General features: G+C 69.8%; 39 protein-coding genes and 2 rRNA genes. 27 read left to right on the top strand and 14 right to left on the bottom strand.

What is annotated here, in order from left to right:
• Together BLQ63_RS03665 and rrf are read left to right on the top strand one after the other, a co-directional pair.
• Positions 1 to 326 (top strand): 23S ribosomal RNA (locus BLQ63_RS03665); the annotation flags it as partial.
• Between the two features lie 131 nt (positions 327 to 457).
• A 5S ribosomal RNA gene (gene rrf / locus BLQ63_RS03660) occupies positions 458 to 574 on the top strand.
• A 49-nt stretch (positions 575 to 623) separates the two neighbouring features.
• Here rrf and BLQ63_RS28230 read toward each other — a convergent pair.
• The gene (locus tag BLQ63_RS28230) at positions 624 to 773 is read right to left on the bottom strand and encodes a hypothetical protein (protein ID WP_177154767.1); all 150 of its coding nucleotides are present in this window, start codon (positions 771 to 773) and stop codon (positions 624 to 626) included.
• A gap of 342 nt (positions 774 to 1,115) precedes the next feature.
• On the opposite strand from BLQ63_RS28230, the gene BLQ63_RS03655 reads away from it, so the two are divergent.
• Complete coding sequence (locus BLQ63_RS03655) at positions 1,116 to 2,567, top strand: sugar porter family MFS transporter (protein WP_091028469.1); 1,452 nt, start codon at positions 1,116 to 1,118, stop codon at positions 2,565 to 2,567.
• Between the two features lie 57 nt (positions 2,568 to 2,624).
• Here the strand turns inward: BLQ63_RS03655 and BLQ63_RS03650 are convergent, their stop codons facing one another.
• From BLQ63_RS03650 to BLQ63_RS03620, 7 genes are all read right to left on the bottom strand, one after another.
• Positions 2,625 to 5,171, bottom strand: coding sequence for an ABC transporter permease (locus tag BLQ63_RS03650; protein WP_177154766.1), 2,547 nt, complete (start codon positions 5,169 to 5,171; stop codon positions 2,625 to 2,627).
• An 18-nt stretch (positions 5,172 to 5,189) separates the two neighbouring features.
• On the bottom strand, positions 5,190 to 5,945 hold the full coding sequence (locus BLQ63_RS03645; protein WP_342673911.1) for an ABC transporter ATP-binding protein: 756 nt from the start codon (positions 5,943 to 5,945) through the stop codon (positions 5,190 to 5,192).
• Between the two features lie 287 nt (positions 5,946 to 6,232).
• Positions 6,233 to 8,770, bottom strand: coding sequence for an ABC transporter permease (locus BLQ63_RS03640; protein WP_091028463.1), 2,538 nt, complete (start codon positions 8,768 to 8,770; stop codon positions 6,233 to 6,235).
• A gap of 2 nt (positions 8,771 to 8,772) precedes the next feature.
• Entirely contained in the window at positions 8,773 to 9,549 is a 777-nt protein-coding gene (locus BLQ63_RS03635; protein ID WP_091028461.1) for an ABC transporter ATP-binding protein, read from the bottom strand.
• Positions 9,550 to 9,849: 300 nt separating this feature from the next.
• The gene (locus tag BLQ63_RS03630; RefSeq protein WP_091028459.1) at positions 9,850 to 10,530 is read right to left on the bottom strand and encodes a response regulator; all 681 of its coding nucleotides are present in this window, start codon (positions 10,528 to 10,530) and stop codon (positions 9,850 to 9,852) included.
• Positions 10,527 to 11,756, bottom strand: a complete 1,230-nt coding sequence (locus BLQ63_RS03625) for a sensor histidine kinase (RefSeq protein WP_091028457.1) — start codon at positions 11,754 to 11,756, stop codon at positions 10,527 to 10,529. The genes BLQ63_RS03630 and BLQ63_RS03625 overlap by 4 nt, the downstream gene beginning before the upstream one ends.
• 65 nt (positions 11,757 to 11,821) lie before the next feature.
• On the bottom strand, positions 11,822 to 12,652 hold the full coding sequence (locus BLQ63_RS03620) for a RecB family exonuclease (protein WP_091028454.1): 831 nt from the start codon (positions 12,650 to 12,652) through the stop codon (positions 11,822 to 11,824).
• An 80-nt stretch (positions 12,653 to 12,732) separates the two neighbouring features.
• Here BLQ63_RS03620 and BLQ63_RS03615 point away from each other — a divergent pair, with 80 nt between their 5' ends.
• From BLQ63_RS03615 to BLQ63_RS03605, 3 genes are all read left to right on the top strand, one after another.
• Positions 12,733 to 13,506: a class I SAM-dependent methyltransferase gene (locus tag BLQ63_RS03615; protein WP_091028451.1), complete on the top strand. Its 774-nt coding sequence runs from the start codon at positions 12,733 to 12,735 to the stop codon at positions 13,504 to 13,506.
• A 96-nt stretch (positions 13,507 to 13,602) separates the two neighbouring features.
• Positions 13,603 to 14,706 carry a M50 family metallopeptidase gene (locus BLQ63_RS03610; RefSeq protein WP_091028447.1) on the top strand — a complete coding sequence of 368 codons (1,104 nt, stop codon included), beginning with the start codon at positions 13,603 to 13,605 and terminating at the stop codon, positions 14,704 to 14,706.
• 33 nt (positions 14,707 to 14,739) lie between these two features.
• Positions 14,740 to 15,675, top strand: a complete 936-nt coding sequence (locus BLQ63_RS03605) for a tRNA (adenine-N1)-methyltransferase (RefSeq protein WP_218125039.1) — start codon at positions 14,740 to 14,742, stop codon at positions 15,673 to 15,675.
• Between the two features lie 108 nt (positions 15,676 to 15,783).
• Here the strand turns inward: BLQ63_RS03605 and BLQ63_RS03600 are convergent, their stop codons facing one another.
• On the bottom strand, positions 15,784 to 16,071 hold the full coding sequence (locus BLQ63_RS03600; protein WP_091028442.1) for a ferredoxin: 288 nt from the start codon (positions 16,069 to 16,071) through the stop codon (positions 15,784 to 15,786).
• Positions 16,072 to 16,187: 116 nt separating this feature from the next.
• Here BLQ63_RS03600 and arc point away from each other — a divergent pair, with 116 nt between their 5' ends.
• The 7 genes from arc to BLQ63_RS03565 all read left to right on the top strand — a co-directional run bounded on the left by arc (position 16,188) and on the right by BLQ63_RS03565 (position 23,663).
• Entirely contained in the window at positions 16,188 to 17,966 is a 1,779-nt protein-coding gene (gene arc, locus BLQ63_RS03595) for a proteasome ATPase (RefSeq protein WP_091028439.1), read from the top strand.
• Between the two features lie 223 nt (positions 17,967 to 18,189).
• Positions 18,190 to 19,695 (top strand): depupylase/deamidase Dop, encoded by a 1,506-nt coding sequence (gene dop / locus BLQ63_RS03590; protein ID WP_091028437.1) that lies wholly within the window; start codon positions 18,190 to 18,192, stop codon positions 19,693 to 19,695.
• Positions 19,696 to 19,805: 110 nt separating this feature from the next.
• Positions 19,806 to 20,021, top strand: coding sequence for a ubiquitin-like protein Pup (locus tag BLQ63_RS03585; protein WP_091028433.1), 216 nt, complete (start codon positions 19,806 to 19,808; stop codon positions 20,019 to 20,021).
• Positions 20,022 to 20,202: 181 nt separating this feature from the next.
• The gene (gene prcB, locus BLQ63_RS03580; RefSeq protein WP_091028429.1) at positions 20,203 to 20,997 is read left to right on the top strand and encodes a proteasome subunit beta; all 795 of its coding nucleotides are present in this window, start codon (positions 20,203 to 20,205) and stop codon (positions 20,995 to 20,997) included.
• Between the two features lie 15 nt (positions 20,998 to 21,012).
• Positions 21,013 to 21,792: a proteasome subunit alpha gene (prcA, locus tag BLQ63_RS03575; RefSeq protein WP_091028425.1), complete on the top strand. Its 780-nt coding sequence runs from the start codon at positions 21,013 to 21,015 to the stop codon at positions 21,790 to 21,792.
• A gap of 280 nt (positions 21,793 to 22,072) precedes the next feature.
• On the top strand, positions 22,073 to 23,431 hold the full coding sequence (gene pafA, locus BLQ63_RS03570) for a Pup--protein ligase (RefSeq protein ID WP_091028422.1): 1,359 nt from the start codon (positions 22,073 to 22,075) through the stop codon (positions 23,429 to 23,431).
• 7 nt (positions 23,432 to 23,438) lie between these two features.
• Positions 23,439 to 23,663 (top strand): hypothetical protein, encoded by a 225-nt coding sequence (locus tag BLQ63_RS03565; RefSeq protein WP_091028420.1) that lies wholly within the window; start codon positions 23,439 to 23,441, stop codon positions 23,661 to 23,663.
• Positions 23,664 to 23,916: 253 nt separating this feature from the next.
• Here BLQ63_RS03565 and BLQ63_RS03560 read toward each other — a convergent pair whose 3' ends face one another.
• Positions 23,917 to 25,008, bottom strand: coding sequence for a DUF3866 family protein (locus tag BLQ63_RS03560; protein ID WP_091028414.1), 1,092 nt, complete (start codon positions 25,006 to 25,008; stop codon positions 23,917 to 23,919).
• Between the two features lie 108 nt (positions 25,009 to 25,116).
• On the opposite strand from BLQ63_RS03560, the gene BLQ63_RS03555 reads away from it, so the two are divergent.
• The 5 genes from BLQ63_RS03555 (at position 25,117) to tatC (ending at position 28,863) form a co-directional block, all read left to right on the top strand.
• Positions 25,117 to 26,097, top strand: coding sequence for a helix-turn-helix transcriptional regulator (locus tag BLQ63_RS03555; RefSeq protein WP_091028411.1), 981 nt, complete (start codon positions 25,117 to 25,119; stop codon positions 26,095 to 26,097).
• A 66-nt stretch (positions 26,098 to 26,163) separates the two neighbouring features.
• On the top strand, positions 26,164 to 27,096 hold the full coding sequence (locus BLQ63_RS03550; RefSeq protein WP_218125037.1) for a helix-turn-helix transcriptional regulator: 933 nt from the start codon (positions 26,164 to 26,166) through the stop codon (positions 27,094 to 27,096).
• A gap of 44 nt (positions 27,097 to 27,140) precedes the next feature.
• Positions 27,141 to 27,350 (top strand): hypothetical protein, encoded by a 210-nt coding sequence (locus BLQ63_RS03545; RefSeq protein WP_091028405.1) that lies wholly within the window; start codon positions 27,141 to 27,143, stop codon positions 27,348 to 27,350.
• Between the two features lie 228 nt (positions 27,351 to 27,578).
• A complete protein-coding gene (gene tatA, locus BLQ63_RS03540) occupies positions 27,579 to 27,857 on the top strand; it encodes a Sec-independent protein translocase subunit TatA (protein WP_091028403.1) in 279 nt (92 codons plus the stop codon).
• 22 nt (positions 27,858 to 27,879) lie between these two features.
• On the top strand, positions 27,880 to 28,863 hold the full coding sequence (gene tatC / locus BLQ63_RS03535; protein WP_091028400.1) for a twin-arginine translocase subunit TatC: 984 nt from the start codon (positions 27,880 to 27,882) through the stop codon (positions 28,861 to 28,863).
• A gap of 85 nt (positions 28,864 to 28,948) precedes the next feature.
• Here tatC and BLQ63_RS03530 read toward each other — a convergent pair whose 3' ends face one another.
• Complete coding sequence (locus tag BLQ63_RS03530; protein WP_091028397.1) at positions 28,949 to 29,686, bottom strand: HAD family hydrolase; 738 nt, start codon at positions 29,684 to 29,686, stop codon at positions 28,949 to 28,951.
• A gap of 98 nt (positions 29,687 to 29,784) precedes the next feature.
• Here BLQ63_RS03530 and BLQ63_RS03525 point away from each other — a divergent pair, with 98 nt between their 5' ends.
• Together BLQ63_RS03525 and BLQ63_RS03520 are read left to right on the top strand one after the other, a co-directional pair.
• Complete coding sequence (locus tag BLQ63_RS03525) at positions 29,785 to 32,508, top strand: DEAD/DEAH box helicase (RefSeq protein WP_091028394.1); 2,724 nt, start codon at positions 29,785 to 29,787, stop codon at positions 32,506 to 32,508.
• A 22-nt stretch (positions 32,509 to 32,530) separates the two neighbouring features.
• Positions 32,531 to 32,908 (top strand): VOC family protein, encoded by a 378-nt coding sequence (locus BLQ63_RS03520; protein ID WP_091028390.1) that lies wholly within the window; start codon positions 32,531 to 32,533, stop codon positions 32,906 to 32,908.
• A gap of 7 nt (positions 32,909 to 32,915) precedes the next feature.
• Here the strand turns inward: BLQ63_RS03520 and BLQ63_RS03515 are convergent, their stop codons facing one another.
• Entirely contained in the window at positions 32,916 to 33,653 is a 738-nt protein-coding gene (locus BLQ63_RS03515; protein ID WP_143014745.1) for an AAA family ATPase, read from the bottom strand.
• A 2-nt stretch (positions 33,654 to 33,655) separates the two neighbouring features.
• The gene (locus BLQ63_RS03510; RefSeq protein WP_218125036.1) at positions 33,656 to 34,561 is read right to left on the bottom strand and encodes a 5'-3' exonuclease; all 906 of its coding nucleotides are present in this window, start codon (positions 34,559 to 34,561) and stop codon (positions 33,656 to 33,658) included.
• 226 nt (positions 34,562 to 34,787) lie between these two features.
• Here BLQ63_RS03510 and BLQ63_RS03505 point away from each other — a divergent pair, with 226 nt between their 5' ends.
• From BLQ63_RS03505 to BLQ63_RS03475, 7 genes are all read left to right on the top strand, one after another.
• Positions 34,788 to 35,582, top strand: coding sequence for a transporter substrate-binding domain-containing protein (locus BLQ63_RS03505; RefSeq protein ID WP_177154765.1), 795 nt, complete (start codon positions 34,788 to 34,790; stop codon positions 35,580 to 35,582).
• Entirely contained in the window at positions 35,582 to 36,388 is an 807-nt protein-coding gene (locus BLQ63_RS03500) for an amino acid ABC transporter permease (RefSeq protein ID WP_218125035.1), read from the top strand. The genes BLQ63_RS03505 and BLQ63_RS03500 overlap by 1 nt, the downstream gene beginning before the upstream one ends.
• On the top strand, positions 36,385 to 37,146 hold the full coding sequence (locus tag BLQ63_RS03495) for an amino acid ABC transporter ATP-binding protein (RefSeq protein WP_091028383.1): 762 nt from the start codon (positions 36,385 to 36,387) through the stop codon (positions 37,144 to 37,146). Before BLQ63_RS03500 ends, BLQ63_RS03495 begins: the two co-directional genes overlap by 4 nt.
• A gap of 13 nt (positions 37,147 to 37,159) precedes the next feature.
• Positions 37,160 to 38,710 carry an amidohydrolase gene (locus tag BLQ63_RS03490; RefSeq protein ID WP_091028381.1) on the top strand — a complete coding sequence of 517 codons (1,551 nt, stop codon included), beginning with the start codon at positions 37,160 to 37,162 and terminating at the stop codon, positions 38,708 to 38,710.
• Positions 38,711 to 39,283: 573 nt separating this feature from the next.
• Positions 39,284 to 40,939, top strand: a complete 1,656-nt coding sequence (gene lnt, locus BLQ63_RS03485) for an apolipoprotein N-acyltransferase (protein WP_218125034.1) — start codon at positions 39,284 to 39,286, stop codon at positions 40,937 to 40,939.
• An 11-nt stretch (positions 40,940 to 40,950) separates the two neighbouring features.
• Positions 40,951 to 41,772 carry a polyprenol monophosphomannose synthase gene (locus BLQ63_RS03480; protein WP_091028378.1) on the top strand — a complete coding sequence of 274 codons (822 nt, stop codon included), beginning with the start codon at positions 40,951 to 40,953 and terminating at the stop codon, positions 41,770 to 41,772.
• Entirely contained in the window at positions 41,769 to 42,299 is a 531-nt protein-coding gene (locus BLQ63_RS03475; protein WP_177154764.1) for an FxsA family protein, read from the top strand. Before BLQ63_RS03480 ends, BLQ63_RS03475 begins: the two co-directional genes overlap by 4 nt.
• 10 nt (positions 42,300 to 42,309) lie before the next feature.
• Here the strand turns inward: BLQ63_RS03475 and BLQ63_RS03470 are convergent, their stop codons facing one another.
• Positions 42,310 to 42,651 carry an RNA polymerase-binding protein RbpA gene (locus BLQ63_RS03470; protein ID WP_091028371.1) on the bottom strand — a complete coding sequence of 114 codons (342 nt, stop codon included), beginning with the start codon at positions 42,649 to 42,651 and terminating at the stop codon, positions 42,310 to 42,312.
• Positions 42,652 to 43,101 lie beyond the last annotated feature (450 nt).

Raw genomic sequence — 43,101 nt, 5'->3', positions numbered from 1 at the left:
CGAGCTGGGTTTAGAACGTCGTGAGACAGTTCGGTCCCTATCCGCCGCGCGCGTAAGAGATTTGATGAAGGGCTGTCCCTAGTACGAGAGGACCGGGATGGACGAACCGCTGGTGTGCCAGTTGTACCGCCAGGTGCATGGCTGGTTGGCTACGTTCGGGAGCGATAACCGCTGAAAGCATCTAAGCGGGAAGCGTGCTTCGAGATGAGATCTCTGTCAGCGTATAGCTGGTGAGGCGCCCAGAAGATGACTGGGTTGATAGGCTCGACATGGAAGCACTGCGAGGTGTGGAGTGGACGAGTACTAACCGCCGAGAACTTAACATACAATTTCCATCACAATCCTGTCAGTGATGGTAGACATGACATTCACGCACACTATGCGATTCTGAGACAACACACGTGTGAGCTCAGATCCGAACGGATCTTCGAGACCCTTGTGTGGGTCCCAAGGTTTGTTTGGTGGTGAGAGCGGAAGTGACACACCCGGTCCCATTCCGAACCCGGTCGTTACGGCTTCCAGCGCCGATGGTACTGCACTCGAGAGGGTGTGGGAGAGCAGGACACCGCCAAACATGTACATAGCGAAAGGCCCCCACCGCGAGGTGGGGGCCTTTCGCATGCTCAAGAAGCCGGCGAGAGCGCGTCTCTGAGTCTTGCCACTCCGACTCCGATACCGAAAATCGCTCCGGTGACCAGGAATGTCAGTAGCGACACCGTCACGAGTGCGATCGCGATGCCGATCGCTCCGACGACACTGAAGAATGTGCTCACGTGGCCTCCTCCGTTGCAGGCTCGTTGGCTGGGTTATGCCCTCCAGCCATTGTTACACATCGATGAAACGCACGTAGTGTGCGTCACAAGTTAAATAGGTCACATTAGTGGGTCCTGGGGCTACCCCTGGGGCCGTCTGCTACTGGCCCGACCTCGGCATCGAGCCGGGTCGCGCGAGCCTCCCCGATCAGTCGCCGGCCGTCTCCCGGCTTCGCCGCGTTCGCTCTCGGGCCCTTCCGGGTAGCCGCTCCGATTACGGCAATTCGTGATCTTCACGGCAAAATGCGGCTTAGGATTTCGGCACGTGTGGTACCGGAACCGAGTCGCCTACGGGAGTGAGTGATGACCACAGACAACGACGGTCTGCTGCGCGGCGAGCCGCAGGCGAGGACGGGTTCGGCGCTGTTCGTGTCGATCGCCGCCGCGCTCGGCGGGTTCCTGTTCGGGTACGACACGGCGGTGATCAACGGGACCACCGGAGCGCTCGAGACACAGTGGGGGATCAACTCGGTCGAGACCGGGATCGTGGTCTCCTCCGCACTGCTCGGCTGCGCGGTCGGCGCCTGGTTCGCCGGATCGCTCGCGAACAAGCTCGGTCGCCCCAAGGTCATGATGATCGCGGCGATCGTCTTCTTCATCACCTCGCTCGGCTCCGCCCTCGCGACCGGCCCGGTCGACCTGACGGTCTGGCGCGTCGTCGGCGGTCTCGCCATCGGTGCCGCCAGCGTCATCGCCCCCGCCTACATCGCCGAGATCGCGCCCGCCGAACTGCGCGGGCGACTCGGCTCGCTCCAGCAGTTCGCCATCGTGCTCGGCATCTTCGGCGCGCTCATCGTCAACTACGGCATCCAGGCCTCGGCCGGCGGCGCCAGCGGCGAGGTCCCCTGGGGCGGCACGGCCTGGCGGTGGATGTTCGCGGCGGCGGCCGTTCCGGCGTTCGTCTACTTCATGTTCTCGCTGAACATCCCCGAATCGCCGCGCTACCTGGTGGCCAAGGACCGGCTGGCCGAGGCCAAGGCGACCCTCGCGAAGTACGTCGGCGGGGACGTCGACAACCGGATCGTGGAGATCCAGCGGACCCTGAGCAGCGACCACCCGCCGCGGATCTCCGACGTGCGCGGCCCGCGCTTCGGACTGCTGCCCATCGTCTGGATCGGCATCTTCCTGTCGATGTTCCAGCAGTTCGTGGGCATCAACGTGATCTTCTACTACTCGACGTCGCTGTGGCAGTCCGTCGGGTTCAGCGAGAACGACGCCTTCCTCACCAGCGTCATCAACTCGATCGTCAACATCGCCGGTACGATCCTCGCGATCTACCTCGTCGACCGCGCCGGCCGCAAGAAGCTGCTGATGTGGGGCTCGATGACCATGTTCATCGCCCTCGGCACGATGGCGGTCATCTTCGCCTCGGCGCCGGTCGACGCCGAGAACAACCCGGTCCTCGGCGACGCCGAAGGCACCATCGCGCTCATCGCGGCGAACGTGTTCGTCTTCGGTTTCGCGTTCACCTGGGGACCGGTCGTCTGGGTGCTGCTGGGGGAGATGTTCTCCAACCGCATCCGCGCCTCGGCGCTGGGCGTGGCCGCCGCGGCGCAGTGGATCTCCAACTGGCTCATCACGGTCACGTTCCCCGAACTGGCCAAGACCGGGCTGTTCCTGGCCTACGGGCTGTACGCCCTGTTCGCGCTCATCTCGTTCTTCTTCGTGCTCAAGATGGTCAAGGAGACCAAGGGCGTCGAACTGGAGGACATGGAGAACCTCGAGGCCGGCAAGTTCGATACGCCCGCGACCTGATCGCACGCGTGAGCGGGGCGGGCCCGACGGGCCCGCCCCGCTCACGCGTGCGGCGGTCTACTCGTAGGCGATCGCGCCCAGGATGTTGACCTTCGAGGCCCGCACCGCCGGTGCGATGGCCGCGAGGAGTCCGACGAGGACGGCCGCGGCCAGGTAGCCGGCGATGAGCGCGGTCGGGACCGCGAACTCATCGATGCCGCTGTCGACCAGCGCCAGCTGGACGATCCAGCCCAGCACCAGGCCCGTGCCGACGCCGAGGACCGCGCCGAACAGGGCGATCGTGACGCTCTCGACGGTGACCATCCGGACCGTCTGGCCGCGGGTCATGCCGATCGCGCGGAGCATCCCGAGCTCACGGGTGCGCTCCAGGACCGACAGGATCAGCGTGTTGATGACGCCGATGACCGCCACGACCATGGCCAGGCCCAGCAGCAGCTGGATCGCGATGACGGCGTAGTCGAAGAACACCGTCAGCTGCGAGAGGTACTCCTCGTGGTTCTGGACGCTGACGGCCGGTTCGTCCGCGAGGAGCGTCTCGACCTCGGCGGTGACCGCGTCGACGTCGGCGCCTTCGGCGACGTCGACCAGGCCGAGGTTGGGCTCCGGCGTGTAGAACTCCTCGGCGTACTTCGGGCTCACGTACCAGCCGTCGGTCTCCTCGTTGTCGGCGAGGATCGCGACCACGGTGAGCTCGTGGGCCTCGGTGCCCCGGGTGAACGTCGCCTCGACGGTGTCGCCGACGCCGACGCCGAGGTCGTTCGCGCTCCACTCGTTGACGGCGACGCCGTCCTCTCCGATGTCGCCCATCGATCCTTCGAGGAGCTCGCCGCCGAACTGCTCGACGATGCCGGGCAGGTCGGAGCTGGTGTTGACGTACTGCTCGGTGCCGTCGATCTGGGCGAGGTCGTAGTAGACGTCGACCGCGGCGTCGACGCCGTCGACCTCCCGCAGGTCGTCCATGACCTCCGGGTCGAACGTGGCCGGGACCGAGGAGGTGACCGGACCGGTGATGAACAGCTCGGCCCTGATGTTGTCCTCGAACTGCGAGGCCAGGCTCTTCTCGACGCTCGTGAGCAGTGTTCCCGTGGCGGTCACCAGGGTCACGCCGATCATGAGGGCGGCCGCGGTGACCGCGGTGCGGCGCGGGTTGCGAGAGGCGTTGCGGCGCCCCAGCTTCCCGGCGAACGTCCACGACCACAGCAGGCCCAGGAGCGACACGAGCGGCTTCGAGAGCCAGGCGGTGAGCAGGGAGACGCCGACGAACACCAGGCCGGCCCCGACGGCGGCCGCCAGCATGTCGGTGCGGTCGCTGCCGAACGAGTCGGTCAGGCCGAGTGCGATCCCCGTGACGCCGACGGCCGTGACGATGGCCCCCGCGACCGTGGGAACCGTGATCGGCTTGTCGGCCTTGGCCGCCGAGCGCATGGCCTCGACGGGCGGAATGCGGGAGGCGCGGACCGCCGGCGCCAGCGCGGACAGGACGGTGACGGCGATGCCGACGCCGATCGCCGCGATCGGGGCGCTGACGGGCACCGTGAGGCTGCTGCCGCCGGTGTCGAGGAAGCTGTTGGCGACCACCGTGGTGAGTCCGGCCCCCGCGGCGATGCCGAGAGCGGCGCCGACCACGGACGCCACCGCGCCCAGGAGCAGCGCCTCGGCCAGGACCGACCGGATGACCTGCCCGCGGCTCGCGCCGATGGCGCGCATCATCGCGATCTCCTTGAGCCGCCCCGCGATCACGATGGTGAACGTGTTGGCGATGAGGAACACCGAGACGAACACGGCGATGAGGCCGAAACCGAGCAGGAAGTATCCGATGAGGTTGGTGGTCTGGGCCGCCCGGGCGTTCGTCTCCTCCATGTACGCGTCCCAGGTCATCGCCGTGGACTCGTCCCCGATGAGCGGCTCGATCGTCCGCAGCAGCTCCTCGGCGGAGGTGCCTTCCGCGGCCGTCAGGGCGACCGCCGTGTACATGTCCCGCCCGTCGAAGACCAGGCGCTGCGCCTCGACCGTGGTGAACGCGAGTTCGGTGGCGCCCGCGAGGGAGTCGCGGTCGCCCGAATAGCCGAAGACGCCGACGATGTCGTACACGGTCTCGTCGGTGCTCAGCGAATAGGCGGTGACGGTGTCGCCCAGGCCGAGACCGGCGTCGGCGACGAACTGGGCCGAGACGGCGACCTCGTCGTCGGACTCGGGCGCGCGGCCTTCGCGCAGCTCGCGGTCGACCGACTCGTCGCCCCAGTTGACGGCCATCGTCGGGGCGAACCCGCCGAGGACCTTGCCGTTGTCGTCGATCGCGTTGACCATCCAGGTGACCGTCGCGCTCACGTCGGCGACGCCGTCGGCGGCCTCGACCGCCGCGAGCGTGTCCGCCGGAACGCCGTCGCGGACGTGCCGCTCGCCGGCGGTCTCCGGTTCGACCGGTTGGACGAGCACGTCCGAGCCGGCGTAGGAATCGCCGTTGAGATCGTCGACGGTGGTCTTGATGGAGGCGGTGAGGACGAGCGCGGCGGCGATGAACGCCGAACCGAGCACGACGGCGAGGCTGGTCAGGGCGAGGCGGGCCTTGCGGGCCGCCATGCCCTTCAGGGTGGCACGGAGCATGCTGTGCTGCGACACGGCTTACGCGGCCTTTCCGGCGAGGGGAACCGCGTTCTCGAAGTCGCGCATGGTGTCGATGACGCTGTCGGCGGTGGGCCCGTGGAGGTCCCGGACGATCTGGCCGTCGGCGAGGAAGACCACGCGGTCGGCGTACGCCGCCGCGCTCGGGTCGTGGGTGACCATGACGATGGTCTGCCCGAAGTCGTCCACGGACTTGCGCAGGAACCCCAGGACCTCGGCGCTGGAACGCGTGTCGAGGTTGCCGGTGGGCTCGTCGGCGAAGACCACGTCGGGACGGGTCGCGAGGGCCCGGGCGCAGGCGACGCGCTGCTGCTGGCCGCCCGAGAGCTCGGTCGGCTTGTGGGACAGGCGGTCGGACAGGTCGAGCGTGGCGATGACGCGGTTGACCCACGCGGGGTCGGCCTTGGCGCCGGCGATCGAGGCGGGCAGGAGGATGTTCTCCTCGGCCGTCAGCGTCGGCAGCAGGTTGAACTGCTGGAAGATGAAGCCGATCTTGTCGCGGCGCAGCTTCGTCAACGCCTTGTCGCCCAAGCCCGTCAGGACCGTGTCGCCGATGTTCACGGTGCCGCGGTCGGTGGTGTCGAGGCCCGCGAGGCAGTGCATGAGCGTGGACTTGCCCGAGCCCGACGGGCCCATGATCGCGGTGAAGGCGCCCGACGCGAACGCGACCGAGACGTCCCGCAGGGCGACGACCTGAGCCTCGCCGGAGCCGTAGGCGCGCCACAGGCCGGAGGCGGTGACCGCGTTGCGGACGATCGGGGGAGCGGGGGGAGTTGCGAGTGGCACGGGAGGCCCTTTCGGATCGGGGTGTCTTTCCTGTTGCCACAAGGCTATTGAGCTGCACTGCCGCCCGCTTCGGTCCGCGGGCCGGAGTTCGGCTCCTCCGCGAGGCGGAGCACCGGCCCTCGGGTCGGTCGAACGGCCGAGGCCCGAGCCGCCGCGGGTCGGCCGTGCGGCCGGGTGCGTCACCGGTCGGGGACGCAGAGAGGGGCGGCGCCTTCCGGCACCGCCCCAATCCCTGGTTTCCTGTTCAGGCTGTCAAGCTATTCGTAGGCGATGGCGTTGAGCACGTTGAGCTTCGCGGCCCTCGCGGCGGGCGCGATCGCGGCCAGCAGGCCCACGGCCACCGCCGCCGCCAGGTACATGACGATGAGGCCCCACGGCAGGGCGAAGTTCGTCAGGCCCTCGTCCTCCAGCGCCCGCTGGACGGTCCAGCCCAGGCCGATCCCGACCGCGATGCCCAAGACGGCGCCGAAGAGGCAGATGATGACGCTCTCGACGATGATCATGCGCCTGACCTGGCCGCGGGTCATGCCCACGGCCCGGAGCAGGCCCAGTTCCTTGGTGCGTTCGAGGACCGACAGCACCAGCGTGTTCACCACGCCGATGACGGCGATGATCATCGCCAGCGCCAGCAGGATCTGCACGGCCGCGAGGATCGTGTCCAGGCCGCTGGTCTGCTGGTCGACGAATTCGGCGTTGTTGGTGACGCCCACTTCCGGCTCGTCGGCGAGGATCTCGTCGACCTCGTTCTGGACCACCGCGGCGTCGGCGCCGTCCTCCAACTGGATGTACGCCTGCATCGGCTTCGGCAGCGTGAAGTGCTCGATCTGCTCGGGCGAGACCCACCAGCCGTTGGTGAGGTCGTACCCGTCCAGGATCGCGGCGATCTCCAGCTGCGCGGTCTCGCCGTCGGCGTAGGTCACCTCGACCGTGTCGCCCAGGGCCACGTTCCGGTCCTCGGCGGTCCCCTCGTCGACCACGACCGAGTTCGGGGCGAGGTCGGTGACCGACCCTTCGGCGACGGTGCCGCCGAAGACGCCGAGCGCCGCGTTCAGGTCCTCACTGGAGGCCAGCGGCGCGTCCTCGCCGTCGATCTGCGTGCCGAAGAAGTCCATGTAGACGTCCCCGACCGCCGCGACCTCGGGAAGTTCGCGGATCTCGGCGAGCGTCTCGCGCGAGAAGGAGGGGATGTTCGCCCCGCCTTGCGCGCCGCTGACGATCAGGTCCGAGTTCAGGTTCAGGTCCAGCACTTCGGCGGTGGTCGACTTGATGCTGGAGACGAGCGTGGCGATACCGGTGATGAGCGCGACGGCGATCATGAGCGCCGAGGCGGTGATCGCGGTGCGCCGCGGGTTGCGCCCGGCGTTGAGCTTGCCGAGACGACCCGAGAAGCTCCACGACATGACCGCCCCGAGCAGCGCCACCAGTGGTCGCGACAGGATCGGGGTGAGCATGGTGACGCCCACGAACGCGATGCCCACGCCGGAGAGGATGCCCGTGAGCTCCTCGCCGCCGAGGTTGTCGGTCATCCCCAGCGCGATCAGGACGGTGCCGGCGGCGAAGACGATCGCTCCGGCGATGGTGATGCCGCGCAGCGGTTTCGGCGGGTTGACCGCCTCTCGCATCGCGGCGACCGGCGGCACGCTGGAGGCCTTGACGGCCGGGATCAGCGCCGACAGCACCGTCACGCCGATGCCCACGACCAGCGCCCACATCGTGGTGGCCGGGATCAGGAGCTGGACCGGCAGGCCGCCCATCATGGTCGCACTGACCACTTGCGACAGACCCCAGCCGAGCAGGAGCCCGAGTCCGAGGCCGACGACGGAGGCGAGGACGCCGATGACCGTGGCCTCGGTCAGGACCGAGCGGACCACTTGGCCGCGTCCGGCGCCGATGGCGCGCAGCAGTGCGAGTTCCCGCTGGCGCTGGGCGACGATGATCGTGAAGGTGTTGATGATGAGGAAGACCGAGACGAACACCGCGACCAGGCCGAAGCCGAGGAAGATGTAGCCCATGAAGTCGGCGACGACCGCGAAGCCCTCGGCGGCCTCCGCGCTGGCCTCTTCGCCGGTCTGGACCCGGTACTCGTCGGATCCGATGGCGGCGGCGATGTCGTCGGTGGAGGCGTCGCCGTAGGCGTAGACGGTCGTGAACGCGTCCTCGCCTTCGAGGAGCATCCGCTGCGCGTCGGCGGTGGTGAACATGATCTGGGTTTCGCCGGCGAGTGAGTCGCGGTCGCCGGAGAGGCCGTAGACGCCGACGATCTCGAAGTCGGTGCGGTCGGCGGTGTAGGAGTAGGCGGTGACGGTGTCGCCGATGTCGAGTCCGGAGTCGGCGACGAACTTGGCGGAGACGGCGACTTCGCCGTCGGCCGCGGGTCCGTCGCCCTCGTGGAACTCGATGTAGCCGGAGTCGTCGCCGCTGTCCCAGGTCAGGGCGATGGTGGGGGCGAAGGTGCCGACGAGCTTGCCGTTCGAGCCGATGGCGTTGACCTGTCCGGAGACTTCGCCTACGGCGCGGTCGACGCCGTCGACGCCTGCGACCCGGTCGAGGACGTCGGCCGGGACGGTGGCCGCGCTGGGCGTGTTGCCCTGGGCTGCGGCCGGGTCGGTGCCGTTGGTGATCACGGTGTCGACGCCCTGGTAGGCGTCGGCGATGACGCCGCTGACGGATTTCTCCATCGTGGAGGTCAGGACCATCGCGGCGGCGACGAACATGGTGCCGAGGACTACCGCGAGACTGGTGAGGACGAGGCGGGCTTTGCGGCTGGCCATGCCCTTGAGGGTGGCGCGCAGCATGGCTAGGCGTTCTCCCCTTGGGCGGCGGCGACGAGTTCCTCGAAGTGCTTCATCTTGTCGATGACCTTGTCGGCGGTCGGGTCGGCCATGTCCTCTACGATCTGGCCGTCGGCGAGGAAGACCACGCGGTCGGCGTAGGCGGCGGCGTTCGGGTCGTGGGTGACCATGACGATGGTCTGCCCGAAGTCGTCGACGCTGGTGCGCAGGAAGTTCAGGACCTCGGCGCCGGAGCGGGTGTCGAGGTTGCCGGTGGGCTCGTCGGCGAAGACGACCTCGGGGCGCGAGGCGAGGGCCCGGGCGCAGGCGACGCGCTGTTGCTGGCCGCCCGAGAGCTCGGTCGGCTTGTGGGACAGGCGGTCGGTCAGGTCCAGGGTGTGGATGATCCGCTTGATCCAGTCGGGGTCGGCCTTGGCGCCGGCGATCGCCAGCGGGAGCGTGATGTTCTCTTCGGCCGTCAGCGTCGGGAGCAGGTTGAACTGCTGGAAGATGAAGCCGATCTTGTCGCGGCGCAGCTTGGTCAGCGCTTTGTCGCCGAGGCCGGTGATGGTGGTGTCGCCGATGCCGACGGTGCCGCGGTCGGTGGTGTCGAGGCCGGCGAGGCAGTGCATGAGCGTGGACTTGCCGGACCCGGAGGGGCCCATGATGGCGGTGAAGGCGCCCGAGGCGAATTCGACCGAGACGTCGCGCAGGGCGACGACCTGGGCCTCGCCCTGGCCGTAGGCTTTCCAGACGCCTTGGGCCGCTACGGCTGTGGTTTTGACGGGGGATGCGGTGGACACGACGCTCTCGCTTTCGAAGAAGGTGTCGATGTACCGAGGGATTCGGTTTGCTGCGTTCCTTGCCCGCGAGACGCCGCTCGCGGACGGTGGGTGCTATTGGTGGTGCCTATCGGTGACGTCGATGCGTCAGATTATGACATCATACCTGATGTCAAGTGACGTCGTGGTTCGACTGATCAGTTTCGACGATATTGGAGCCCGGGCGGGCGTGCATCCACTTTGAGAACGGTCTTCGAGTACGTCGGAAGGCGGAGGGGGCCGTACCGCGGTACTACCTTCGCCGGGTACGGCCCGCCGGCGTCAGCGCTCGTCGCCGCCGGGCTTGACCAGGCCGCTCTCGTAGGCGAGGACGACGGCCTGGACCCGGTCGCGGACGCCGAGCTTGGTGAGCAGGTGCCCCACATGGGTCTTGACCGTGGTCTCGCCGACGGTGAGCGCGTCGGCGATCTCGGCGTTCGTCAGGCCCTTCGACAGCAGCAGGAGCACCTCGCGCTCGCGCGCGGTGAGGGCGTCGAGGATGGCCGGGCTGCGGTCGCTCTCGGCGCCGCGGTGCTCGGCGAAGCGGCCGAGCAGGGTCGAGAGGATGTGCGGGGCGACGACCGCGCCGCCGTGGTGGACGGTGCGGATGGCCTCGACCAGGTCCGCCGCGGGGGCGTCCTTGGTGAGGAACCCGGCCGCGCCGGCGCGCAGCGCGCCCACGACGTACTCGTCCAGGTCGAACGTGGTCAGCACCAGGACCCGGGTGGGCAGGTTCGCCTCGACGATGTCGGCCGTGGCGGCGACGCCGTCGCGCCGGGGCATGCGGATGTCCATGAGGACGACGTCGGGCAGGAGGCGGCGGGTGAGCTCGAAGGCCTCGACGCCGTCGCCGGCCTCGCCCACGATGTCGATGTCGGTCTCGGCGCCGAGCACCATCTTGAATCCCGCGCGCAGCAGTTGCTGGTCGTCGGCGAGCAGCAGCCGGATCGGCCGTTCGGTCATCGGGTGGCTCCCTGGAGGTGGGCGTTCTTGGGGAAGCGGGCCTCGACGAGGTAGCCGCCGCCGGGCCGGGGCCCGACTTCGAGGGTGCCGCCGTACAAGGTGGCGCGCTCCCTCATGCCGATGAGCCCGTGGCCGCCGGCGAACTCCGCGACGACGGGGGCGCCCCGGCCCGAGTCGCCGACCGAGATCCGGAACTCGGCGTCGCCGTAGTCGAGGACGACCCCGGCCCTGGCGTGCGAGCCGGCGTGCTTGAGCGTGTTCGTCAGCGCCTCCTGGGCGATGCGGTAGACCGCCAGGCTGACGCCCGTCGGCAGCGGGTACTCCTCGCCGCGGACGGTGTAGCGCACCGGCAGGCCGGCGTCCTTGGTCTGCGCGACGAGCGCCCGCAACGAGTCCACTGTAGGCTGCGGCTCGAGGTCGGCGCTGCCGGCTTCGTCGTGTCCCTGCCGCAGGACGGTGAGGATGTCGCGCATCTCGCGCAGCGCGGTGCGGGCGGTCTGGTTCACCGTCGTCAGCGCCTCCTCGGCCGCGTCGGGGTCGGTGCGCAGGACCCGTTTGGCCCCTTCGGACATGACGCCTATGACCGAGATGTGGTGCGCCACGACGTCGTGGAGTTCGCGGGCGATGCGCCGCTGCTCGTCGGCCACGGCCTGGGCGGCCAGGGCGTCCTGGCGCTCCTCGGCCATCCGGGCCCGCTCGGAGAGCTCCTCGACGTGTTCGCGCCGGTTGCGCACGACCCATCCGATCCAGAACACCGTGACGGCCAGGACGAGGTTGAGCAGGGCGAGGACGGTGTTGGCGACGTAATCGCCCGCGGTCATGAGGTAGATGACCATCGAGACCGGGATCCATATCGCCGCGGCGGCGAACAGCGCCCGCCCCAGGCTCCGGTAGGCCGCGGCCGTGTAGGTCAGGACGAAGAACCCGATCCCGCCGTCGGCGCCCATGCTCTGGAACGGATCGATGAAGACCGCCCCCGACAGGATGGCCAGTCCGAGGACGATGCCGCCCCACAGCCACCGGCGCCGCAGGCAGATCACGATGAACGGGACCGAGATCATGCCGACTTCGGCCCACGAGAACGCGTAGTCCGGGTTCAGCTGGACGCCGGCGGTGTAGAAGCCCGCGTAGCTGCCCGCGAGGGCGACCGCGAGCAGGCAGTCGGCCGCGAACGGGCGCTCTTGGAGCCATCGCCGGAGACGGCGGAACGAGGAGGCGGCTTGCACGCTCTATACCGTATCTGCCGTTAACTCGCGTTTCATCGAACGAGAGAATGATCCCCGCGTCCGCCTCAGGTAGGAGGCATCTCGAGTCCTGGAAGGACCGTCGGCAGCGGATACGCCGGCGGCTCGCCCCCGAACTCCGGGCACAGCTTCTGGTGGGCGCACCAGCCGCACAGCTTCGACTTCTGCGGCCGGAACTCGCCCGTGGCGATCGCCTCGCGCATCGAGGCCCACAGGGCCTTGAGGGTCCGCTCGAAGGCGACCAGCTCGCGCTCGTCGGGGGAGTAGTCGAGCACCTGGCCGTCGCCGAGGTACATCAGGCGCAGCAGGGTCGGCACCGAGCCGCGGGTGCGCCACCACACCAGGGCGTAGAACTTCATCTGGAACAGCGCCTTGTCCGCGAAGCGGTCCGGCGGGCGCTTCCCGGTCTTGTAGTCCACCAGGCGCACCAGCCCGGCCGGGTTGACGTCGGCGCGGTCGATGAAGCCCTTGAGCTGCGTCCCGTCGTCGAGCGTGGTCGCCACCAGGCACTCGGTGCGGTGCGGCTGGAGCCGCTGGGGGTCCTCCATGCTGAAGTACGTCTCGACCAGGCCCCTGACGTTGCGCAGCCAGCCCGACTCGTCGTCCAGGTCGTCGAACAGCGCCGCGTACTCCTGGTTCGCCTGGAGCTTCGACCACTCCGGCTCGATCATCGCCAGCGCCTGGGCGGGGGTGCGCTTCCCGGCGTCGAGCTCGTAGAGCCGCTCCAGCACCGCGTGGACCAGCGTGCCCTGCACCTGCGCGCGCGAGGGCGGCTCGGGGAGGCGGTCGACAGCCCGGAACCGGTACAGCAGCGGGCACTGCTTGAAGTCGTTGGCGCGCGAGGGGGAGAGCTGGCTCGGGCGGGTGGCGTTCGACATCCTCCGAGCATAAAGCGGTGCACCGACAATCCGAACGGCCGGACCCGCGCTGTAACATAACGGGTGTACTGTTAAGCGGCATGAGCACCGATGCCGCGACGCAGTCCGCCCCCGATCCCCGCAAGCAGGCGCTGTCCTTCGGCCAGGCCGCCGACCTCTACGACTCGATACGCCCCACCTACCCCGCCGAAGCCCTGCGCTGGCAGATCGGCGACGCCGAGAAGGACGTCCTCGACATCGGCGCCGGGACCGGACTGCTCACCCGCGTGCTCATCGGCCTGGGGCACCGCGTGACCGCGGTCGAACCCGATGACCAGATGCGCGCCAAGCTCACCGCCTCCAGCCCCGGCCTCACCGCGGCCCTCGCCGGATCGGCCGAAGCACTCCCCGTGCCCGACGCCGGCGCCGGCGCCATCACCGCCGGCCAGTCCTTCCACTGGTTCGACCGCCCGAGGGCCCTCCCCGAACTGCGCCGCGCCCTGCGTCCCGACGGCATCCTCGCCCCCATCTGGAACATCCGCGACGAGTCGGTCCCCTGGGTCCGCGCCCTGACCGAGGCCATCGGCTCCTCCCCGGGCGAGATCGACGGCCTCGGCGCGACCGAACCCGGCTACTTCGGCCCCGATTTCGGCGAAGCCGAACACCGGTGCTTCCACCACGAGATGCCCCTGGACCGGCCCCGCCTGATCCGCCTGGTCCAGTCCCGCTCCTACTACCTCACCGCCGACGACGCCGGGCGACGGCGCATCGTCGCGGCCGTCGACGACGTCATCGACAGCCACCCCGAACTGGCCGGAAGCGAGGCCTTCGCGATGCCCTACAAGACCTACGCCTTCAGGGTCCGGCCCGCCTAGGGACGAGCACCCCCACCGGATCGGAATCCCCGCCACCGCGCGCACCGGCCCGCGCAGCACCGAGACCGCCCGTCCGGGCGCGTAGCATTGCCGCCGATGTCAACCAACGTCCTGGCCTTCCGCCGATCCGGATTCACGCTCGTCCGCTTCAAGGGCATTCCCGTCACGCTCGGCTACACCTGGCTGCTCCTGGCCGCCCTCGTCGTCGCCGTCTACGCGCCCATCGTGCAGCGCTCGGTCCCGGGCCTCAGCGCCGTCGCCTCCCTGCTCGTGGCCGCGCTCTTCGCGGTGACCCTCCTCGTCTCCGTCTTCCTCCACGAACTCGGCCACGCCCTGGTGAGCCTGCGCGCCGGCATCGGCGTGCGCCAGATCAACCTCGACGCCCTCGGCGGCTTCACCGAGATGGAACGCGAGGCCTCCCGCCCCGGCACCGCCGCCGCCATCGCGCTGGCGGGCCCGGCCGTCTCAGCAGTCCTCGGCGTCCTGGGCCTCCTCGGGCTCTTCGCCACCAGCGCCGGCTCCCTCGCCTGGCAGCTGTGCTTCCAGATCTGCGTCGCGAACCTCCTCGTCGCCGTCTACAACCTCCTGCCCGGACTGCCGCTCGACGGCGGCAAGGCCCTCCAGGCCGGCATCTGGGCCGCCACCGGCGACCGGTGGACCGGCTACCGCTACGCGGGCTGGGCCGGACGCGTCGTCGCCGTCGCCACGGTCGCCGCGGGCCTGTGGCTCTACGCGGCGAACTGGTTCTCCATGATCGGCATCATCCTGCTGCTCTTCGTCTCCTTCGAGTTGTGGCGGGGAGCCTCTTCCGCGATCCGCGCCTCCCGCATGGGGCCGCGCGTCAAGGCCCTCGACGCCGCCGCGCTCGCGCGCCCGGTGGCGCTCGTGCCCGCCGAGGCGACCCTCGGCGAGGCGCTCTCGGCCGCCTCGGGCCGCGAGATCGTCGCCGTGGCCGACCGCCCCGTCGGCGTCCTCGACCGCACCGCCGCCGACGCCGTACCGCCCGGCCAGGTCGCCGCGATGCCCCTCTCCGGGCTGCTCAAGTCGGCGGAGCAGATCCCCGGGATCGGCGCCGAACTCAAGGGCCAGGCGCTGGTGGACGCGATCGGCAAGAGCGGCGCGGAGCGGTTCTTCGTCGTCGATGAGGGCCGCCTGACAGGCCTGCTCTACACCGCCGACGTGGTCAAAGCCCTCCGTTAAGATGCTTCGGACCTACTGAAGGAGACACGCGACGTGGCATCTGACCTGCTGGAGCCGGGCAACCGGGTCCAGCTGACCGACGCTAAGGGCCGCAAGGCCACCATCACCCTCGCGGAGGGCGGCGCGTTTCACACCCACCGGGGCAGGCTCTTCCACGACGACCTCATCGGCAGGCCCGACGGCGTCACCGTCACCACCGAGGGCGGCACCGCCTACCTGGCGCTGCGCCCGCTCCTGCCGGACTACGGCCTGTCGATGCGCCGCGGCGCCCAGGTCATCTACCCCAAGGACATCGCCCAGATCCTCACGTTCGGGGACATCTACCCCGGCTCGCGAGTGGTCGAGGCCGGCGCCGGTTCGGGCGCGCTGACCAACTGGCTCCTGCGCGCGACCGGTCCCACCGGGCACGTCTACTCCTGGGAGCTGCGCGAGGACTTCGCGAAGATCGCGCAGGAGAACGTCGCGGGCTACTACGGCGAGGTCCCCGAGCACTGGACCCTGACGGTGGGGGACGTGGCCGAGGCCGACCTCGAGCCGGTCGACCGGGTCGTGCTCGACATGCTCTCGCCCTGGGACGTGCTGGACACTGTGGAGCGCATCCTCCGGCCCGGCGGGGTCTTCATCGGCTACGTCGCCACCACCACGCAGATGTCCGAGCTCGTCGAGGCCCTGCGCGAGCGCAGGACCTTCACCGAGCCCGAGGCCTGGGAGTCGCTCATCCGCGGCTGGCACCTCGAGGGCCTGGCGGTGCGCCCCGACCACCGCATGATCGCCCACACCGCGTTCCTCATCACCGCCCGCAAGCTCGCCCCCGGCACGGTGGCCCCGACGCGGAAGCTCAAGCCCTCCAAGGGCCAGCAGGCGCTGCGCGAGCGCAAGGAGCGGTTCGCCGCGGAAGTCGAGGCGGGGGTCGAGGCCCGTCTGGCCGAGACCACCGACGCGCCCGAGACGCCGGCCGACGAGACGTAACACGACGTAACAATCCGGCCACTTCATGAGTCGGATTCACGACTATCGAAGCGCCGAAACGGGACGGCGCGGGCCGGTCGAGGAGCGGGCCCGCGTTGCCGCCTCCGCCTAATCGTCGGCGCCGGGCCCGGCCACGGCGGTCTTGTCGGCCCGGTCGCGGACGTAGATGCACTCGCCCGGGCAGTCGTGAGCCGCGTTCACAATGTCCAGTCGCAGGTGCTCAGGGACCATGACTTGCGAACCCGCGGTAGTCAACAGCTCGCCGTCGGTGTCCTTGACGTAGGCAAGGCCGTCGATGTCGAACTCGAAAACCGTAGGCGCGTACTGCACGCACAGCCCGTCCCCGGTGCAGGCGTCCTGGTCGATCGATACTTCGAGTTCACGTTCCTCAGCCATGTCCCCCAGATTAATTGCCGTGAAGAAGCTGGCGCAATGTCGGTGTCGAGTCTTACTATTGGCGTCCCCAGCCAGCTACGGTTGGAGTACGAACACTCTCTCGGGAGGTGTGACCCGTGGCACGCAGCAACGATGACCGTCGACAGAACCTGGGCCAGGGCTCAGAGCACGACGAACTGTCAGGACAGGTCGAAGAGCTCCAGGAAGAACTGGCCGCGGCTCGGCGCCGTCTCACCGAAACGCCCCGACACATGCACATTCTGGAGGAGCGGCTCTCGGCCGCGCAGTCCCAGATCGATCGTTTGTCGGAGCAGAACGAGCGACTCGTGGCCACCTTGAAGGAGGCCCGCGAGCAGATCGTCTCGCTCAAGGAAGAAATCGACCGACTCGCCCAGCCGCCGTCCGGCTACGGCGTGTTCCTGGGGGCCCGTGAAGACGGCACCGTCGACGTCTTCACCTCCGGGAGGAAGTTCCGCGTCTCGCTCGCGCCGTCGATCGACGTCGACGAGCTCGAGCGCGGACAGGAAGTGCTGCTCAACGATGCCATGAACGTCGTCGAGGTGCTCGACTACGAGCGCATCGGCGAGGTCGTGACGCTCAAAGAGCTCATCGAGACCCCGGGCGGTCCACCGGACCGGGCCCTGGTGACCAGCCACGCGGACGAAGAGCGGGTCGTGCTGCTCTCGGACGCCCTCATCAACTCGCCCTTGCGCGCCGGCGACTCGGTCATGATCGAGCCCCGCGCCGGATACGCCTACGAGCGCATCCAGAAGAGCGAGGTCGAGGAGCTGGTCCTCGAAGAGGTGCCCGACGTCGACTACTACGACATCGGCGGCCTCGACGGCCAGATCGAGATGATCCGCGACGCCGTCGAGCTGCCGTTCCTGCACGCCGACCTGTTCCGCGAGCACGAGCTGCGCGCGCCCAAGGGCATCCTGCTCTACGGCCCGCCCGGCTGCGGCAAGACCCTCATCGCCAAGGCCGTCGCCAACTCGCTGGCCAAGAAGGTCGCGGAGATGCGCGGCGAGGAGGCCTCCGGGCGCTCCTACTTCCTCAACATCAAGGGCCCCGAGCTGCTCAACAAGTACGTCGGCGAGACCGAGCGGCACATCCGCCTGGTCTTCCAGCGCGCTCGCGAGAAGGCCAGCGAGGGCATGCCCGTCATCGTCTTCTTCGACGAGATGGACTCCATATTCCGCACGCGCGGATCGGGCGTCTCCTCCGACGTCGAGAACACGATCGTCCCCCAGCTGCTGTCGGAGATCGACGGCGTGGAGGGCCTGGAGAACGTCATCGTCATCGGCGCCTCCAACCGCGAGGACATGATCGACCCGGCGATCCTGCGGCCCGGCCGCCTGGACGTCAAGATCAAGATCGAGCGGCCCGACGCCGAATCGGCCAAGGACATCTTCTCGAAGTACATCACCACGACCCTGCCGCTGCACGACGACGACCTCCGCGAGCACGACAAGGACCGCGACGGCACCGTCAGGGCGATGATCCAGGCCGTCGTCGAGCGCATGTACTCCGAAGTGGACGAGAACCGGTTCCTCGAGGTCACCTACGCCGACGGCGACAAGGAAGTCCTCTACTTCAAGGACTTCAACTCCGGCGCGATGATCGAGAACATCGTCGCGCGCGCGAAGAAGATGGCCATCAAGGACTTCCTGACCCACCAGTCCAAGGGCATCCGGCTGACGCACCTCATCGACGCCACCGTCGACGAGTTCCGCGAGAACGAGGACCTGCCCAACACCACCAACCCCGACGACTGGGCCCGCATCTCCGGCAAGAAGGGCGAGCGGATCGTCTACATCCGCACGCTCGTCTCCGGCAAGGGCCCCGACTCCGGCCGCAGCATCGACACCGTGTCGAACACCGGTCAGTACCTGTAGCGAAACGCAGGGTACCGGGAACACCGTCTGTAGAACACCACGACTATGGCGACCGGCCGGCGGGGCGACCCGCCGGCCGGTGCCGCTTCCGCCCACCACGTGTCGACGCAGCCCGCGCGGGTAACCGAACACCATGAACCAAGCGCGGACCGACGGCCGGGAAATCCAAACCTCCTTGATCGGAGGAAGCGGAAGCGCGCCGGAACGGACTAGGCTCGAAAGCATGACCGTACGCCGCATTATGGGCACCGAGATCGAATACGGGATCTCCGTGCCGGGCCAGCCGGGGGCCAACCCGATGGTGACCTCTTCGCAGATCGTCAACGCCTACGCCGCGCGCCCCGAGCTCTCCAAGGGCGGCCGCGCCAGGTGGGACTACGAGGAGGAGACCCCCCTGCGCGACGCGCGCGGTTTCACCTACACCGGGGCGCTCTACGACCCCGCCGAGAACCTCGCCGACGAGGACTCCGGTCTCGCCAACGTCATCCTCACCAACGGCGCCCGCCTCTACGTCGACCACGCGCACCCCGAGTACTCGACCCCCGAGGTCACCAACCCGCGCGAGATCGTCCTGTTCGACAAGGCCGGCGAGATGACCATGGCCGAAGCCGCCCTCCGCGCGGCCCACACCCCCGGCATCGGTCCGATCAACCTGTACAAGAACAACACCGACAACAAGGGCGCCTCCTACGGCGCGCACGAGAACTACCTCATGTCGCGCCAGACCCCCTTCGCCGACATCGTCGCCCACTTCACGCCGTTCCTGGTCACCCGCCAGATCTTCGCCGGCGCCGGGCGCATCGGCATCGGACAGGACGCCTCCGAGCACCGGTACCAGATCTCCCAGCGCGCCGACTTCTTCGAAGTCGAAGTGGGCCTGGAGACCACGCTCAAGCGCCCGATCATCAACACGCGCGACGAGCCGCACGCCGACGCCGAGCGCTACCGGCGCCTCCACGTCATCATCGGCGACGCCAACCTCGCCGAGTACGCCACCTACCTCAAGGTCGGCACCGCCTCGATCGTGCTCGCCATGATCGAGTCCGGCGCCTTCGACGGCTCCCTCGCCATCGCAGAGCCCGTCGCCGAACTGCGCGCCGTCTCCCACGACCCGAGCCTCAGGCACAAGATCGAACTGCGCAACGGCAAGCGCCTCACCGCGATCGAACTCCAGATGTCCATCCTGGAGCAGGCCGAGGCCTACTGCGGCGCCGACACCGACCCCGACACCCGCGAGGTCCTCGACCGCTGGGCGTACGTCCTCGACGCGCTGGCGCGCGACCCGATGGAACTGGCCGACATGCTCGACTGGCCCGCCAAGCTCTCGCTCCTCGACCGCTACCGCGAGCGCGAGAACCTCGACTGGGGCGCCGCCAAGCTCCAGGCCATCGACCTCCAGTACCACGACGTGCGCCCCGAGAAGGGCCTCTACCACCGCCTGGTGGCCCGCGGCAAGATGAAGCGGCTCCTCACCGACACCGAGATCATCGACGCGATGACCGAGCCGCCCAGCGACACCCGCGCGTTCTTCCGCGGCCGGTGCCTCGCCCGCTACCCCTCCGAAGTCGTCGCGGCCTCGTGGGACTCGGTCATCTTCGACGTCGGCGCCGACTCGCTCGTGCGAGTGCCCATGATGGAGCCCGAGAAGGGCACCAAAGCCCATGTGGGGGAGCTGTTCGAACGGTGCGAGGCGGCCAAGGACCTCCTCGACGTCATCACGGCCGACTAGCGGACCGAAACTGTCGCGGGAATATTACACAGCGGTACAGCGTCGTATCTGGCGTGCTGTCGTACTCTCGCGGTACGGTTTAAGCACCGACGAGGTAGGAGGGAAGAGCTATGGCAGCGAAGGACTCCGGCGGGCAGTCGCAGTCACAGCGGTCTCGGCAGGAAGCAGACGCCGAAACCACTGAGGCCGCTGTAGACCCCGAGATCGCCGAACGGCACGAAGCCATCACCGAAGAAGTCGACGACCTGCTCGACGAGATCGACGAGGTCCTGGAGACCAACTCCGAGGAATTCGTCCGCTCGTTCGTGCAAAAGGGCGGCCAGTAAGCCCCCTGCCGGTGACAGGGCCACCTGGTGCGACGCCTTCAGGCGCATCGGGGGTCTTGCCCCCACCGGCGACCCTCCGGCCCCGCGGGACGAAGCGGCGAGCCGCGTTTTTTGAATAGAGGATCAGGGAGGTCATGTCGTGACAGGTCAAGGATTCCCGGGCAAACTGCCCAACGCGTATATGACGGCTGGAACCTCCTCCTTCTCGGAGTTCCTCATGCAGGTGGCACCTGAGATGCTGCCGGGGCGAAGGCCCCTGCCGCCGGGCGACTTCGCCTCCGTCAGCGCCCACGCCACCACGATCGTCGCCCTGCGCACCGCCGAAGGCGTGGTCATGGCAGGCGACCGCCGGGCCACGATGGGCAACTACATCTCCAGCCGCGACATCGAGAAGGTCTTCCCCGCGGACGGCTACTCGCTCGTCGGCATCGCGGGCACGGCCGGCCTCGGCATCGAACTGGTCAAGCTCTACCAGCTCGAACTCGAACACTACGAGAAGATCGAAGGCGCACCGCTCACCTTGAACGGCAAGGCCAACCGCCTCGCCACCATGCTGCGCGGCAACCTCGGCATAGCACTCCAGGGCCTCGCGGTCGTTCCCCTGTTCGCGGGCTTCGACGTCGACGCGCCCTCGATCCCCGAAGCCGGGAAGATCTACAGCTTCGACGTCGTCGGCGGCATCTACGCCGAACGCGACTACGACTCGATCGGCTCGGGATCGATCTTCGCCAAGAGCTCGCTCAAGAAGCGCTACCACCGGGACATTTCCACCGACGACGCCGTCAAGATCGCCGTCGAGTCCCTCTACGACGCGGCCGACGACGACTCCGCCACCGGCGGACCCGACCCGACCCGCGACCTCTACCCCGTGGTCATGACCGCCACAGCCGAAGGCTCCAAGCGGATCGACGAGGCCGTCGTCGCCGACGTCGCCCGCGCGGTCATCGCGGCCCGCACCGAGAACCCCTACGGATAAGGAGAGGAGCCGGACATGGCCATGCAGTTCTACACCAGTCCCGAACAGATCATGCGGGACCGGGCCGAATTCGCCCGCAAGAACATCTCCCGCGGCCGCAACGTCGTGGTGCTCTCCTGCGCCGACGGCGTCCTGCTCGTCGCCGAGAACGTCTCCTCGGCCCTCCACAAGGTCTACGAGCTCTACGACCGCATCGGCTTCGCCGCCGTCGGCAAGTACAACGAGTTCGAGAACCTGCGCACCGCCGGCGTCCGGATGGCCGACCTGCGCGGCTACTCCTACGACCGCCGCGACGTCAACGCCGCCACGCTCGCCAAGGCCTACGCGCAGACCCTCGGCGGGATCTTCTCGGAGCAGACCAAGCCCTTCGAGGTCGAGATCTGCGTCGCCGGCGTCGGGACCAGCCCCGAGGCCGACGAGCTTTACCGGCTCACTTTCGACGGCTCGATCAACGACGAACCCGGCTACCTCGCCATGGGCGGCGCCGCCGACTCGCTGAAGGAAGTCCTCGCCGAAGGCCACGACTTCGAGGCCCCGCTCGCCGACGCGTTCGCGCTGGCGCTGCAGGCCCTCTCCTCGGACGGCGGCAACGGCACCCGCAGGGAGCTGACCACCGACGTCCTGGAGGTCGCGGTCCTCGAACGGGCCCGTCCCGGCCGGGCGTTCCGGCGCATCGAAGGCCTCGCCCTCGAAGCGCTCATGCCCAGCGCCGAAACCGAGACCGAATCAGAGGCCGAACCCGATCCGGAGGCCGCCTCCAGCGACGGCGAGGCCCCCGACCCCCAGGAGTCCTGACCGCCCGATCCGGCGGCATCGCTTGAGACCGGCCCGAGCGGGTATCCGCGCCACAGCTGAACCGCTCGGGTCCGGTCCCCACCGCTCCGACCATTCCGCCGACGCTCTACCGAGACGGCTTCGTCCCACTCAAGTGGACGGACCGACGGGGCGGCCCGCACCGACTGCAACCGGTGTGAACCGCCGATCAGCGAACAATCTCCATAGTACCCGTCGCGGTACGGAACCGTTCGACCGCGAGGGGTGTTCTCCTCAACCGAATCGGGGTAGGGTTTTCGACATGGACAGGCGCATTTTCGGACTGGAGACCGAATACGGGGTCACTTGCACCTTCAGGGGACAGCGACGCCTGTCTCCGGACGAAGTGGCCCGCTACCTCTTCAGGCGAGTGGTCTCCTGGGGCCGCTCCTCCAACGTGTTCCTCCGCAACGGCGCCCGCCTCTACCTCGATGTGGGCTCCCACCCCGAGTACGCCACCCCCGAGTGCGACTCGGTCGAGGACCTGGTCAAACACGACCGGGCCGGTGAGCGCATCCTCGAAGGCCTCATGATCGACGCCGAGAAGCGCCTCCACGACGAAGGCATCGCCGGCGACATCTACCTGTTCAAGAACAACACCGACTCCGCCGGCAACTCGTACGGCTGCCACGAGAACTACCTCGTCAGCCGACACGGCGAATTCGGCCGCCTCGCCGAGGTCCTCATCCCGTTCCTGGTCACCCGCCAGCTCATCTGCGGCGCCGGGAAGGTCCTCCAGACCCCGCGCGGGGCCCGGTTCTGCCTCTCCCAGCGCGCCGAGCACATCTGGGAGGGCGTCTCCTCGGCGACCACCCGCTCGCGCCCGATCATCAACACCCGCGACGAGCCGCACGCCGACGCCGAGCGCTACCGGCGCCTCCACGTCATCGTCGGCGACTCCAACATCAACGAGATCACCACCCTGCTCAAGGTCGGCTCGGCCGACCTCGTGCTCCGGATGATCGAGACCGGCGTGACGATGCGCGACCTCACCCTGGAGAACCCGATCCGGGCCATCCGCGAGATCAGCCACGACACGACCGGCAAGCGACTGGTGCGTCTCGCGAGCGGCCGCGAGGCCTCCGCATTGGACATCCAGCGCGAATACCTCAGCAAGGCCATCGACTTCGTCGACCAGCGCGGCGCCGACGCGACCACCAAGCGCGTCATCGAGCTGTGGGGCCGCGTCCTCGACGCCGTCGACTCCGAGAATCTCGACGCGGTCTCGCGCGAGATCGACTGGGTCGCCAAGTACAAGCTCATCGAGCGCTACCGCGAGAAGCGCGGCCTGGCCCTGTCGAGCCCGCGCGTCGCGCAGCTCGACCTGGCCTACCACGACATCCGACGCGGCCGGGGCCTGCACCACCTGATGGAGAAGCGCGGCGAGGCCGAGCGGATCACGCAGGACGTGGAGGTCTTCGAGGCCAAGGAGGTCCCGCCGCAGACCACGCGCGCGCGCCTGCGCGGCGAGTTCATCCGCAAGGCGCAGGAGAAGCGCCGCGACTTCACGGTGGACTGGGTCCACCTGAAGCTCAACGACCAGGCGCAGCGCACGGTCCTGTGCAAGGACCCGTTCCGCTCCCGCGACGAGCGGGTCGACAAGCTCATCGCCAGCATGTGAGGCACGAGTGTCCGACCAGCAGGAAGAGACGACGCAGGGGGAGGAGCGGACCGGAAGGCGCGGTCCGCTCCCGTCCCTCGACCCGGTCGCGGTCTACGAGCGGCGGACCGCCCGCATCCGCGAAGAGATCGCACGCAACCGCCGCGGCGAGTACACGGTCCCGACCTGGGTCCTGGCGCTCGCGCTGGCGGGGGTCATCGGGGTGTGGATCCTGGTCCTGTTCGTGCTCTAGCGAACCGAACACGAGCGACGCCCGCGCGAAAGCGCGGGCGTTTCGCTTCGTCTGCTGGTCGCGGCGCACCCCGAAGGGGCATTCGGGCCCCGGGGTTGGGCCCCCGGTTTTCGACCGTAGCGCGGGGAACCTGAAGCGGAGCTGAAGTGAGCGACGTTCGGACGCACGCCGAAAGAGCGTTGCGGCGCTGGGAAAGGGCCCCTGGTTTCGACGCTAGCGCGACGAACCTGAAGCCAGGCTGAAGAGGGCCGGTCTAGTCGCGGCGCTTCGCCATCTGGGCCGCGTGTCGGCCCGCCGCCGCCGCCGCCACGAAGTACACGCGGTCGCGGTCGAGGCCTCTGCCCATGGTGGACAGCTTCACCGGCAGCGCCTCCATCGCCTCGACCAGGCCCGAGCAGTCGATCTCGATCTGGCGGTGCCGCTCGGGCAGCTCCTCCAGCTGCGACCGGATCTTGCCCTCCAGGTCCGCGGGCAGCTCGTCGGGCACCGGCACGTCCGCCGCCGCCAGAGCGACCTTCCCGTAAGCCGTCATCGAATGGTGCGAGACCCCGCGGTGACGCTCGCGCGCGTCGCCCTCCGAGATCCGCAGCGACGCGACCGGCCTGCCGCCGAGCACCGAGGCCGCGTTGACCGCCTCGCCCGCGGCCGTCCCCGAGAAGCCCCACACGGTGCCCGTGCCGAGGTTCCCCGGCCCCTGGGCCACGATCGCGATGTCCGCGCCGCCCACCACCCGCGCCGCGATGAGCGCGTTGTGCACATTCGTCGCCTCCAGGTCTCCGCCGAAGCACTGCCCGGCGGTCACCACCGTGCACAGACGGTCGGACAACTGGTCGAGCTGGCGTGAGAACCACGCCGGGAGCGCGCCGCCGTCGGTCATGACGTAGGCGACCTTCGCCTCGGGCGCCGTCGAGTGGATCCCGGCGAGCACCGGCGCCAGCGCCGAGTGCAGGTCCGCGACCACCACCGGCATCCCCTCGAGGCTCTCGCACGCCTCCACCGCGGCCCGGTTCGGCGAGTCGTCCTCGTCCACGGCCAGGCGCATCGCCTGCATCGGCGTGTACCGGGCCTTGACGATGTGCCCCGGCCCCTCGACGTCCGCCGGCAGCCGGTCGGGCACGGCCACGACCAGCGCGTACCCGCCCGTGCCGAGGCCCTTGGCGATGGCGTTGCAGTTGAGCAGCAGCCGGTCGCCGACCTCGGGGACGCCGACCAGCTCGTCGTAGGCCAGGCCCCTGCACGAGAACGCGTCCTCGCCCTCGCGGGCCTCGACGTCGACCTCCAGCTCGGTGCAGCCGCGCCAGCCGCCGCGCACGCCCGTGACGGTCCCGTATCGCCATCTGATCACGCCCGGACAATATCAAGATCGGGTCGCCGCCGAAGGGGCGCACGGCGCGCCGCGGCGGCGGGCAGGGCGTGATGGCATCGCGCCCGCGCGAGGGCATAGGCTGGGCGGGTGTCCAACGATCGCACTGAACGACTGGTGAACCTGGTGATCTGCCTGCTGTCCTCGCGGCGCTTCCAGACCGCCGGCAGGATCGCCCGGACCGTCCCCGGCTACGAGCACGACCCCGAGGACAGGAAGGGCCACGAGGCGTTCCAGCGCAAGTTCGAGCGCGACAAGGCCGAACTGCGCCGCATCGGCATCCCGCTCCAGTCCGGGGTCGACTTCTACGCCGAGGGCGAGCCGGGCTACCGGATCTCCCGCTCCGACTTCGAGCTGCCGCAGATCGAGCTCACCGACGCCGAGGCCGCCGCCGTGGCCGCCGCCGCCCGCCTGTGGCAGCAGCCTGAACTCCAGTCCGGGACCGCCGACGCCCTGCGCAAGCTCCGCGCCGCCGGGATCGACGTCGAGTCCCACGCCGCCGCCTCCCCGGTCAAGTCCCTGCCCGGTGCCGAGGCCGCGCTCGCGCCGTTCTTCGAGGCGGTCGCCTCCCGACGCACGGTCGTCTTCGACTACCTCGGCTCGCGCGACGAGAGCGCCCAGCAGCGGCGCCTCCAGCCCTGGGGCTGCGCCGCCTGGCGCGGGCGCTGGTACGTCGCCGGATACGACCTCGACCGGGACGCCCAGCGCTGCTTCCGGCTCTCGCGCATCTCCGGGAAGGTCCGATTGACCGGCCCCGAGGGCGCCTACACGATCCCCGAGGACGTCGACGTGCTCGCCTTCGCCGTCGAGTCCGAGGACCGGCAGATGCCCTCGCGCGCGAAGATCGTCGTCCGGCCCAAGCGCGCCTGGGGCGTGCGCCGCCGCGTCGACCAGATCGGCCCGCGCACCGCCGAGGGCGACGAGGCCTGCTTCTCGTACACCGACACCGCCGCCACGGCCGCCTGGCTGGCCTCCTTCGGCCCCGACGTGCTCGTGCTCGAACCGCCCGAACTGGTCAAGGAGACCGTCGCGTGCCTGCAGGCCCTGGCCGACGAGGAGGAGACGCCGTGACGCGCGCCCCTCTGCGCACCCGGCCGGCCCGCTGCGCTCGCCCTTCCCCGAACCGGAGTGAACGCCGTGACCAATAGACTCGCCCGCCTGCTGAACCTGGTGCCCTACCTCGTCGCGCGGCCCGAAGGGGTCCCCATCGCCGAGATCGCGTCCGACTTCGACGTGTCCGCCGCGCAGATCCAGGCCGACCTGACCATGCTGTGGATGTGCGGCCTGCCCGGTTACGGGCCCGGCGACCTCATCGACATCGCGTTCGACGCCGACGCCGTCCGCGTCCTCTTCGCCGCCGGGATGGACCGCCCGGTCCGCCTCGCCGCCCATGAGGCCCTCGCCCTGTCGGTCGCCCTGCGCGTCCTGGACGACACGCCCGGCGTCGGCGACCGGGCCGCGATCGCCTCCGCGCTCGACAAGCTCGCCGCCGCCGCGGGCGAAGCCCCCGCCGACGTCACCGTCCGCGACACCGTCGCCGACCCCGGCGCCGAGCGCTACGCGGCCCTCGTCGCCTCCGGGCACGCCGCCCGCATCACCTACTACTCGGCCAGTCGCGACACGACCTCCGAACGGGTCGTCGACCCCATCGAGATCGTCGCCTCCGACGGCCACGCCTACCTGCGGGCCTGGTGCCGCACCGCGGGGGAGATCCGCCAGTTCCGCATCGACCGCATCGACGGCTGCGCCGAACTCGACGAGCCCTCCGAGCCGCTGCGCCTGACCAACCAGCCCGCGCCGACCGCGTTCCTCGAATCCGAGCTGCCGCGCATCGAACTGCTCCTGGGCCCCGGCGCCAAGGGCGTCACCGACACCTACCCGTGCGAGGCCGTCACCGGCGAACCCGACGGGCGCCGCCGCGTCACCATGCGCGTGCGCGACCTCGACTGGGCCCGCCGCTTCGTCCTCGGCCTCGGCGGCGAAGCCGAAGTCGTCGCCCCCGCCGAACTGCGCGACTCGGTGCGCCAGACCGCCCGCGCCGCGCTGGCGCGCTACGCCGCGGCCGCCTGACCCCGGATGCGACCTTCGGGCCTCCGCTCTCCTACACTGAGGCCATGATCTGGGCGATATCGGTCGTGCTGGCACTCGCCGGACTCGTGATCCTGGCCGTAGCGGCCGTGCGACTCCTCGGCGGCCTAGGCGAACTCAAAAGCGGCCTCGACCGCGTTCAAGAGCGCGCCGGTCAGGTACAGGACCTGCAGGAACGCTTGAACGCGACGCTCGTCGAAGCCCAGAACGCCACTGCGGCACTGGAGAAAAAGTGACGCTTCCCCGTCCCGGCCGCCACATTCTGATAAAGATCATCGATCCCGAAGGCTCCAGTGTTGACGGAAGTGTCAAACGTCGGTCATGCTTGTCCGGCTCGACGATGTCGTAGCCGCGTCTTCTGCCGACGACCTCGGAGTGAACCAGGTCTCAGGCTCCGTGGCAGTCGCCTCCCGCGAGGCATACGATGGTTAACGTCACCGACATATATCCGGAGGGACCGAACAATGGGTGCATTGAAGCCCTGGCACATCATCATTCTCGTCGTTGTCATCTTGCTGGTGTTCGGCTCCCGGAAGCTTCCGGACATGGCGAGGGGTCTGGGTCGCTCCATGCGCATCCTCAAGTCCGAGACCGAGGCCATGAAGAAGGACTCGGGCAACCCCGAAGAGGACGGCGACGTCCGCGCGGAGCCCAAGCACACGCGTGAGCCCCTCGACCCGCCTGCGCCGGTCAGCGAGACCGTGATCGACGGCGAATCGGTCGACCACAAGAAGACCCGCTGACCCGGACCCGGCCGTAACGAATATGGCTGACGAACCACCGCGGCGCACCAGGGGACGCAAGACCAAGTTCCAGCGCGCCGCCGACGGCTCCATGACGCTCATGGAGCACCTGGCGGACTTGCGGCAGCGCCTGCTGATCGCGGTCATCGCGATCCTCGTGGGTACAGCGGTCGCGTTCTACTTCGCGGATGACCTCATCCAGTTCCTCTCGGACCCGTATTGCTCCGCGCTCAATACCGGCACGGTGACTGAGTCCGGCGACGGGGCGAAGTGCGAGGCGGTCCTGAACTCGCCGATCTCGCACATCACCCTGATGCTGAAGATCTCGCTGTACTCGGCACTGGTCGGGACGGCACCGATCTGGCTGTACCAGCTGTGGGCTTTCATCGCCCCGGGCCTGCATCGGAATGAGCGCAAGTACGCGTACCTCTTCATCGGCATCGCCGCCCCGCTGTTCCTCGCGGGCGCGATCCTGGCGTACTTCGTGGTCGCCCACGGCATGGAGTTCATCATGCTGCTGGCGAGCCAGGACTTCGTGATCCTGCTGAACCTCGAGGACTACCTCAACTTCTTCATCTCAGTGATGATGGTGTTCGGCATCGGGTTCGAGTTCCCGCTGATCATGCTGATGCTCAACGTGATCGGGCTTGTGAACGCCAAGCGGATGCTCGGCTGGTGGCGCATCGTGGTCGTGGTGAGCTTCTGCTTCACCGCGGTCTTCACGCCCACGCCCGATCCGTTCGGCATGACCGCGCTGGCGATCTGCATGCTCGTCCTTTACCTTGCGGCCTGCGGCGTCGCCTTCCTCAACGACAAGCGCAAGGGCATCACCTACGACGATGACGGCCTCGACGACGAGGAGGCCAGCGACATCGGCACCGTGGACGACGAGTCCGCGACCTCGAGCGTCGGCGCCAGCAACCTGGACGACGAGGACTACCCGGATGAGAACGAGCGGCGCAACCGCCTCGGCAGGCGCGTCGACGGGTACGACGACATCACCTGAGTCCGATGAGGACTGAGGCAGAGCATTGAGGAAGGGCCCCACCGCTCAGCGGTGGGGCCCTTCCGTTTCCGTGTATACGGGCGCCTCAGCAGCCGGTGCGCACCAGCCGCAGGACCGCGTCGAGGCCGACCGCGCGGCCCGCCTCGGCGTGCGGCACCAGGTAGCAGCGGGCGCCGATCCTGGCGGCCCCCGCGTCGGACATCGTGTCGCCGACCATGAGCGTGCGGCCCGGCTCGACGTCCAGCGCGTGGCAGGCGGCGTAGAAGATCTTCTCGTCGGGCTTGCAGTACCCGACCTCGTACGACAGGATCCACGCGTCGATGAACCGGTCGATGCCCAGCCGCCGCAGGATCGGGCGCGCGTCGAAGCCGATGTTGGAGACCAGCGCGATCGGGTACCCCTGCGCCTTCAGCGAGACCAGGGTGGCGAAGGTGTCGGCGAACGCGACCCACCCCTCGGGGGAGGCCAGGCGGTCGTACAGCGCCTCGGCGAGCCCTTCGAAGACCCCGTGGGCCTGCGCCGCGAGCGCGGTGAACGCCTCGCGGTGGGCGTCCTCGTCCAGGTCGCGGTCCGCCCAGGCGTCGGCGAAATGCGGACGCACCCGCGGCTCCATGCCCGAACCGAGCCAGCCCTGCGCGCCGATGGCGTCCGCCAGGGCGGTGACCGAAAGGGGGGAGATCTGTCGCCCGCACGCCTCCGCCGCCAACGACACCGACCGGGTCAACGGCTCCAGCTGCGCCAGAGTGCCGTGGAAGTCGAACAGGACCGCGTCGACCCCTCCGCGTCCCGCATCGTCATCTCCTGGTGAGGAATCCCGGTGCACATCCGGACGATACCCGGCCGTGTAGGCGTCGTCACAGCCGGGTGCGCAGGCGCGTTACCGGGATGCTCATGTCGGGGCGGCAGACTAGTGTTGAGGCCATGGTCAACACCGACGTGCACGCCGACGACCGCTCCCCGTCCGAGCGCCACGCCGCAGACAGGGTGCGCCGGCAATGGCCCCAGTTGGCGGCGTTCGCGGGAGACTACCCCTTCATCCTCGACGACTTCCAGATCGAGGCCTGCCGCGTCCTGGAGAGCGGCCACGGCGTGCTCGTGTGCGCGCCCACCGGCGCGGGCAAGACCGTCGTGGGGGAGTTCGCGGTGCACCTGGCGCTGGCCGAGGGCAAGAAGTGCTTCTACACCACCCCCATCAAGGCCCTGTCGAACCAGAAGTTCAACGACCTGGTGGCCGCGCACGGCGCCGAGAACGTCGGGCTGCTGACCGGCGACACGGTCATCAACGGCGAGGCCCCCATCGTCGTCATGACCACCGAGGTCCTGCGGAACATGATCTACGCGGGCTCCTCCACCCTCGGCGGCCTCCGGTACGTGGTCATGGACGAGGTCCACTACCTCGCCGACCGCTTCCGCGGCGCGGTCTGGGAGGAGATCATCATCGAACTCCCCCAAGAGGTCCGCGTCGTCTCCCTCTCCGCCACGGTCTCGAACGCCGAGGAGTTCGGCGACTGGCTCAAGAGCGTTCGCGGCTCCACCGAGGTCATCGTCTCCGAGACCCGGCCGGTCCCGCTGTGGCAGCACATGATGGTCGCCGGCACCCTGCTCGACCTGTTCGAACCCGACGGCGACTTCGTCTCCAAGGAGCTGCTCAAGAAGGACGCCCGCGCCCGCGAACGCGGCGAGAGCCGCCCCGGCGGCCGCCGCCGCGGCAGGCCCTATGTGGACCGCGGACGGGTCGTCTCGCGCCTCGACCAGGCCGCGCTGCTGCCGGCCATCTACTTCATCTTCTCCCGCGCCGGATGCGACGCCGCCGTGGACGAGTGCGTCCGCGCCGGCCTGCGCCTCACCGACGGGCGCGAGCGCGACGACATCGTCGACTACGCGACCGCCGCGGTCGCCCACATCGACGCCGCCGACCTCGAAGCCGTCGGCTTCGACCGGTGGCTCGCCGGGCTCGCCGCCGGCATCGCCGCCCACCACGCCGGACTCCTCCCGGTGTTCAAAGAGGTCGTCGAGAAGCTCTTCGAACGCGGCCAGCTCAAGGCCGTCTTCGCCACCGAGACCCTCGCCCTGGGCATCAACATGCCCGCGCGCTCGGTCGTCCTCGAGCGGCTCATCAAGTACGACGGCTCCGACCACGTCATGCTCACCCCCGGCCAGTACACGCAGCTGACCGGCCGGGCCGGGCGCCGCGGCATCGACGTCGAGGGCCACGCGGTCACCGTCTGGGCCGAGGACATCCGCCCCAAGGAGGTCGCCGGGCTCGCCTCCAAGCGCACCTACCCGCTCAACTCCAGCTTCGCGCCCTCCTACAACATGGCCGTGAACCTCATCCACTCCGCCGGAGTCGAACGCGCCCAAGAGGTCCTGGCCTCCTCCTTCGCGCAGTTCCAATCCGACTCGGAGGCCGTCCACATCGCCGAGCAGGCCCGGTCCCTCGGCCGGCGCGCCGCCGAGGCCGCCAAGGGCGCGACCTGCGACAAGGGCGACTTCCTCGCCTACTACGAGATCACCCAGCAGCTCTCGCAGGCCGAGAAGAGCGCGCAGAAGCGCCGCAAGGGCGCCCTGCGCGACGACGCCCGCACCCACCTGGAGAAGCTCCGCGCCGGCGACATCATCTGGATCTCCCGCGGCAAGCGCACCGGCTGGGCCGTGTTCCTGCGCCCCACCGGCGGCTCACGCCACCACGACTCGCGCTGGTCGGTGCTCACCGCCGACGGCTGGGCCGGGACCCTCGAGACCGCCGCGTTCGACGGCGGCGTCGAGGTCGTCAGCCGCATCCACATGCCCAAGCGCTTCGACCGCCGCGACCCCAGGGCCCGCACCGACCTCGCCTCCAGCCTGCGCGAGGCGACGCGGGACCGCTCGCGCCCGACCCGCCGCGGCGGCGCGGCCGAGACCCCCGAGATCGCGCGGCTGCGCGAGGAGGTCAAGGCCCACCCGTGCCGCGACTGCCCCGACGCCGGGCAGCACACCGTCAACGCCTCCCGCTGGTCGCGGCTCAAGCGCGAGGAAGAACTCCTGCGCCACCGGTCCGAACGCCGCGAGCACTCGCTGGCGCGCCAGTTCACGGCCGTCCGAGAGGTCCTCACCGAGTTCGGCTACCTCGAAGGCGAGACCGTCACGCACGAGGGCCGGCTGCTGCGCAACCTCTTCGTGGAGACCGACCTGCTCGTCGCCCAATGCCTGCGGGACGGGATCTGGGAGGGCCTCGACGCGCCCTCGCTGGCCGCGATCGCCTCCACGGTGATCTACGAGTCCCGCTTCGAGGAGGACGAGTTCTTCGTGGCCGTCCCCGGCCCGATCACCGAGCAGGTGCAGAAGACCGTACGCCGCTGGGAGGCGATCCGGCGCGCCGAGAACCAGCGTGGCCTGTCGCTGATCTCGCGGCCGCAGATGGGCCTGGCCTGGCCGATCTACCGCTGGACCAGGGGTGAGGAGCTGTCGAAGGCCCTCGCGGCCGCCGACGGCCCGTGGCCGATGCCCGGCGGCGACTTCGTGCGCTGGGCCCGCCGCACCGCGGACCTGCTGCACCAGATGGGCTCGGCCGCGCGCCACATCGGCACCGAATCCTCGAACAAGCTGGCGGACCAGGCCTTCGAAGCGGTGGACGCGATCCGCCGCGGCGTGGTCGCCGACGTCTGACCCGCGCCGGGAAGGAACCCGCATGCACCGCAGCCGCGTCTCGACGATCCTGTTCGACACGCCCGACGCCGACGAGTCGGCCGCCTTCTGGTCGGCCGCAACGGGTGTGGAGGCCAAGCCGGTCCCCGGCGAGGAGCAGTTCACCTCGCTCCCAGGGATACTGCCCGGCCTGGTGACGGCGGTGCAGCGCCTGGACGAAGGCGAGCCGCGCATCCATGTGGACATCGAGACCGACGACCTCGACGCCGAGACCGAACGGTTGAAAGCCCTCGGCGCCGAGGAGCTCTCACGCTGGCTCGACTGCCGGACCCTGCGGGTCCCGGGCGGCCACGTCGTGTGCGTCATCCCGGTCCACTCCGACCGCGAGGCGTTCGAGGCCGCCGCGAACCGCTGGGAGTGACGCCCGCTCAGTCGTCGGCCAGGAGGTGGTGCAGGAACTGCTGCGGGTCGGCGAGGAAGCCCCGGGTGAGCCGCACCGGCCCGGCGTCGTCGTAGTCGACCGGCGCGATCCCGTCCTCGCCGGTCTCATAGCGCAGCGCGCCCGGGCACGCCAGGAGCACCGGCGAGTGGGTCGCGACGATGAACTGTGCGCCCGCCCCGCTCAAGCGGACCACGACCTCCAGCAGCGCGAGGCAGCCGTGGACGGACAGGGCCGACTCGGGCTCGTCGAGCAGGTACAGCCCGCCCGGCCGGAACCGGTTCGCCACCAGGTCGAGGAACCCCTCGCCGTGCGAGCGGTCGTGCGGCGAGAAGCCGCCGTAGCCGTCCAGGGGCCCGCCGAGGCGCTCGACCTCGGTGGCCACGTTGTAATAGGTCTCGGCGCGCAGGAAGAACGAGTCGACCGGGCGCGGCCCTGCCCGGCGGGTCAGGACCAGGTGCTCGGCGAGCGGGGCCTCCGTCTCGCGCGTGGCGAAGCGGAAGTTCCGCGACCCGCCCTCGACGTTGATCCCCAGCTCGGCCGCGAGCGCCTCGACGATCGTGGACTTGCCGGAGCCGTTGTCGCCGCAGAACATGACCACCGGCGCGTCGAGGTCGAGCCCGGCTTCGAGGGCGCGCACGGCCGGGAGCTCCCACGGCCAGCCCCGCGCCGGGAGCGCTTCGGCGCGCACCGACCGCAGGAACGGTGCTGCTCGCTTGCGGGACACGGCTACGCGGGAGGGGCGGCGATCGCCTCGTGGAACCGCTTGAGGGCCGAGGCCACGTTCCACTCGGCCGCCAGCGCCTCCACCGCCGCCGGGTCGGCCGGGGCCTTGGGGAGCGTCGCGTCGATCAGCGGCACCGCCACGTCGGACACCGCCGTCGACACCTTGACCGCCCGGTCGAGGTAGTCGCTCGCCTTGGTGATCGACTTGCGGTGGCGCTCGGGCAGGTCCGAGCCGTCCTCGGCCGCCGCGGCCTTCAGCCCCGCGATGCCCCCGTAGGTGTTCACGAGCGTCACCGCCGTCTTGGCGCCGATGCCCTTGACGCCGGGCAGGCCGTCCGACGGGTCGCCCCGCAGGACCGCGAAATCCACGTAGTGGCCGGGGTCGACGCCGAACTTCGTCGCCACCGCCTCGCCGTCGAACAGTTCCGCCTTGGATATCCCGCGGATGAGGTACACGACCTTGTGGTCGCGCTCGTCGTCGACCAGTTGGAACAGGTCCCGGTCGCCGGTCACCACCAGCACCGGTTCGGCAGTGCGCGCCGCCAGGGTCGCGATCACGTCGTCGGCCTCGAACGCGGGGTGCGTCGCCGTGGCGACGCCCAGCGCCGGCAGCAGCGCCTCGATGGCCGCGACCTGGTCGTCCAGGCCCTCCGGGGTGTCCTCTTCTCCGTTCGCCTGCGCCCGCGCGGACTTGTAGCCGGGCATCAGGTCGACGCGCCACTCCGGCCGCCAGTTCCCTTCCAGGCAGCACACCATCGAGGTGGGGGAGTAGCGCCGCGCCAGGACCGCGAGGCCGTCGAAGAATCCGCGGACCGCTCCCGCGCGCCTTCCGTCCGGGGCCGTGATCGAGGCGGGCAGCCCGTAGTAGGCGCGGTACCACAACGAGGCGGCGTCGATGAGCATCAGCATGCGCACCACTCTCTCATGCAGCACCGACGATCGGCCCGCAAGCACGTTCGGTCGGACCGTCCCCGGCGGGGCCGCGGACCGGTGGAGGCGGGCCCGCGGCGCGCGTGAACGGCGATTTCGCCCGGGCCATAGTGCGAAACCTGCCACATTGTCGACCAGGTGCCACAACGATGGATGTGTCCGACCGGAAAGATCGGCCCGTCCGCTACTCATGAGGAGCTTTCAGGTGAACACCTACGCCCGCCGTGCCGCCGCCGCCCTGGCCCTGATCGGGACGGGACTGGCCGCCGCCGCGTGCACTGCCGACGCCGGCGACGAGGACACCCTCACGGTCTGCACGAACATCCCCTTCGAGCCCTTCGAATACCGTGAGGACGGCGAGTACGTCGGCTTCGACATCGACTTGATGAACCTCCTGGCCGAGCGCCTCGACCAGACCGTCGAGATCGTAGAGATCCAGTTCGAGTCCATCAGCTCCGGCGAGGCCCTCAACGCCGGCACCTGCGACATCGCCGCCGCCGGCATGTCCATCACCGAGGAGCGCCAGTCGGCCATGGGCATCTCCCAGGCCTACTACCGCGCCGACCAGGCCCTCGTGGTGGGACCCGGCTCCACCGTGACCGGCCTCGACGGGCTCGAGGGCGTCAACGTCGCCGTCCAGTCCGGCTCCACCGGCGAGGCCTACGCCGACAGCGTCAAGGACCAGTACGGCTTCACTCCGGTCGCCTTCGAGTCCATGGGCGACATCGCCACGGCCATGACCTCCGGCTCCGGTTCCGTCGCCGCCTCCATCGCGGACCTCGCCACCTGGACCGACATGATCGAGACCGGCGCCTCGGACCTCACGCTCGTCCAGACCATCGAGACCGCCGAGCACTACGGCTTCGCCGTGCAGAAGGACGACACGGAGCTCCTCGACGAGGTCAACTCGATGCTCGACGAGATCTTCAAGGACGGGACCTACGCCGAGCTCTACGAGAAGTGGATCGGCGAGCCGTACACCGGGGAGCTCGACCAGTAGTGGCGGCGCGCACCCGACCCCGGCTGGCGCAGCGGCAGCGGCGCCGGATCTCCCGCGCGATCCAGTACACCGTCGCGGCCGCCGTCGTCATCGCGATCGCGGTGTTCGCCGACTGGGGCCGGATCGCCGATTCGTTCCTGCAGCTCGACATCGCCGCCGGCATGTTCCCGGCGGTGTGGACGGCCTTCTGGAACACGATCGTCTACACCCTGCTCGCCTTCGTGTTCGGCATGGTCGCGGGCGTGCCGATCGCGCTCATGCGCGTCTCGGCGTTCGCCCCCTACCGCTGGTTCGCCGCCGGCTACGTCGAGGTCTTCCGCGGCCTGCCGGCCCTGCTGGTCCTGTTCCTCGTCGGCTTCGGCGTGCCGCAGGCCTTCCCGGGCATCCAGTACCCCGGCGGCGTTTACGGCCAGGTCGCCATCGGCCTGGGGCTGACCTCCTCGGCCTACATCGCCGAGAGCGTCCGCGCCGGGATCGCGGCCGTCCCCAAGGGACAGGTCGAGGCGGCGAGGTCCCTCGGCATGAGCCACACCCGCACCATGGTCACCGTGGTCCTGCCGCAGGCCCTGCGGATCGTCATCCCGCCCTTGACGAACGAGCTCGTGATGCTCACCAAGGACTCCAGCCTCGTGTTCGTCCTCGGCGTCACCACCGCGACCATGGAGCTGTCCAAGTTCGCCCGCAACGAGCTGACCTCCTCCGCCAACGCCACCCCGCTGCTGGTCGGCGGCCTGCTCTACCTGCTGCTGACCGTGCCGCTCTCGATACTGGCGCGCCGACTGGAGAAGCGAGGAGACGCACGATGAACGACTCCACCCTGGACGGCCCGCTGGTCCGGATCAAGGGCCTGCACAAGCACTTCGGCGACAACGAGGTCCTGCGCGGCATCGACCTCGACATCGCCGAGGGCGAGGTCGTCTGCCTCATCGGGCCCTCCGGCTCGGGCAAGTCCACGCTACTGCGCTGCGTCAACCTCCTCGAGACGCCGACCGAGGGCACCGTCACCGCCGCCGGCCACGACATGACCGGCCCCGACGCCGACCTGGACGCCGCCCGCCGCGACATCGGCATGGTCTTCCAGCACTTCAACCTGTTCAGCCACCTGTCGATCCTCGACAACGTCGCCATCGCCCAGCGCCGCGTCCTCAAGACCCCGCGCGCCGAGGCCGAGGCCGAGGCCCGGCGCCTCCTCGCCGAGGTCGGCATCGAAGGCAAGGAGCGGGCCAAGCCCGCCCAGCTGTCCGGCGGGCAGCAGCAGCGCGTCGCCATCGCACGGGCACTGGCCATGGGCCCCAAGCTCATGCTCTTCGACGAACCCACCAGCGCCCTCGACCCCGAACTGGTCGGCGAGGTCCTGTCGGTCATGAAGGGCCTTGCGGCCGAAGGCATGACGATGCTCGTGGTCACCCACGAGATGAGCTTCGCCCGCGAGGTCGCCGACCGGGTGATCTTCCTCGACGGCGGCGTCATCGTCGAGTCCGGCCCGCCCGCCGAGGTCCTCACCGCACCGAAGACCGAACGCGCGCGCGGGTTCCTCCATCGCGTCCTGCACCCCGTCGACTGACATCATTGGAGGCATGAGCCACCTTCTGGACAACGGTCCCAAGACCCTGTGGCGCGGCGGGCGGGTCCTGAGCCCGACCAGCCCGGCCGCCACGGCCCTGCTCACCGAAGGCGACCGGATCACGTGGATCGGGCCCGCCGCGGACGCGCCCGCCGCCGACCGCACCGCCGACCTCGGCGGCGGCCTGGTCACCCCCGCGTTCGTCGACTCCCACGTCCACCTCTCCGGCACCGGCGCCTCCCTCATCGGCCTGCACCTCGCCGGACTGCCCTCGGGCGCGGCCGTCCTCGAGCGCGTCGCGAGCTTCGCCGCCTCGCTCCCCGCCGACGGCATCGTCGTCGCCGGAGGCTGGGACGAGACCACGTGGGACGACCCCGCGATCCCGACCGCCGAGGCGGTCGAGCGCGCCGCCGGAGGCCGCCTCGCCTACCTCTCGCGCGCCTGCGGGCACATCGGCGTCGCCGGGCCCAAACTCCTGGCCGCACATCCCGAGATCGCCGCCTTCGACGGCCACGACCCGTCCGGGCTCCTCACCCGCGAGGCCCACCGCGCCGCCCGAGCCCACATCCAGGCCTCCGTCCCGGTCTCCCAGCGCCTCGCGACCGCCCAGGCGGGGCTCTCGCACGCCGCGGGCCTGGGCATCGCGGCCCTCGTCGAGCACTCGATCCCCAACCCCGCCGACCCGCTCATCGAAACCGAGTTCCAAGGCCTCCTCGCCCTCGGCGCCGAGGCCGCCAACCCCGCCGTGTACGGCTGGTGGGGCGAGCTCAGGGCCGCGGCGAAGGCCCGCGACCTGGGCGCCCACGGCAGCGGCGGCGACCTCTCCGCCGACGGCTCCCTCGGCGCCCGCACCGCGTTCCTGCGCACCCCCTACGCCGACGCCGACACCGTCGGCGCCCAGTACCTCACCGCCGAGGACGTCGCCGGCCACCTCCTGGACTGCCATGGAACCGGCCTCCCGGCGGCCTTCCACGCCATCGGCGACGGCGCCATCGCCGCCGTCCTCGACGGCCTCGACCTCGTCGAGCGCCGCATCGGCCTCGACGCGATCCGCCATGCGCGCCACCGCATCGAGCACGCCGAACTGCTCGACGCCGACCTCATCGCCCGCATGGTCCACCACGGCGTCCACGCCTCGGTCCAGCCCGCGTTCGACGCCGCCTGGGGCGGACCCGCCGGCATGTACGCCACCCGGCTCGGCAGGACGCGCGCGCTGGCGGCCAACCCGTTCTCGCGGCTCGCCGGCGTCGGCGTCCCGCTGGCCTTCGGATCGGACTCCCCGGTGACCGCCCTCGACCCCTGGGGCGGCGTCAGAGCCGCCGTGGCGCACCGCAACCCGGTTTCGCGGCTTCCACTGGCGGCGGCGTTCACCGCGGCCACCAGAGGCGGCTGGAGGGCCCTGGGCATCGACGACGCGGGAGCGCTCGTTCCGAACACCCGAGCCAATTTCACCGTGTGGGACCTCACCGCGGGAGGCCTCCCCGACCTGAGTGATCCGCGCACCCCCGTCCCGGAGTGCGCCATGACCGTCGCCGGAGGGCGCCTCGTGTACTCGCGTGCCTGACCAGGACCGCTGCCCGCGACCGGTGCGGGCGGCCCCTGACGCGAGAAAAATTGCTGGACCAAAATTCCGACCCGGTTGATCTCACCGCCGCTGATTGGCTTACGGTGGTCAGGTCCTCGGCGGACGACCTGAAACGGGAGACCGCCGAACGTCGGGGGCGACTCGACTTGCTTTGCTCCCACGCAGACTGGACAAGGTGGCAGCGCGGCCGCACTGCTACCGGCGGCCAGGTCCAGATCGCGGGGGTCGGCGGAGGAAGGCGGGCCGGTCGCCGGTGGTGGACCCGCAGCGGTTGCCAGTGATCCCTAGACAACAACTCGTAGACGCTCAGCCAGACGGGTGCGAGTTGGTCCGAAGATCGCCAGCGAACGCGGCAGGGGACACCGGCCGTACAGGGACTGGGAGAAACCCGTGCGAGGGGCGTAGCCGGACACAGCTACGCCCCTTTGCCATACCCGCAGTACGATTGAGCCCCTTCACCCGGCTCGGCGAGCACCGCCCGCCCCGGGCCCCCGAACCTCGGCGCCGCCCGCGAGCCGAGCATGTGCAGCGTACGAGCGAGGAGCACCCTCTGTGAGCACCGTGATCGACGACGACCGCGACGCCTTGACACCCGAGGAGGCCCCCGCCGCGAAGCGCCGCCTCCGGCTCCTCGTCGCGACCCCCCTGGGCAAGCGCCCGAGCCTCCCGGCCGCGCTCGTCCTCGCCGTCGTCTCCGGCCTGCTCGCCGTCCTCGCGTTCCCGCCCTACGGCGCCTGGCCGCTCGCGGCCGTCTCCGTCGCCGGATTCGGCGTCGCCGTCCACCGCCGCCGCCCCTGGGGCGGCTTCGGCATCGGCTTCGTCTACGGCATGGCGTTCTTCCTGCCGCTGCTGGCCTGGACCTCGACGCAGGTCGGCGAATGGCCCTGGCTGTTCCTGGCCGCGCTCGAAGCCCTCGGCCCGGCCGTCCTCGGCGCCGGCCTCGCCACCTGCTCGCGCCTCATCGACCGGTACCGCTGGACCTGGGCGCCGCTGACCGGCGTCGCCTGGGTCGCCCAGGAGGCCCTGCGCTCCCGCCAGCCCTTCGACGGCTTCCCGTGGGCCCGCCTCGGCTTCAGCCAGGCCGAGGCCCCCGTCGCCGCCGCCGCGTGGCTCGGCGGCGTGCCGCTCGTCAGCTTCCTCGTCGCCCTCAGCGGCGGGTTCCTCCTCGCCGCCGGCCACGCCGTCGTGACGCGCCGCTCCGGCGGACTCCGCAAGGCCGCCGCATTCGTCGCCGCCGCGGCCGTCGCCTCGATCGCGCCGCTCGCGGTCCCGATCGGTTCGACCGCGCCCGCGGGGGAGACCGTGAACATCGCGGTCGTCCAAGGCAACGTCCCCCGCCTGGGCCTCGACTTCAACGAGCAGCGCCGCGCCGTCCTCGACAACCACGTCCAGGGCACCCTCGACCTCGCCGAAGCCGTCAACGCCGGCGAAGCCGAACGCCCCGACCTCGTCGTCTGGCCCGAGAACGCCTCCGACATCGACCCGATCGAGAACCAGGACGCCTACGACCTCATCAGCCAGGCCGCGACCGCCATCGGCACCCCGATCGTCCTGGGCGGCATCGTCCACAACGACGACGGCACCGTCTCCAACATGAGCATCGTGTGGGACCCCGTGGACGGCCCGGTCTACATGTACTCCAAGCGCCACCCGGTGCCCTTCGCCGAATTCGTGCCCTACAAGGACTTCTTCAGCACCGTCGCAGGCTGGATCGACCCGCGCATGGCCGAGGGCCTCGACAGCGTCGCCGGATTCGAGGCCGGCGACGGCGAAGGCGTGATCCCCGTGGGGGACCTCGAGATCTCCGGGCTCATCTGCTTCGAGATCGTCTTCGACGCCGAGACCCGCGACTCCGTCCTCGCCGGCTCCCAGCTCATCGTGGTCCAGACCAACAACGCCACCTTCGACACCAACGAGGCCCAGCAGCAGCTCGCGATGGTCCAGCTCCGCTCGATCGAGCACGGCCGCGACGGCCTCATGGCCTCTACAGTGGGCGTCTCGGGCTTCACCGACCACACCGGCGAGGTCTCCCAGGCCACCGAGTTCAACACCGCCGCCGTCATCCAGTCGGATCTCACCCTCTCGGACGACTCGACGCCTGCGACCACAATGGGTATTCTGCCTGAAGCGGTCCTCACCGGCGCGGCACTGGTGGCCCTGGCCTGCGCCATCGCGATGAACGTCAAGCACCGCCGCAGCCAGACCTAGAAAGCGACGCCATGAGCGAGACTCCGGACCGGCCCGCCGCCGGCAGCGACACACCCGGCGGTGCGAGCGGCGGCAGCGGGCCCGAGTCGGCCCTCGTGGCCATCCCCACCTACAACGAGCGCGACAACCTCGAGACGACCGTGAACGCCGCGCTCGCCGGCAGCGCGCACGCCGACCTCCTCATCGTCGACGACTCCTCGCCCGACGGCACCGGCGACATCGCCGACGCCCTCGCCGCCGCCCACCCCCGCGTCCACGTCCTGCACCGCAAGGAGAAGCAGGGCCTGGGCGCGGCCTACCTCGCCGCGTTCGCCTGGGCCGCCGAGCGCGGCTACCGCATCGTCGTCGAGATGGACGCCGACGGCTCCCACGACCCCGCCGACCTGCCCCGCCTCCTCGACGCCGTGTCCGAGGGCGCCGACCTCGCCATCGGCTCGCGCTACGTCCCCGGCGGGTCGGTCCGCAACTGGCCCATGCACCGCCTCGCCCTCTCCCGCGGCGCCGGGATCTACACCCGCGCCATGCTCGGCCTGCGCGTCCAGGACGTCACCGCCGGCTACCGCGCCTACCGCCTCGACGCCCTCCAGAAACTCCGGCTCGACACCGTCAACTCCGTCGGGTACTGCTTCCAGATCGACCTCACCTGGCGCGCGGTCAAGACCGGGCTCGGCATCCGCGAGGTCCCCATCGTCTTCACCGAGCGGCGCGCCGGGGCGTCGAAGATGAACGGCGCCATCACCGTCGAGGCACTGTGGAATGTGACGCGCTGGGGTGTCGTCCACCGCACGCGCCAACTGCGCAACGCTTTTCGGCGTGGCAGAATCGAAGGGTGACCTACCAGCAGCAGCCGCCCGCGGCCCCTCAGCGGGCACCGTTCGCACTCAGGCTCGCGCTGGCGGTGTGGGTCGTCAGTGAGGCCGCCGCCTTCTTCGGCCTGGCCTACCTCATCGGCATCGGCTACACGCTGATGATCTTCATCGGCACGAGCTTCCTCGGCGTCCTCCTGGTGCAGTACGTGGGCGCCAAGTCCTTCCGGGCCGCCCGCGACTACCTCAACTCCGGCGGCGACCCGTCCCGGGAGCTGCCCAACGGATACGCCCTCGCCGGGGCCGTCTGCCTCATCGTCCCGGGCTTCGTGACCGACCTCGTCGGCCTCCTGCTGCTGTTCCCGCCGACCCGGTTCGTCTTCCGCGGCCTGGGCCGGTGGCTCGCCGCCCGCACGCCCACGATGCGCTTCGGCGGCGCCGACGTCATCGACGGCGAGGTCATCGACGAGCGGGACGCCGACGAACCGCGCAGGTACGGCCCGACCTCCTCGGGGAACGACAACGGACCCCGGTCGATCGACCAGGGTCCGTGAGCCGGTTGGGTCAGCGCTCGCCGCGGCGGGCGCGCATCTCCTGAAGCCGCTCGTCGAGAATCTCTTCGAGCTCCTCCATCGAACGCCGCTCCAGCAGCATGTCCCAGTGGGTGCGCGGCGGCTTGACCTTCTTGGTCTCGGGCTCCTCGCCGTCGACGAGCTTGGCCGTCGTGCCGTCGAGACGGCACTCCCACGTCAGCGGGATCTCCGCTTCGACCGCGAAGGGCACCTCGAAACGGTGGCCTTGCGGGCAAACGTAATCGCGCGTCTGGCGGGGAGCCAGCTCGGTGTTGCGGTCCGATTCGTAGCTGACGGCCCCGAGGCGGGAGCCCCTCAGCATTCTGTCGCCCATGTTCCCCTGCACTTCCTTTGAGCACTTGCCGTGAACAATGCCGCCGGACGGGTCAGCCCGGCCTGCGACATCCCCAGCCGATCACGCCGATTCCTGGGGTTTCGCCTTGTACAACGCCTGGACCAGCCGGATCCTTCCGGCCGCGGCGACGAGGACCCCCAAGTGTGGCCCCGCGCGCTCGCGGGCGCCCACAGACGTCCCCTTGAAGTGTGACACAACACGGGGCCCGATCCGCGCGGGCGAGCGCGTGAGATGCCGCTCCCTGCGCCGCGGCGCCCCGGCGACCTGCGAAGGCCCGCCCGCGGCGCGCGGCAAGCGCGGTCCGCGCGCATAATGCCGAGGAGGCGGGAACGGGGCGTGAGCGACGCGTGAACGCCGAACGGGTCGCATCAGGTGTGGACGGGACCAGTATGGTGTGCATCAGGCTAGACGCGTTTACAGCTCGCAAGC

Source organism: Glycomyces harbinensis, from assembly GCF_900101745.1.
Lineage (GTDB): Bacteria > Actinomycetota > Actinomycetes > Mycobacteriales > Micromonosporaceae > Glycomyces > Glycomyces harbinensis.
The sequence above is the reverse complement of the archived record's forward strand: the minus strand, read 5'-3'. Positions and strand labels throughout refer to the sequence as shown.

Excerpts from the sequence above, each read along its gene's own strand:
- BLQ63_RS03655 (WP_091028469.1), top strand. The coding sequence starts at position 1,116 with ATGACCACAGACAACGACGGTCTGCTGCGCGGCGAGCCGCAGGCGAGG.
- BLQ63_RS03650 (WP_177154766.1), bottom strand. The coding sequence starts at position 5,171 with ATGCTCCGTGCCACCCTGAAGGGCATGGCGGCCCGCAAGGCCCGCCTC.
- BLQ63_RS03640 (WP_091028463.1), bottom strand. The coding sequence starts at position 8,770 with ATGCTGCGCGCCACCCTCAAGGGCATGGCCAGCCGCAAAGCCCGCCTC.
- BLQ63_RS03630 (WP_091028459.1), bottom strand. The coding sequence starts at position 10,530 with ATGACCGAACGGCCGATCCGGCTGCTGCTCGCCGACGACCAGCAACTG.
- BLQ63_RS03620 (WP_091028454.1), bottom strand. The coding sequence starts at position 12,652 with ATGTCGAACGCCACCCGCCCGAGCCAGCTCTCCCCCTCGCGCGCCAAC.
- BLQ63_RS03615 (WP_091028451.1), top strand. The coding sequence starts at position 12,733 with ATGAGCACCGATGCCGCGACGCAGTCCGCCCCCGATCCCCGCAAGCAG.
- BLQ63_RS03610 (WP_091028447.1), top strand. The coding sequence starts at position 13,603 with ATGTCAACCAACGTCCTGGCCTTCCGCCGATCCGGATTCACGCTCGTC.
- BLQ63_RS03600 (WP_091028442.1), bottom strand. The coding sequence starts at position 16,071 with ATGGCTGAGGAACGTGAACTCGAAGTATCGATCGACCAGGACGCCTGC.
- dop (WP_091028437.1), top strand. The coding sequence starts at position 18,190 with ATGACCGTACGCCGCATTATGGGCACCGAGATCGAATACGGGATCTCC.
- BLQ63_RS03585 (WP_091028433.1), top strand. The coding sequence starts at position 19,806 with ATGGCAGCGAAGGACTCCGGCGGGCAGTCGCAGTCACAGCGGTCTCGG.
- prcB (WP_091028429.1), top strand. The coding sequence starts at position 20,203 with ATGACGGCTGGAACCTCCTCCTTCTCGGAGTTCCTCATGCAGGTGGCA.
- prcA (WP_091028425.1), top strand. The coding sequence starts at position 21,013 with ATGGCCATGCAGTTCTACACCAGTCCCGAACAGATCATGCGGGACCGG.
- pafA (WP_091028422.1), top strand. The coding sequence starts at position 22,073 with ATGGACAGGCGCATTTTCGGACTGGAGACCGAATACGGGGTCACTTGC.
- BLQ63_RS03545 (WP_091028405.1), top strand. The coding sequence starts at position 27,141 with ATGATCTGGGCGATATCGGTCGTGCTGGCACTCGCCGGACTCGTGATC.
- tatA (WP_091028403.1), top strand. The coding sequence starts at position 27,579 with ATGGGTGCATTGAAGCCCTGGCACATCATCATTCTCGTCGTTGTCATC.
- tatC (WP_091028400.1), top strand. The coding sequence starts at position 27,880 with ATGGCTGACGAACCACCGCGGCGCACCAGGGGACGCAAGACCAAGTTC.
- BLQ63_RS03525 (WP_091028394.1), top strand. The coding sequence starts at position 29,785 with ATGGTCAACACCGACGTGCACGCCGACGACCGCTCCCCGTCCGAGCGC.
- BLQ63_RS03520 (WP_091028390.1), top strand. The coding sequence starts at position 32,531 with ATGCACCGCAGCCGCGTCTCGACGATCCTGTTCGACACGCCCGACGCC.
- BLQ63_RS03510 (WP_218125036.1), bottom strand. The coding sequence starts at position 34,561 with ATGCTGATGCTCATCGACGCCGCCTCGTTGTGGTACCGCGCCTACTAC.
- BLQ63_RS03495 (WP_091028383.1), top strand. The coding sequence starts at position 36,385 with ATGAACGACTCCACCCTGGACGGCCCGCTGGTCCGGATCAAGGGCCTG.
- BLQ63_RS03490 (WP_091028381.1), top strand. The coding sequence starts at position 37,160 with ATGAGCCACCTTCTGGACAACGGTCCCAAGACCCTGTGGCGCGGCGGG.
- BLQ63_RS03480 (WP_091028378.1), top strand. The coding sequence starts at position 40,951 with ATGAGCGAGACTCCGGACCGGCCCGCCGCCGGCAGCGACACACCCGGC.
- BLQ63_RS03470 (WP_091028371.1), bottom strand. The coding sequence starts at position 42,651 with ATGGGCGACAGAATGCTGAGGGGCTCCCGCCTCGGGGCCGTCAGCTAC.